At 62.1% G+C, this 56409-nt stretch carries 53 protein-coding genes and 3 tRNA genes (1 of these 56 only partly in view); 23 read left to right on the top strand and 33 right to left on the bottom strand.

The features are described 5' to 3' along the window. Window positions 1–1254: calcium-binding protein (locus DQW91_RS17245; RefSeq protein ID WP_281024036.1), on the bottom strand; the 1254-nt coding region annotated here is incomplete at its 3' end. Window positions 1255–2375: 1121 nt separating this feature from the next. Here DQW91_RS17245 and rnr point away from each other — a divergent pair. The 5 genes from rnr (at window position 2376) to DQW91_RS13370 (ending at window position 7004) form a co-directional block, all read left to right on the top strand. After that, window positions 2376–4664 carry a ribonuclease R gene (gene rnr / locus DQW91_RS13350; RefSeq protein ID WP_112664150.1) on the top strand — a complete coding sequence of 763 codons (2289 nt, stop codon included), beginning with the start codon at window positions 2376–2378 and terminating at the stop codon, window positions 4662–4664. A gap of 20 nt (window positions 4665–4684) precedes the next feature. Next, window positions 4685–5152 (top strand): DUF983 domain-containing protein, encoded by a 468-nt coding sequence (locus tag DQW91_RS13355; RefSeq protein WP_245411028.1) that lies wholly within the window; start codon window positions 4685–4687, stop codon window positions 5150–5152. Then, a complete protein-coding gene (locus DQW91_RS13360) occupies window positions 5103–5846 on the top strand; it encodes an NUDIX hydrolase (RefSeq protein ID WP_245411029.1) in 744 nt (247 codons plus the stop codon). The genes DQW91_RS13355 and DQW91_RS13360 overlap by 50 nt, the downstream gene beginning before the upstream one ends. Window positions 5847–5975: 129 nt before the next feature. Beyond that, window positions 5976–6143: a 50S ribosomal protein L33 gene (rpmG, locus tag DQW91_RS13365; protein ID WP_112664152.1), complete on the top strand. Its 168-nt coding sequence runs from the start codon at window positions 5976–5978 to the stop codon at window positions 6141–6143. 150 nt (window positions 6144–6293) lie between these two features. Then, complete coding sequence (locus tag DQW91_RS13370; protein WP_112664153.1) at window positions 6294–7004, top strand: HAD family hydrolase; 711 nt, start codon at window positions 6294–6296, stop codon at window positions 7002–7004. A 3-nt stretch (window positions 7005–7007) separates the two neighbouring features. Here the strand turns inward: DQW91_RS13370 and DQW91_RS16650 are convergent, their stop codons facing one another. Beyond that, window positions 7008–7289, bottom strand: a complete 282-nt coding sequence (locus DQW91_RS16650; RefSeq protein ID WP_157961444.1) for a hypothetical protein — start codon at window positions 7287–7289, stop codon at window positions 7008–7010. A gap of 230 nt (window positions 7290–7519) precedes the next feature. Here DQW91_RS16650 and DQW91_RS16655 point away from each other — a divergent pair, with 230 nt between their 5' ends. Beyond that, window positions 7520–7672 carry a hypothetical protein gene (locus tag DQW91_RS16655; RefSeq protein WP_157961445.1) on the top strand — a complete coding sequence of 51 codons (153 nt, stop codon included), beginning with the start codon at window positions 7520–7522 and terminating at the stop codon, window positions 7670–7672. Window positions 7673–7989: 317 nt separating this feature from the next. On the opposite strand, the gene DQW91_RS13385 is transcribed toward DQW91_RS16655, so the two are convergent. After that, window positions 7990–8373, bottom strand: a complete 384-nt coding sequence (locus DQW91_RS13385) for a response regulator (protein WP_112664327.1) — start codon at window positions 8371–8373, stop codon at window positions 7990–7992. Between the two features lie 125 nt (window positions 8374–8498). Between DQW91_RS13385 and DQW91_RS13390 the strand changes: the two genes are divergently transcribed. Continuing rightward, a complete protein-coding gene (locus DQW91_RS13390; protein ID WP_112664156.1) occupies window positions 8499–8783 on the top strand; it encodes a DUF3572 domain-containing protein in 285 nt (94 codons plus the stop codon). A gap of 9 nt (window positions 8784–8792) precedes the next feature. Beyond that, window positions 8793–10070 carry a DNA polymerase IV gene (locus tag DQW91_RS13395; RefSeq protein ID WP_112664157.1) on the top strand — a complete coding sequence of 426 codons (1278 nt, stop codon included), beginning with the start codon at window positions 8793–8795 and terminating at the stop codon, window positions 10068–10070. Here DQW91_RS13395 and DQW91_RS13400 read toward each other — a convergent pair. Further along, window positions 10061–10894, bottom strand: a complete 834-nt coding sequence (locus DQW91_RS13400; protein WP_112664158.1) for a cell envelope integrity EipB family protein — start codon at window positions 10892–10894, stop codon at window positions 10061–10063. The genes DQW91_RS13395 and DQW91_RS13400 overlap by 10 nt on opposite strands. Before the next feature lie 145 nt (window positions 10895–11039). On the opposite strand from DQW91_RS13400, the gene DQW91_RS13405 reads away from it, so the two are divergent. The 3 genes from DQW91_RS13405 (at window position 11040) to DQW91_RS13415 (ending at window position 13505) form a co-directional block, all read left to right on the top strand. Then, on the top strand, window positions 11040–11510 hold the full coding sequence (locus DQW91_RS13405) for a RidA family protein (protein WP_112664159.1): 471 nt from the start codon (window positions 11040–11042) through the stop codon (window positions 11508–11510). Then, window positions 11507–12259, top strand: coding sequence for a glycerophosphodiester phosphodiesterase family protein (locus DQW91_RS13410; RefSeq protein ID WP_112664160.1), 753 nt, complete (start codon window positions 11507–11509; stop codon window positions 12257–12259). Before DQW91_RS13405 ends, DQW91_RS13410 begins: the two co-directional genes overlap by 4 nt. Before the next feature lie 73 nt (window positions 12260–12332). Further along, window positions 12333–13505, top strand: a complete 1173-nt coding sequence (locus DQW91_RS13415) for a GNAT family N-acetyltransferase (protein ID WP_245411030.1) — start codon at window positions 12333–12335, stop codon at window positions 13503–13505. A 113-nt stretch (window positions 13506–13618) separates the two neighbouring features. On the opposite strand, the gene DQW91_RS13420 is transcribed toward DQW91_RS13415, so the two are convergent. The 4 genes from DQW91_RS13420 to DQW91_RS13435 all read right to left on the bottom strand — a co-directional run bounded on the left by DQW91_RS13420 (window position 13619) and on the right by DQW91_RS13435 (window position 17365). Further along, window positions 13619–13870 (bottom strand): hypothetical protein, encoded by a 252-nt coding sequence (locus tag DQW91_RS13420; protein WP_112664162.1) that lies wholly within the window; start codon window positions 13868–13870, stop codon window positions 13619–13621. Further along, a complete protein-coding gene (gene clpA / locus DQW91_RS13425; protein WP_112664163.1) occupies window positions 13867–16332 on the bottom strand; it encodes an ATP-dependent Clp protease ATP-binding subunit ClpA in 2466 nt (821 codons plus the stop codon). Before clpA ends, DQW91_RS13420 begins: the two co-directional genes overlap by 4 nt. Window positions 16333–16369: 37 nt before the next feature. Beyond that, window positions 16370–16723 (bottom strand): ATP-dependent Clp protease adapter ClpS, encoded by a 354-nt coding sequence (gene clpS / locus DQW91_RS13430; RefSeq protein WP_112664328.1) that lies wholly within the window; start codon window positions 16721–16723, stop codon window positions 16370–16372. Between the two features lie 306 nt (window positions 16724–17029). After that, the gene (locus tag DQW91_RS13435) at window positions 17030–17365 is read right to left on the bottom strand and encodes a phasin family protein (RefSeq protein WP_112664164.1); all 336 of its coding nucleotides are present in this window, start codon (window positions 17363–17365) and stop codon (window positions 17030–17032) included. Between the two features lie 251 nt (window positions 17366–17616). Between DQW91_RS13435 and DQW91_RS13440 the strand changes: the two genes are divergently transcribed. Next, window positions 17617–19254 (top strand): D-alanyl-D-alanine carboxypeptidase, encoded by a 1638-nt coding sequence (locus DQW91_RS13440; RefSeq protein WP_112664165.1) that lies wholly within the window; start codon window positions 17617–17619, stop codon window positions 19252–19254. Between the two features lie 69 nt (window positions 19255–19323). Here the strand turns inward: DQW91_RS13440 and DQW91_RS17045 are convergent, their stop codons facing one another. After that, complete coding sequence (locus DQW91_RS17045; RefSeq protein ID WP_342633217.1) at window positions 19324–20094, bottom strand: J domain-containing protein; 771 nt, start codon at window positions 20092–20094, stop codon at window positions 19324–19326. Between the two features lie 97 nt (window positions 20095–20191). Here DQW91_RS17045 and panC point away from each other — a divergent pair, with 97 nt between their 5' ends. After that, window positions 20192–21034 carry a pantoate--beta-alanine ligase gene (gene panC / locus DQW91_RS13450; RefSeq protein WP_112664330.1) on the top strand — a complete coding sequence of 281 codons (843 nt, stop codon included), beginning with the start codon at window positions 20192–20194 and terminating at the stop codon, window positions 21032–21034. A gap of 28 nt (window positions 21035–21062) precedes the next feature. On the opposite strand, the gene DQW91_RS13455 is transcribed toward panC, so the two are convergent. The 4 genes from DQW91_RS13455 to DQW91_RS13470 all read right to left on the bottom strand — a co-directional run bounded on the left by DQW91_RS13455 (window position 21063) and on the right by DQW91_RS13470 (window position 24359). After that, window positions 21063–21419 (bottom strand): hypothetical protein, encoded by a 357-nt coding sequence (locus tag DQW91_RS13455; protein ID WP_112664331.1) that lies wholly within the window; start codon window positions 21417–21419, stop codon window positions 21063–21065. Between the two features lie 113 nt (window positions 21420–21532). After that, the gene (locus DQW91_RS13460; protein WP_112664166.1) at window positions 21533–21790 is read right to left on the bottom strand and encodes a hypothetical protein; all 258 of its coding nucleotides are present in this window, start codon (window positions 21788–21790) and stop codon (window positions 21533–21535) included. A gap of 16 nt (window positions 21791–21806) precedes the next feature. Continuing rightward, window positions 21807–22244, bottom strand: a complete 438-nt coding sequence (locus tag DQW91_RS13465; RefSeq protein ID WP_112664167.1) for a DUF1489 family protein — start codon at window positions 22242–22244, stop codon at window positions 21807–21809. Between the two features lie 114 nt (window positions 22245–22358). Continuing rightward, window positions 22359–24359, bottom strand: coding sequence for an acetyl/propionyl/methylcrotonyl-CoA carboxylase subunit alpha (locus DQW91_RS13470; RefSeq protein WP_112664168.1), 2001 nt, complete (start codon window positions 24357–24359; stop codon window positions 22359–22361). 443 nt (window positions 24360–24802) lie between these two features. Here DQW91_RS13470 and DQW91_RS13475 point away from each other — a divergent pair, with 443 nt between their 5' ends. Next, on the top strand, window positions 24803–26149 hold the full coding sequence (locus DQW91_RS13475) for an Nramp family divalent metal transporter (RefSeq protein WP_112664169.1): 1347 nt from the start codon (window positions 24803–24805) through the stop codon (window positions 26147–26149). Here the strand turns inward: DQW91_RS13475 and DQW91_RS13480 are convergent. From DQW91_RS13480 to DQW91_RS13510, 7 genes are all read right to left on the bottom strand, one after another. Beyond that, window positions 26112–27305 (bottom strand): ArnT family glycosyltransferase, encoded by a 1194-nt coding sequence (locus DQW91_RS13480; protein ID WP_112664170.1) that lies wholly within the window; start codon window positions 27303–27305, stop codon window positions 26112–26114. The genes DQW91_RS13475 and DQW91_RS13480 overlap by 38 nt on opposite strands. Before the next feature lie 20 nt (window positions 27306–27325). Then, on the bottom strand, window positions 27326–28021 hold the full coding sequence (locus DQW91_RS13485) for a DUF2459 domain-containing protein (protein ID WP_157961447.1): 696 nt from the start codon (window positions 28019–28021) through the stop codon (window positions 27326–27328). A 20-nt stretch (window positions 28022–28041) separates the two neighbouring features. Beyond that, on the bottom strand, window positions 28042–30753 hold the full coding sequence (locus tag DQW91_RS13490) for a valine--tRNA ligase (protein ID WP_112664172.1): 2712 nt from the start codon (window positions 30751–30753) through the stop codon (window positions 28042–28044). A gap of 195 nt (window positions 30754–30948) precedes the next feature. After that, window positions 30949–31548 carry a DUF2497 domain-containing protein gene (locus tag DQW91_RS13495; protein ID WP_245411031.1) on the bottom strand — a complete coding sequence of 200 codons (600 nt, stop codon included), beginning with the start codon at window positions 31546–31548 and terminating at the stop codon, window positions 30949–30951. Between the two features lie 111 nt (window positions 31549–31659). Next, a complete protein-coding gene (locus DQW91_RS13500; protein ID WP_112664173.1) occupies window positions 31660–33063 on the bottom strand; it encodes a TolC family outer membrane protein in 1404 nt (467 codons plus the stop codon). Window positions 33064–33249: 186 nt separating this feature from the next. Next, window positions 33250–33912, bottom strand: coding sequence for a protein-L-isoaspartate O-methyltransferase family protein (locus tag DQW91_RS13505; RefSeq protein WP_112664174.1), 663 nt, complete (start codon window positions 33910–33912; stop codon window positions 33250–33252). Window positions 33913–33933: 21 nt separating this feature from the next. Continuing rightward, window positions 33934–34007 (bottom strand) — tRNA-Cys (locus DQW91_RS13510). 221 nt (window positions 34008–34228) lie between these two features. Between DQW91_RS13510 and DQW91_RS13515 the strand changes: the two genes are divergently transcribed. The 4 genes from DQW91_RS13515 to sseA all read left to right on the top strand — a co-directional run bounded on the left by DQW91_RS13515 (window position 34229) and on the right by sseA (window position 37580). Further along, window positions 34229–34303: transfer RNA gene (locus DQW91_RS13515), tRNA-Asn, on the top strand. 96 nt (window positions 34304–34399) lie between these two features. Next, a complete protein-coding gene (locus DQW91_RS13520) occupies window positions 34400–35857 on the top strand; it encodes a cryptochrome/photolyase family protein (protein ID WP_112664175.1) in 1458 nt (485 codons plus the stop codon). Window positions 35858–35963: 106 nt separating this feature from the next. After that, window positions 35964–36686, top strand: a complete 723-nt coding sequence (locus DQW91_RS13525; protein ID WP_112664176.1) for an alanyl-tRNA editing protein — start codon at window positions 35964–35966, stop codon at window positions 36684–36686. Between the two features lie 39 nt (window positions 36687–36725). Continuing rightward, window positions 36726–37580, top strand: coding sequence for a 3-mercaptopyruvate sulfurtransferase (sseA, locus tag DQW91_RS13530; RefSeq protein ID WP_112664177.1), 855 nt, complete (start codon window positions 36726–36728; stop codon window positions 37578–37580). Window positions 37581–37652: 72 nt separating this feature from the next. Here the strand turns inward: sseA and DQW91_RS13535 are convergent, their stop codons facing one another. From DQW91_RS13535 to DQW91_RS13550, 4 genes are all read right to left on the bottom strand, one after another. Next, the gene (locus DQW91_RS13535; RefSeq protein ID WP_245411033.1) at window positions 37653–38441 is read right to left on the bottom strand and encodes an amino acid ABC transporter ATP-binding protein; all 789 of its coding nucleotides are present in this window, start codon (window positions 38439–38441) and stop codon (window positions 37653–37655) included. 5 nt (window positions 38442–38446) lie between these two features. Continuing rightward, on the bottom strand, window positions 38447–39766 hold the full coding sequence (locus DQW91_RS13540) for an amino acid ABC transporter permease (RefSeq protein ID WP_112664178.1): 1320 nt from the start codon (window positions 39764–39766) through the stop codon (window positions 38447–38449). A gap of 8 nt (window positions 39767–39774) precedes the next feature. Beyond that, window positions 39775–40986 carry an amino acid ABC transporter permease gene (locus DQW91_RS13545; RefSeq protein ID WP_112664179.1) on the bottom strand — a complete coding sequence of 404 codons (1212 nt, stop codon included), beginning with the start codon at window positions 40984–40986 and terminating at the stop codon, window positions 39775–39777. 113 nt (window positions 40987–41099) lie between these two features. Beyond that, window positions 41100–42122: an amino acid ABC transporter substrate-binding protein gene (locus DQW91_RS13550; RefSeq protein WP_112664180.1), complete on the bottom strand. Its 1023-nt coding sequence runs from the start codon at window positions 42120–42122 to the stop codon at window positions 41100–41102. 220 nt (window positions 42123–42342) lie between these two features. Here DQW91_RS13550 and metC point away from each other — a divergent pair, with 220 nt between their 5' ends. Next, a complete protein-coding gene (metC, locus tag DQW91_RS13555; protein WP_112664181.1) occupies window positions 42343–43539 on the top strand; it encodes a cystathionine beta-lyase in 1197 nt (398 codons plus the stop codon). Window positions 43540–43590: 51 nt separating this feature from the next. Here the strand turns inward: metC and DQW91_RS13560 are convergent, their stop codons facing one another. The 4 genes from DQW91_RS13560 to DQW91_RS13575 all read right to left on the bottom strand — a co-directional run bounded on the left by DQW91_RS13560 (window position 43591) and on the right by DQW91_RS13575 (window position 47739). Further along, the gene (locus tag DQW91_RS13560; RefSeq protein WP_112664182.1) at window positions 43591–43917 is read right to left on the bottom strand and encodes a lipid-A-disaccharide synthase N-terminal domain-containing protein; all 327 of its coding nucleotides are present in this window, start codon (window positions 43915–43917) and stop codon (window positions 43591–43593) included. Continuing rightward, on the bottom strand, window positions 43917–44651 hold the full coding sequence (locus tag DQW91_RS13565) for a glycosyltransferase family 2 protein (protein ID WP_112664183.1): 735 nt from the start codon (window positions 44649–44651) through the stop codon (window positions 43917–43919). The genes DQW91_RS13560 and DQW91_RS13565 overlap by 1 nt, the downstream gene beginning before the upstream one ends. Before the next feature lie 45 nt (window positions 44652–44696). Continuing rightward, entirely contained in the window at window positions 44697–46406 is a 1710-nt protein-coding gene (locus tag DQW91_RS13570; protein WP_112664184.1) for an ArnT family glycosyltransferase, read from the bottom strand. 157 nt (window positions 46407–46563) lie between these two features. Beyond that, the gene (locus DQW91_RS13575; RefSeq protein ID WP_112664185.1) at window positions 46564–47739 is read right to left on the bottom strand and encodes a GGDEF domain-containing protein; all 1176 of its coding nucleotides are present in this window, start codon (window positions 47737–47739) and stop codon (window positions 46564–46566) included. Window positions 47740–48014: 275 nt separating this feature from the next. Here DQW91_RS13575 and DQW91_RS13585 point away from each other — a divergent pair, with 275 nt between their 5' ends. Then, on the top strand, window positions 48015–49307 hold the full coding sequence (locus DQW91_RS13585) for a GGDEF domain-containing protein (protein WP_112664187.1): 1293 nt from the start codon (window positions 48015–48017) through the stop codon (window positions 49305–49307). 66 nt (window positions 49308–49373) lie between these two features. On the opposite strand, the gene DQW91_RS13590 is transcribed toward DQW91_RS13585, so the two are convergent. Together DQW91_RS13590 and DQW91_RS16665 are read right to left on the bottom strand one after the other, a co-directional pair. Next, on the bottom strand, window positions 49374–50108 hold the full coding sequence (locus DQW91_RS13590; protein ID WP_112664188.1) for a TerC family protein: 735 nt from the start codon (window positions 50106–50108) through the stop codon (window positions 49374–49376). A 75-nt stretch (window positions 50109–50183) separates the two neighbouring features. Next, complete coding sequence (locus DQW91_RS16665; protein WP_157961448.1) at window positions 50184–50399, bottom strand: hypervirulence associated TUDOR domain-containing protein; 216 nt, start codon at window positions 50397–50399, stop codon at window positions 50184–50186. Window positions 50400–50579: 180 nt separating this feature from the next. On the opposite strand from DQW91_RS16665, the gene DQW91_RS13600 reads away from it, so the two are divergent. Continuing rightward, a tRNA-Lys gene (locus tag DQW91_RS13600) sits at window positions 50580–50655 on the top strand. Between the two features lie 64 nt (window positions 50656–50719). On the opposite strand, the gene DQW91_RS13605 is transcribed toward DQW91_RS13600, so the two are convergent. Further along, on the bottom strand, window positions 50720–51856 hold the full coding sequence (locus tag DQW91_RS13605; protein ID WP_157961449.1) for an acyltransferase family protein: 1137 nt from the start codon (window positions 51854–51856) through the stop codon (window positions 50720–50722). 107 nt (window positions 51857–51963) lie between these two features. Between DQW91_RS13605 and DQW91_RS13610 the strand changes: the two genes are divergently transcribed. Continuing rightward, window positions 51964–53028: a hypothetical protein gene (locus DQW91_RS13610; RefSeq protein ID WP_112664191.1), complete on the top strand. Its 1065-nt coding sequence runs from the start codon at window positions 51964–51966 to the stop codon at window positions 53026–53028. Here the strand turns inward: DQW91_RS13610 and tgt are convergent. Beyond that, window positions 53009–54181, bottom strand: a complete 1173-nt coding sequence (gene tgt, locus DQW91_RS13615; RefSeq protein WP_112664192.1) for a tRNA guanosine(34) transglycosylase Tgt — start codon at window positions 54179–54181, stop codon at window positions 53009–53011. The genes DQW91_RS13610 and tgt overlap by 20 nt on opposite strands. A gap of 765 nt (window positions 54182–54946) precedes the next feature. Between tgt and DQW91_RS13620 the strand changes: the two genes are divergently transcribed. Then, a complete protein-coding gene (locus DQW91_RS13620; protein ID WP_157961450.1) occupies window positions 54947–55813 on the top strand; it encodes a GGDEF domain-containing protein in 867 nt (288 codons plus the stop codon). Here the strand turns inward: DQW91_RS13620 and queA are convergent. Next, window positions 55780–56409: the 3' portion of a tRNA preQ1(34) S-adenosylmethionine ribosyltransferase-isomerase QueA gene (gene queA, locus DQW91_RS13625; protein ID WP_112664194.1), read on the bottom strand. The gene runs 450 nt beyond the window's last position; 630 of the gene's 1080 nt are visible here — the last part of the coding sequence; its start codon lies beyond the right edge, outside the window — the gene reads right to left on this strand; its stop codon occupies window positions 55780–55782. The genes DQW91_RS13620 and queA overlap by 34 nt on opposite strands.

The following is a 56409-nucleotide window of genomic DNA, read 5'->3' on the forward strand; positions in this document are numbered from 1 at the left end:
GTTCAGGTAGTCGCCGCTGCCGCCGCCCAGGAGCTCGTCGTTGCCGCCATAGCCGTAAAGGTCGTTGCTCGACGCATTGCCCTGCAGCATGTCGCCATACCCCGAGCCGCCAAGGCCTTCGATGCTCACATAGATGTCGCCCGCCGCATCGCCCGTGTTGATCGAGGGCCGATCCAGGCTCGCCCGCACCCCGGAGGTCGCGCTCCAGTACACCGCGAAGTCATAGCCGTCGCCGCCGTTGAGGTAATCTCCGCCGCCACGGCCCTCCAGCAGGTCGTTGCCGCCACCGGCCCAGAACTCGTTGTAGCCCTGATGGCCATAAAACTCGTCCCCATAGGCCGAGCCGATCACGGCCTCGATCGAGATCAGCACGTCACCGGCCGCCTCGCCGCGGTTGTTGCCGCCATAAAGCATGTCCACCGCGACGCCCGACGTCGCGTATCCGTAATCCGCAAAGTCAAACCCCGCGGAACCGTCCAGCGTGTCCGCACCGGCGCCGCCGTTCAGTACGTCGTTCCCGGTCCAACCCAGCAGATAGTCGTTGCCGTTACCGCCATAGAGACGGTCGTCGCCGTCGCCGCCATCGAGATTGTCGTTGCCGTCCTCCCCATAGGCAAGGTCGTTGCCGTCGCCGCCATAGGCCAGGTCGTCGCCCGTGCCGCCATACATCACGTCGTTGCCGATGTCGGCGTCGAGCACGTCCGCTCCGCCCCCGCCCACAAGCGTGTCGTCGCCCATGCGGCCGAACAGCCAGTTATTATTCTCGTCGCCCGTCAGCCGGTCCGCGTGATGCGTGCCCGAAAGGCCCTCGATGCCGCTGTAGCGGTCCCCCGCCGCATCCCCCGCTGTGCCGCCCGACACAAGGCTCGCCACAACCCCCGCCGACGCGCCGTCGTACATCGCCAGATCGAACCCGCCGGCCCCACCGTTCAGCGTATCCGCACCAGCGCCGCCAAACAGGTAGTCGTCACCGTCCCCGCCGTCGAGAACATTGCTCTCAGCATCACCGGTAAGGTGATCGTTGAATCGCGAGCCGACCAACGCCTCGATGCCCCTATATACATCGCCCGCGGCTTGGCCAGTATTGAGGCTTGCATCCGTCAAGTTCGCGACAATGCCTGTACTCGAGCCGGCATAGCTTACGGTGTCGTAGCCATCACCCCCGACCATGATATCGGCCCCGGCGCTGCCCAGCAAAGTATCGTTGCCGGCACCACCAATCAGCATATCCTTCCCGCTGCTGCCGCTAAGCACGTCGTTTGTATCGTCACTGCCAAATTTAAGAGCATATTCAGTGCCGGACTGGCTTTGGCCACCAACTGACGAACCCGGTTGAACGTCGATTTCTGTCCTGAAGATCTCCGGCTCAGCACCTGGTCGATGGACCTCTGTCACAACCAGATCATGCCATGCAACGGCCTGACCGCTGCTGTCATAAGCTGTGGCAACTCTTGTCGTGGTTGTTGTCGTTTTTATGTGATTGGGATCGATATATTCATCGACAATCGTAACGGCTCCAGATTCACCGAAAGTTGTCGTGACAATTCCTGTTCCACCATTGTTGTAAAGGGTCGAGCGAACACTCCCATTCGGTGTCTGCTGAGTGGTCGTCATACCTTCACCACGACTTGCAGTCGTTCCGGCCGAGCCACTGGGATTGCCAGTGATCACACCACCGTTTGAATTGATGATGATGACGCCTCCACCACTGGTTCCGCCATTTATGGCTCCCCAATAGCTCCCCAAAGAGCCACTATGGCTTATGACGAAGTCCAGATAAGCCTGTTCAAGTGCACTCAGCATACCAACCCCCAGCTTCGCATTGCAGCGCATCACTGCATGAAGGGCGATCGCCAAGCCATGATGGCGGCCACATTCCATGCCAATTGACTTATCAAGAGCAGCTTTTCAGAGGATCTGACCTCTAGGAACAAACAGGACTATTAGAAATTTCTTTATTTTGCGGCCCCAAATTCGCAATCAAAGGTTAAGCTTCGCAGCGGAAGAGGCAACTCTTGGTATGCAATCCAAAGCCGGCCCGGTAGCCTGTTCTCGGTTTTCCTCGAGCAGGATATTGAGTTGCAAATCAAGGGTTGAATAAAAAATCTGGATCGGGGTCATAAAAATTTTCGATCTAGGCGGAACCAAGCCGGTTGGGCAGCGTTTAATACTCGCTACCGGCTCATTCTGCCCCCACGAGCCGGCCCCTTCAGGCCCCCCCAAAAGGGGCCTTTCTTTTTTCCAGGTCCCTTTTTCAGGCCTTGCGGCCGGAGGCGTCCAGAGATCTCGGTGCTCGCGACATGGGAAGGCTCTAGCTCCGGGGGCTCTCGCATGCGACAAGGCTCACATCGCACCGTATCGGGAATCCATTCCCCTTGGCCAAACGTTCCAAACCAGCCCATCCCTCCCTTCCCTCCCGCGAGGACCTTGTCGCGTTCATCGCCAAGGCTCCCGGCAAGATCGGCAAACGCGAGATCGCGCAGGCCTTCAACATCAAGGGCGGGGATAAGATCTGGCTGAAGCAGATGCTGAAAGATCTCGAGGTCGAGGGCGTCGTCGACCGGCGCGGCAAGACCATGCACAAGGCTGGCCAGTTGCCGCCGGTGGTTCTCGCCGACATCAAGCGCCGGGACGAGGACGGTGAACTGATCGCCGAGCCTGCGGAATGGGACGAGGAGCACGGCCCGATCCCGACCATTCTCGTGACGCTTCCCCGCAAGCCGCAGCGCGGTCAGCCGACACCCGGCGTCAACGACCGCGTGCTGATCCGCGTCTCGCCGCTCAAGAACGATATCCACCACTACACGGGCCGCGTCGTCAAAATTCTGGAAAAGCACCGCGCGCAGGTGCTCGGCATTTTTCACTCGCTGCCGGAGGGCGGCGCGCGGCTCGTGCCTGTCGAGAAGAAATCCCGCGAGCGTGAACTCATTATCCGCCCCGGCGACGAGGGCGAGGCGAAGGACGGCGATCTCGTCGCCGTCACGGTGCTCAAGGCGGGCCGCTTCGGCCTTCCCCACGCCAAGGTGAAGGAGCGCCTGGGCTCACTTGCCTCCGAGAAGGCGGTGAGCCTTATCGCGATCCACGCCCACGGCATTCCCAACGTGTTCGGCAAGGACGTGCTGGCGGAAGCCGAGAAGGCCGAGCATCTGGGCCTGGAGGGGCGTGAAGATTGGCGGGACATGCCGCTTGTCACCATCGACCCGCCCGACGCCAAGGACCACGACGATGCGGTCCACGCCGTGCGGGACGAGAACCCCGACAATCCGGGCGGCTTCATCGTCACTGTCGCCATCGCGGACGTGGCGGCCTATGTGCGCCCCGGAACGGCGCTCGACAGGGAGGCCGTGGAGCGCGGCAACTCGGTCTATTTCCCCGACCGCGTCGTGCCGATGCTGCCGGAGCGGATCTCCAACGATCTCTGTTCGTTACGCCCGCATGTGCCGCGCCCGGCGCTCGCCGTGCGCATGGTGCTCGATGCTGAGGGCCGCAAGAAACATCACAGCTTCCACCGCGTGATGATGCGTTCGGCGGCGAAGCTGTCCTACAGCCAAGCGCAGGCCGCCATCGACGGCAGGCCGGATGAGATTACAGGCTCGTTGCTGGACGCGATCCTGCGCCCCCTCTGGGCGGCCTTTGACGTGGCGAAGAAAGCGCGCGACATCCGGGGCCCGCTGTTTCTCGATCTGCCCGAGCGCAAAATCGTCCTGAAGCCGGACGGCACGGTTGACAGGGTATTCGTTCCCGAAAGGCTCGAAGCGCACAAGCTCATCGAGGAATTCATGATCCTCGCCAACGTGGCGGCGGCGGAGACGCTTGAGAAAGCCGGGTTCGAGCTGATCTACCGCGTCCACGACGAGCCCTCGCTGGAAAAGATGCGGGCCTTGAGCGAGGTTCTCGCCTCCATCGGCCTGAAATTGCCGAAGGGCAATGTGGTGAAGCCGGAACTCTTCAACCGAATCCTCGGCAGCGTCGAAGGCACGGAGAATCAGCTCTTCATCAACGAGGTCGTGCTGCGCTCGCAATCGCAGGCCGAATACTCCGCCGAGAATTACGGCCATTTCGGCCTGAACCTGCGCCGCTACGCGCATTTCACCTCGCCGATCCGGCGCTATGCGGACCTCGTGGTGCACCGCGCGCTGATCACCGCCATGAAGCTCGGCAAGGATGGGCTTTCGCACGACACGACCCGGCAGGAGCTTGCCGAGATCGCCTCCCGCATTTCCATGTCGGAACGGCGCGCAATGGCGGCGGAGCGGGAAACCATCGACCGTCTCATCGCCCACCACCTCGCCGACCGGATCGGCTCCAGCTTCGACGGCCAGGTTTCGGGCGTCACGAAGGCCGGGCTTTTCGTCAAGCTCGATGAAACCGGCGCGGATGGTTTCATTCCGGCCGGCACCATCGGGGCGGATTATTACCGCTTCGAAGAAGGCAACCACGCCCTGCGAGGCGAGCGCACGGGCGAGACCTTCCGCCTCGGAGACAAGGTGCGCGTGAAGCTGGTAGAAGCGGCCCCGGTCGCCGGCGCCTTGCGCTTCGAGATCCTGTCCGAGGGCCGTTACAGCGGCAAACGCGGCGGGGGTGGAAAGCTCCGGGCGAAATCCGGTCCGCGCCCTGCGGCCAGGAAAACGAAAACCAAGGTCAAATCGAAACACAGGCGCTGACGCCCGTGGAAGGACAAGCCATGAAGGCCGAGCGGATGATCGCCGACACTCCCGAGCTGCTCACCTCCATGAAGCGCGGCTTCATGGGCCGTTGCCCTGCCTGCGGGCAAGGCCGGCTCTTCGGGCGTTTTCTGAAGGTCAGCGCGGCCTGCGACTGCTGCGAGACCGAGTTTCATCATCACCGGGCCGACGACCTGCCGCCCTATCTCGTCATCTTCGTCGTCGGTCACCTGATCGGCTATTGCATCCTGATGACCGAGACGCATTTCGACGTGCCGCTCTGGGCGCAGATTGCCGTTTGGCCCACCCTCACGCTCGCCCTTTGCCTCGGCCTCCTGCAGCCAACCAAGGGTGCTGTCGTCGGGCTGCAATACGCGCTAGGCATGCACGGATTCGGCGCGGCCCGCGCCAGAAACAAGAACGAAAGGGAGGCGTCTGGTGCCGAAGGTTCAGTCTCAGTCGGGAACGGGCGCTCCCATCTCGCCTGAAACCCGGGCCCCTGCCCTTCGTCCTCTCGACTCCGCGACCCTCATCATCATCGACCGGAGCGGCAAGAACCCGAAGGTGCTGATGGGTCGCCGGCATGACGGCCACAAATTCATGCCGAGCCAGTTCGTCTTTCCGGGCGGGCGGGTCGAGCCGTCGGACCGGCAGATGTCGGTGGCGGGCTCGCTCCACCCTCGCGCCGAGCAGGCGCTGATGGAACGCGTTTCCCGCCCCTCCTGGCAACGCTGCCGCGCTCTGGCGCTCGCCGCCATCCGCGAAACGTTCGAGGAAACCGGGCTCATGCTCGGCTCCAAGGATTACGGCGCCCCCGAGAGCACGCCGCCCGGCCCCTGGGCCGCCTTTCAGGAGCGGGGCGTATTTCCGGAGCTCGACACGCTGCAATTCGTCGCCCGGGCAATCACGCCCCCCAAGCGCGTGAAACGGTTCGACACCCGCTTCTTCGCCGTGGACAACGATTGCGTGGCCGATTTCGTCGATGGGGTGGTGGGACCCGATTCCGAGCTGGTGGAACTTGCCTGGGTCACCTTCACTCAGGCGCAGAAGCTGGACCTTCCGGATATCACCCGTAAGGTCCTGCAGGAGCTGGAGAGCCGAATCGCCGCCGGCTTCATCCACGAACTTCCGGTTCCGTTCTTCCACACGAGGAACGGGCGTTTCGTTCAGGAATGGCTGTAATCGGGTTCGATGCGCCGAAAGCCTTGACGCAGAGGGCGTTATCGGGCATTGACAGCGTGAAATTCCGGCCGGGGAGACCCGGCCCTTTGTGTTTCGGCTAAGCCGAACTACCCAACAAGAGGTCCGACCATGGCCAAAGCCGCAACCATCAAAGTGAAGCTCGTCTCGTCCGCCGAAACCGGCTACTTCTACGTGACGAAGAAGAATTCCCGCACCAAGACCGACAAGCTCGTGATGAAGAAGTACGACCCCGTCGCGAAGAAGCACGTCGAGTTCCGCGAGACGAAGATCAAGTAATCGAGTTCTCTCGATAACTGATCCGTTCGGTTGAAACCGCCTCCTTACCGGGGCGGTTTTTCTTTTGGGCGCGCACTCGACCACATTGTAAGTCGACGGTAGGACCGGCTAGGCTCCGTGAGCCTATTCAACGACCGCGAGTGACCCGCGATGACCTCTCGCGCCCCTGCCCTCACCACCATCGGCTTCGACGCCGACGATACACTCTGGCACAACGAGCAGCTCTTCAAGCTGACGGAGGATCGCTTCAGGGCCCTGCTCGGCGACCATGCGGAGGGCGAGCACATCTCGCAGCGGCTTTTGGAGGCCGAGAAACGAAACCTTCGTTACTACGGCTTCGGCATCAAGGGTTTCATGCTCTCGATGATCGAAACAGCCGTGGAGGTGACCGAGGGGCGCGTTTCCGCCTCTGTGATCGCCGAAATTCTGGCGGCGGGGCGGGACATGGTCGATCACCCCGTCGAGACCCTGCCCCATATCCGCGAGACACTGCAGCAGCTTTCCGGGGCCTATCGCCTCGTGCTCATCACGAAGGGGGACCTTTTCGACCAGGAGCGCAAACTCGCCCAATCGGGCCTTGGCGACCTGTTCCATGCGGTTGAGATCGTCAGCGACAAGAACGCCGAGACGTACAAGCGTTTGTTCGAGCGGCACGGGCACGGGCCGGGCCGCAGCATGATGGTGGGCAATTCTTTGAAATCCGACGTCCTCCCCGCGATCCAGGCGGGAAGCTGGGGCGTCTATATCCCCTATGCCCTCACCTGGGCTCATGAGCACGACGAAGAACCGGCGGCCGAGCCACGTTTTCAAAAGCTCGACCGCCTTGGCGAATTGACGGGCCTTCTACACAGGATCGGCTAGGCGTTACCAGCAAAGCCTTTGGCGATAGGGTCCATGTGGGCCCGTGCGCCACCGGTAGTCGCAGTGTTTCCAGCCCGGCGGCCCGTAATAGAATTCTCTGGATTGCGGGCCACGCCAGACACAGTTCCCGCCCCGGTCGCAGACCCACCGCGCCGGGGTCACGAGATCGGTCGTCTTCAGAGCTTCCGACGGATTGGGAATGACCGTAGCCGAAGCGGGCGCGAAAGCAGCCGCGCCGCATAAGACGGCTCCGGAAACGGCCAAGGTGACGAGAATCCTTCTCATGGCAACCTCCTGCAGGGCTGCCTCGACGGCGCCCTGCGCCGACATCGGAGGAAAAATTCCGGTCTGGCAGGAAAGGTTCCGCCCCGATCAATCGCGAATTGGTGAGGGATAAGGTGGCCAGCTGGAGGCGGGGCTGAGGAGGCGACAACCGCCTCCAGCTTGGCCGAGCCCACGAAGTCCCAGGAGATGCGGCGGACCTGAGCATCCGGGGCGTCTGAAAGAGCCGAAAGGTGCCTGAAACACCTGCCATGCTCAATTTTGTCGTGTTTTCCGCAGCTTCAAAGGCAATTGGTGCGCGGGAAACAGCCTTCGCCAAAGAGGCGAAATTTCCTGCTCACAGAAGATCAGAAATTGTCAGCCAATGCAATAAGGCCGAATCATAAGCCGCTCGAAGCGTGACCAAGGGAGAGGCTTTAGGCAAATTTGCTACCTTCCTCCCTGATCGTTTAGTGCGCGTTTTCCAGATTGCGCCTAGACCTTGTCGTCCGGTTGATGAGGTCTTGCCATGCTGAGATGGATAATTGCCATCACCTTGGTCGGGCTGTGGGTCTTCCTTGCGCTTCGGGACAACTTCACGGCTATCGAGCAAGTCGATTCGTGCCTGAACCGTGGAGGCTTGTGGAATCACGAGGAACTCCGCTGCGAAGGCCTGGATCAGCCTCGAGACATTCAAGCCGTCCAGTAACAAGTCACAGGCGGCTTAAGCGGGCTTTTCGTCCGCGTTGAGATAGGTTCTCACCGTTTCCAGAAACTTGGCGATGGAGATCGGCTTCGACAGGTAAGCCTCGCAGCCGCCCTCGCGAATGCGCTCCTCGTCGCCCTTCATGGCGAAGGCGGTGATGGCGATGACGGGGATCGACTTCAACTCCTCGTCGGCTTTCAGCCAACGGGTGACCTCGAGGCCGGAAACCTCGGGAAGCTGGATGTCCATGAGGATCAGGTCCGGCCTGTGGGCGCGGGCAAGCTCCATCGCCTCGATCCCGTGCCCCGTTTTCAGGGTGGCATAGCCGTGGGCCTCAAGGAGATCGTTGAAGAGCTTCATGTTGAGTTCGTTGTCCTCAACAATAAGCACTGTTTTCTTCATTGCCGCAGCCCCAGAGCCAAAAACAGACTTCACCGGCTCGATCATTCGTCCGAAACTACACCTAGCTGGTCACGTATTGATGAAATGCAAATGGCTGACGGTGAAATGCAAGCCCGGACAGGAAGATGGCATTAAGGAAAATAAACGCTGAAGAAGCCGAAAGCGTGGCCGTGAACGCCTTCGCCCGCATTGTAGCGGACGAGGAGAGGCTGACCCGTTTCCTGGCCATTTCCGGCCTGCAGCCCGACTCGATCAGGGCCGCAGCAAACGCCCCCGGCTTTTTCGCCGCTATCCTCGATTATGTCGCCTCGGACGAAGCGTTGCTTCTGGCGCTTGCCGAGGAGCTTGCCGTCAAGCCGGAGCGCATCGTCGAGGCGCATCAGATCCTGTCACCGTCCGAGTTTTACTAGGATTCTCACTTGCCGAGTGCCGCGCCCATCTGCCGGGATTGTCTGACCGTCGCCGCCTCGGCTTCGGTCCGGCGATGCACGGCCTGCGGCTCCCCTCGCCTCCTCGCGCACCCCGAGCGCGACACGCTCTCCGTCGCTCACATGGATTGCGACGCCTTCTTCGCGGCGGTGGAGAAGCGGGACGATCCGAGCCTCGCGGACAAGCCGGTCATCATCGGCGGCGGCAAGCGCGGCGTCGTCTCAACATGCTGCTATGTGGCGCGCACATATGGCGTCCGCTCGGCCATGCCCATGTTCAAGGCTCTCAAGCTTTGTCCTCACGCGGTGGTCATCAAGCCGAACATGGAGAAGTACCGGGTCGCCGGGCGCGAGGTCCGCCAACTAATGTTCGAAATGACGCCGCTGGTGGAGCCGGTTTCCATCGACGAAGCGTTTCTCGATCTGTCCGGCACCGAGCGCCTGCATCATGCAAGCCCGGCCCTCACCCTCGCCCGCTTCGCGAAGCGCGTGGAGGATGAGATCGGCATCAGCATCTCGGTCGGCCTGTCCTACAACAAGTTCCTCGCCAAGATCGCCTCGGACTTCGAAAAGCCGCGCGGCTTTTCGATCATCGGGCGGGAGGAAGCACCCGCGTTTTTGGCCGACAAGCCGGTTTCGATCATTCCCGGCATCGGGGCCTCCGCTCAGGCGCGTCTGGCGAAGGTCGGCGTGACGCTGATCTCGCACCTGCGCGAGACCTCACAGCGTAATCTCTTCGAGGCCTTAGGCCGCGATGCGCAGCGTCTCGCACGGCTCGCCTGGGGGCAGGACGACCGACGCGTGAAGACCGAACGAGAAACCAAGAGTATATCGGCGGAAACCACTTTCGACATGGACCTGCGTTCGTTCGAGGATCTCGAACCCGTCCTTTGGCGGCTCGCGGAAAAGGTGTCGTCGCGCCTCAAGGCCGAGGATTTTGCGGCGCAGAGCATCACCTTGAAGTTGAAGGACTCGGAATTTCGCCTGCTGACGCGTTCGCGCTCGGGCCTGCCGCCGACACAACTCGCCGCGCGGCTGTTCGAACCCGCGCGGCACCTTCTCAAGACCGCCTGCGACGGCACCGCCTATCGCCTCATCGGCATCGGCGCGGCTGACCTTTGCGATGCGGCTGAGGCCGATAAGGGCGACCTCGCCGATCAGAGCGTGGTGCGTCAGGCCAAGATGGAAACCGCCATTGACAAGATCCGCGACAAGTTCGGCAAAGACGCCCTGCAGAAGGGCCTTGCCCTGCGCGGACGTCAGCGCTGACAGGTCGAAACCGGCAATAATTCCAGGCTCTTCAACTCGCCGTAGAGGGAGAAATCGCCGTAATCGAGCTTGAGCGCACGGCTGACACCGTTCTCATAGAGATCGAACGAGATGATGTAGGCGGGCGTGCGGTCTCCCTGCCCCGGGTTGAAATAACTGATAGTCACCGGCCAGCGGGCTTGTTTGGACAGGGCGTCCTGGCGGGCGGGTTCCTCGAGTTTGCCGGCGTCGCCCTCGAGCTTTCGGCCGATCAGGGCTAGCGTGTCATAAACCTTCTTGCCGTCATCCGATCCGTCATAGAGCCTGACGGAAAGCGTACTGCCTCCGGCGCGGGCCGCTCCGATAAGGCGCTTGAGATGCTCAGTCGGGAACACCAGGCTCCCAGGTGCAGAGAAAGTGTCCGGCTTGGGCTTTTTCAGGGTAACGGCAAGCGATCCGTCGTTTTTGAGACTGGCTTCTCCATCCACATTGTCCTTCGCCGCGCCCTCGAGGGTCGACTCGACCCGAAAACGCATGCTCGATCCGTCGCCGGCTTCATAGGTCGCGGTGCGCACGTCGATGGTCCGCGGACCGGCCTCCGCGCCGTTGAGAACGGTCACCTGCCGATATTTCATAGTGTAGCCGTCGCAGACACTGCCGCCGAACTCGAGAGCAATGCGTCCCCGGGCGCTGTCCACCCCACGCATTCCGACGGATTTGCCAAGGGTGATGTCGTAAACGGCGCGATGGGGCACAAGATTCACTGCCGGCTCGGGCAGCGCGGGCGCAGAAGCGCCAAGGCCCGTGGCCAGAAGGATGCATGGCACAAGAAGCGAACGACGCATGAGAACTCCTTTGGCCTGCGCTCGGACATGAACAGAGATAAGCCGAGGCTGAAGAACCGGCAACGTCCGGCTTGCTTCTCGGCAGGCTATCCGCCAAAGCTTGGCCCGTATCAAGGCCTGTTAGAAGGCTAACGAGGAGGCTCCCGTGAGCAGCATTGAGAAGAGATTGCAGGAACTGGGCATCAGTCTGCCGACGCCGGCCGCGCCGGTTGCGAATTACGTGCCGTTCGTCCGCACCGGAAACCTGGTCGTGATTTCGGGCCAGCTCTGCCTCGGCGTCGACGGCAAGCTCGCGGACGCCCACAAGGGCAAGCTCGGCGCGGAAGTCTCGCCGGAAGCCGGCCAGGCGGCAGCACGCAACTGCGCCATCAACCTCATCGCGCAATTGCGCGCGGCGGTGGGTGATCTCGACAAGGTCGTGCGCGTCGTGCGCCTCGGCGGCTTCATCAACGCCGCGCCGACCTTCGCTGCCCTCGCCCCCATCATGAACGGCGCGTCGGACCTCATGGTCGAGGTTTTCGGCGACAAGGGCCGCCACGCCCGCTCCACCGTCGGCGTTGCGGAATTGCCGCTCGACGTCGCTGTCGAAGTCGAAGGAATGTTTGAAGTCCAATGAGCACGCCCAGCTGGCTCGTCGCGAAGCCCATCGCCCATCGCGGCCTGCACAACAAAGCCAACGGCATCATCGAGAACACGCTCTCGGCAGCGGAGGCCGCCATCGCGCGCGGTTTTCCGCTGGAGCTCGACGTGCAGCTCACCGCTGACAACGAGGCCATCGTCTTCCATGACTTCGAGCTTGACCGGCTCACGGGAAGCTCCGGCCTTGTCGGGGAACGCAAGCTCTCCGAGCTGGCGGCCATCGACATCGCCGGCTCGGTCGGCGGCGACAAGATCCCCGCCTTCAAGGACTATCTCGCCAAGATCGCCGGGCGCACGCCGCTTGTCATCGAAGTGAAGAGCAAGTTCAACGGCGACATGCGCCTGACGAAGCGCGTGATCGAGATCCTGGCCGACTACAGCGGCCCGTTCGTGGTGAAGTCGTTCGATCCAGACATCGTGGCATATCTGCGCCAACACGCGCCCACCATCACGCGCGGCTTCATCGGCGAGTTGGAGTACGCCTCGAAGGACGACGACTTCCTCACGCCTGAGAAGAAGCACCGGATGGCGAACCTGCTGCACTTCGATGAAACGCAGCCGCAGTTCCTCTCCTGGCGTGTGAAGGACCTGCCCTGCGCCTCGACGTACTTGAGCAGGCTGCTCGGCCATCTGCCCGTCATGACCTGGACCGTGCGCAATCCGGAAGACCGCGCCCGCGCCGAGAAGCATGCGGATCAGATGGTGTTCGAGGGCTTCCTGCCGTAATTCTCGCCGACTTTCTTGCAAGCGCCCCGCCGCGATCATACCTTCATGTTTCGCGGCGGGGCCCTTCAACAACGTGCCTTTTCAGATCAAAATCGCGCAAGGCTTGAGCGCCGTTCCGGCGGATGCCTGGGATGCCTGCGCACGCTCCACGGATTCTGGAGCCGATCCCTTCAACCCCTTCATCTCCCACGCCTTCCTCTCAAGCCTCGATGAATCCGGTTGCGTCGGCGCGAAGTCGGGGTGGATGCCGCTTCATGTGCTGGTGGAGGACGAGGCGGGAAAACTCGTCGGCGCGGCGCCGTGCTATCTCAAATCCCACTCTCAGGGCGAATACGTCTTCGACCATTCATGGGCCGACGCCTTCGAGCGCGCAGGCGGGCGCTATTATCCGAAGCTTCAGGTAAGCGTGCCGTTCACCCCCGTTACCGGGCCGCGCCTTCTCGTCGCGAAAGATGCGCCGCAGGATGAGGTGCGCGCCCATCTCATCGCAGGCCTGCGGACTTTACGCGAGCACACCGAGGCATCCTCGATCCACGCGACGTTCCTGCAGGAAGGTGATCTTCACGCCTTCGAGGCGCACGGATTTTTGAGGCGGGACGACCAGCAATTTCACTGGTTCAATGAAGGCTACGCAAGCTTCGAGGATTTTCTTGCCGCCCTCTCCTCCCGCAAGCGCAAGGCGATCCGGCGCGAACGACGCGATGCGTTGACGAACGGCATTACCATCGAATGGGTGACAGGCTCCGACATCACGAAAAAGCATTGGGATGCCTTCTTCGCGTTTTACATGGATACCGGCTCACGCAAATGGGGACGGCCCTACCTGAACCGCAAGTTCTTCTCTCTCATCGGCGAGCGCATGGCGGATCGCATTCTGCTGGTCATGGCGCGCCACGATGGCCGCTATATCGCGGGCGCGATCAACTTCATCGGGGACACGCGCCTTTACGGGCGCAATTGGGGCTGCATCGAGGATCACCCGTTCCTGCATTTCGAGGTCTGCTACTACCAGGCCATCGAATTCGCCATCGCGAGAGGGCTGGAGCGCGTGGAAGCCGGTGCGCAGGGTGAGCACAAGCTGGCGCGCGGCTACCGCCCCGTCATCACCTCATCGGCGCACGACATCGCCAACCCTTCGCTGCGCAAGGCGATTGCGGATTATCTCGAACACGAGCGGGACTACGTGGCCGAGGCAGCGGAAGAGCTTTCCTCCGCAACACCCTTCAAGCACCGCGAGGAAGAGTAACGGCAGGGACTTGGTCCGCCCCGTGCCTCTGCGCCATTCATCGACGCCCTAAAAACAAAAATGGCCGGATCAGATCCGGCCATGATGCGGTGAATGTGCGAGCAATGCGGAGGCTAGAACCCCGATGTCACCATGTTGAAACCGTTGAGGATGGCGGACGGCGAGGTGCCGAGCGCTGTCATCACCCCTTCCGCGGCCCAGTAGCAGCCGACGACGATGGCCGGCACGAGGATCCAACCCAGGATTTCTTCCATCCAGATGCGCCTGCGGCGGCGGCGTTCCCGCTGCTCGCGCCAGGTGCGCCTGACGGGAGCCGCGACTTCCGTTGCCGTTTCCAGCGGACCCTCGTGCAATTCAGTCGTCATGCCTTAACCAGTGGAACCTTCGGGACAGTGCGGACCGCGCCGCCGCTGCCGCCCGAGCCTTTCGGCTTGGATGTTTTTTTGGCCTTAGCACTTCCAGTTGTCCGAGTCTTGCTCTTCTTCTTGGCAGCGTTGGCCACAGCCTTCTCGGGCTTCGGCTTCGGCATGCCTTCGAGATACTCGAAACCAAGGGTTTTCAAGCCGATCTCGTCGGTCTTGACGATCACCCGCACCGCGCCGCCATCCTTCAGGCGGCCGAAGAGAACATCGTCCGCGAGCGGGGTCTTGATCGTCATCTGGATCAGGCGTGCCATCGGCCGTGCGCCCATCGCTTCGTCATAGCCGTGCTCGACAAGCCAGTCGCGGGCCTCGTCCGTCAGCTCGATGGTGACATTGCGGTCGGCGAGCTGCGCCTCGAGCTGCAGGACGAACTTGTCGACCACCTTCTCCACCACTTCCTTGGGCAGGTGGCCGAAGGAGATGATGGCGTCGAGGCGGTTGCGGAATTCCGGCGCGAACAGCTTGTTCACGGCCTCCGTGTCGTCCCCTTCCCGCTTGGTGCGGGTGAAGCCGTAGGCCGGGCGGGCGAGGTCGGCGGCGCCGGCATTCGTGGTCATGATGATGATCACGTTCCGGAAATCGACCTGCTTGCCGTTGTGGTCCGTCAGCTTCCCGTGGTCCATGACCTGAAGGAGGATGTTGAACAGGTCCGGATGCGCTTTCTCGATCTCATCGAGGAGCAGCACGCAATGGGGGTGCTGGTCGATGCCGTCGGTCAACAGGCCGCCCTGGTCGAAGCCCACATAGCCGGGAGGCGCGCCGATGAGACGGCTCACCGTGTGACGCTCCATGTATTCGGACATGTCGAAGCGGATCAGCTCCACCCCGAGGCTCACCGCGAGCTGCTTGGCCACCTCGGTCTTGCCGACACCGGTCGGGCCAGCGAAGAGGTAGGAACCGATCGGCTTCTCGGGATCGCGCAGGCCCGCACGGGCGAGCTTGATCGCCGAGGTCAGGGCCTCGATGGGCTTGTCCTGGCCATAGACGACGCGCTTCAACGTGTCCTTCAGGTTCGCGAGAACGGTGGCGTCGTCCTTCGAGACGGTCTTGGGCGGAATGCGCGCCATCGTCGCGATGGTGGTCTCGATCTCCTTCACGCCGATGGTCTTCTTGCGCTTGTTCTCGGGCAGGAGCATCTGCGACGCGCCGCTTTCATCGATCACGTCGATGGCCTTGTCGGGCAGCTTGCGGTCGTTGATGTAACGCGCCGAAAGCTCCACCGCCGCCTTGATGGCGTCGTTGGTGTAGCGCAGCTTGTGGAACTCCTCGAAATAGGGCTTCAAGCCCTTCACGATCTCGATGGCGTCCGGGATCGTCGGCTCGTTCACGTCGATCTTCTGGAAGCGGCGAACGAGGGCGCGGTCCTTCTCGAAATACTGGCGATATTCCTTGTAGGTGGTCGAGCCGATGCAGCGCAGCGACCCTTGCGCGAGAGCAGGCTTTAACAGGTTGGAGGCGTCCATTGCCCCGCCCGACGTCGCGCCCGCGCCGATCACCGTGTGGATCTCGTCGATGAACATGATGGCGTTGGGATGCGCCTCGATCTCCTTGACGACCTGCTTCAGGCGCTCTTCGAAATCGCCGCGATAGCGGGTGCCCGCGAGCAGCGTGCCCATGTCGAGGGCGAACACCGTCGCATCACGCAGCACTTCCGGCACCTCGCCCTGCACGATCTTGCGGGCAAGGCCTTCGGCGATAGCGGTCTTGCCGACGCCGGGATCACCGACGAGCAGCGGGTTGTTCTTCTGGCGGCGGCACAGAACCTGGATCGTGCGCTGCACCTCGGCCTCGCGTCCGATCAGCGGATCGATCTTGCCGTCCTTTGCCTTCTTGTTGAGATTGACGCAGTAAGCATCGAGGGCATCGCCCTTTTTCTTCGCGCGGCCTTCCTGCTCGTCGGAAGCTGGGCGCTCGTTGGACGGCTCTTCCTCGGCTCCGCGCGGCGCGCGGGGCTCGGCGGCGCCGGGACGCTTGGCAATGCCGTGGCTGATGTAGTTGACCGCGTCGTAACGGGTCATGTCCTGCTCCTGCAGGAAATAGGCGGCGTGGCTCTCGCGCTCGGCGAAGATCGCGACAAGCACGTTCGCGCCGGTCACCTCGTCGCGGCCGGAGGATTGCACATGAATCACCGCGCGCTGGATGACGCGCTGGAAGCCTGCCGTCGGCTTTGAATCCTGCCGCCCGTCCGCCACGAGATTGGCGAGCTCGTTGTCGACGTATTCGACAAGGTTGCGCCGCAGGATATCGAGATCGACGTTGCACGCGCGCATGACGGCGGCCGCGTCCTGATCGTCGATCAGGGCAAGGAGAAGATGTTCGAGCGTCGCATATTCATGACGGCGCTCACCCGCGAGAGCGAGAGCTCGGTGGAGGGCTTGTTCAAGACTGCGAGAAAAGCTCGGCAATGGCTTGTCCTTTGGGACCGAATGTCCCGGTAACTCACTAGTTCTTTTCCATCACGCACTGGAGGGGATGCTGGTGCTTGCGGGCAAAATCCATCACCTGCGTCACCTTCGTCTCCGCCACTTCGTAGGTGAAAACTCCACATTCCCCGACGCCGTTCTGATGGACGTGCAGCATGATGCGGGTCGCGTCTTCGCGGTTCTTGTTGAAGAAGCGCTCGAGCACATGCACCACGAACTCCATCGGGGTGTAATCGTCATTCAACAGGAGAACTCGGTACAAATTGGGCCGCTTGGTGCGGGTCTTGGTCTTGCTGATAATTGCCGTGCCTGAACGGCCGTCGTCATTATCGTCGCCGCCGGGGTTCTGCGGCCCAACCGCGAGGGGGGGCATCCAATCCCGCAAGATCAAGGTGCTCCACGTCGTCAGCATGATGGTTCGACCGCCCCTTCGTCTCTTAGCGCCTATTCGGCTATTAGAATCGCACGGCTTGTTTGCCGCCTCAACCTTCAAACCGCACTTCAGTGTCGCCTTTTCCGGCTCTCCTGATCAACAAGATGGGAGGTCGCAGGCAAAAGTGGAAGCCCGGACCTCGTAACAAACGCCGCGCCAAAGGTCGCGCCTAAAGCTTGCGCAGCCCTGTAAACAAGAAAACCCGGCGCAAGGCCGGGCTCTCGAAAGACGCCGATCAGTGCGCCGTTAGGCGGCGAAAGGCTTGGCGATAAAGCCCTCATAGGGCTTCAGGGCCTCACGGGTGACCGAGGAATAAAGTTCGCCGATCTTCGTCGATTGGGAGACAAAATCCTCATAAGCGCCACGCAGGTAGGCGTTCTGGATCTCGACAGCCTTTTCCACGGAGGACGCGCCGGTCAGCTTCTGGAGTGTAGCGGAACCGCTCTCGAAGCTTTTCTTGGCGTACTCGGCGGTCTCGGCGGCGATCTTCTGCGCACCCTTCGAGAAGGTGCTGAGCGCGCCCACGGTGGCGTCCAGGTTGTCCTGGCCGAGCTTCTGAATCTGTTCAATTCCTGGGAACATGGGTCATGTCAGCGCGCCGCGCTGTCCTCTTGCGAATGCTTTAGCTTACACGGTACAGTCATTATCTGTGCAACGCACAATGAAAGTCAAGATTCATTGTGCGCTGCACAAAAATATTGTTTCGTCAGCTGTGTTAACCCGCCCGTAACCGCAAACTCCTACCGTCGCAGACTGTGTTGTGCCGGCAACGATCCCAGCCAATGGGACGGCCGGACAGGGCCTGAGACCTACGAGACAGGGACGGTAACAGGATGAATTTGGTTCGCGTTTGGGCTGGATCCCGGAAGTTCGCAGTCGCCGTCGGCATTACAGCCACGGTCGCTGTGGCGCTTTCCTCCCCCGCTGAAGCCGCGCGCAAGAAAAGGTCGGCAGGCGGCGGATACAATCCCCCCTATGCCACGATGGTCGTCGACGTGAAGACGGGCCGGACGCTTCAGGCCCTGAACGAAGACGAGTTGCGCCATCCTGCCTCCGTTACGAAGGTCATGACGCTGTACCTGCTGTTCGAGCGCCTCGAACAGGGCAAGCTCACGCTCAATTCGCCCCTCCAGATTTCCGCCAATGCGGCGCGCCAGGCTCCCTCCAAGCTCGGCCTTGCTTCCGGAAGCACGATCGAGGTCGAGGACGCGATCCTCGCCCTCGTGACGAAATCCGCCAACGATATCGCTGTTGCAGTCGCCGAGAACCTCGCGGGCAGCGAGGGCGCCTTTGCCGAGCAGATGACGCGCAAGGCGCGCGCGCTCGGCATGAGCCGCACCGTTTACCGCAACGCCTCCGGCTTGCCGAACCCTGGCCAGATCACCACTGCGCGCGACCTCACCATCCTCGCCCGCGCAATTCAGGACCGTTTCCCGAAATACTATCCCTATTTCGGCACGCATGTGTTCCGCTATGCCGGCGCGAGCCACAAGAACCACAACAACCTGCTCGGCCGCGTCGAAGGCGTGGACGGCATCAAGACCGGCTTCACGACGGCCTCCGGCTTCAACCTGATGACCAACGTGAAGACGGACGACCGCCACATCGTCGCGATCGTTCTCGGCGGACGTTCCGCCGGTAGTCGCGACCAAGCGATGGCCTCGCTGGTCGGCTCCACTCTACCCCGCGCCTATGCGGGCGCTCGCACCACTCCGGCGGTTGGCGAAAGCCGCGTGATGGTGGCCGACGCTTCCCCGCCTCAGCGTCCCGCCGTCATGCCGAGCGTTGAGACGACGGCCGCCACGACCCCGGCTCCTGCGCCCATTCAAGCCGCGGCTCCTCAGGTCGCCGCCGAAGCCCCGGCGCAGCGCAAGCCGCTCGATCTCAACTCACTCCGTCCGGTTGTCGCCTCCGCGGCGGGTGCGTCCACCACAACGACACCGTCCTCAACGGTTCGCTGGCAGAAGGGGCCTGAGGCCCTGCCGAAGGACACGCAGGCCTATGCCGCCCTGCACGCCGAGGCTGCCGCCATGCCCCCGCAGACCTTGTCTCCGCAGGCTCTGAGCGAACCAAAGGCTCAGGAGCGTGTTCAGGTTGCCCCTGTCGCCGCTCAGCAGGCCCCGGCGCCCGCGCCCACCAAGGTCGCCGCCCTGGAGCCCAAGGTCGAGGTGAAGGCGGAGGCCAAAACCGTGGAAGCGAAGGCGGAAGCCAAGCGCCCCGCCATGTCGCCCTGGATCATCCAGCTCGGCGCGACCGACGATGAGGCCAAGGCCAAGGACATTCTCGATTCCGCCAAGTCGAAGGCCGGCAAGATCCTTCTCAAGGCCTCGGCCTTCACCGAGAAGGTCTCCCGCGACGGGTCGACCCTGTATCGGGCCCGTTTCTCCGGCTTCTCCGAGTCCGGAGAGGCGGAGGGCGCTTGCAAGGTTCTCAAGCGCAGCGGCTTCTCCTGCTTCGCTTCGCGGAGCTGATAAGAACCTTGGACGACGGCATGTGTTTGATGCCGCCGTCCGATCATCAACCGGATCGCGCGTGGAGTATCAGCGATGTCGGCTCAACAGAACTTCTTTGGCTTGGTTGACCCGGGCCGCGAGATACGTCGTCCCCCCCTGGTCGGGATGGAGCTTCTTCATCAGCGTGCGATACGCCCGCTGGATGTCGTCGACACTCGCCCCCGCGTGAAGCCCCAGGACTTCGTAGGCTTCCTCTTTCGTCATCGCGCCCGGCTGCGCCTTGCGGCCAAGCCCCGCGTCGCCATCTCGCTGAGCGTGTTCACGCCAGCCGGAAAGCCGGCGGTCAAGATAAGCCTCTAGAAGAGGCAGGCCCTCCGGGTCCATCGCGCGGCACTCCGCATGGAGGCGCAGCAGATTGTCCCGGTCGAGTTCATCAAGCTGGCGGCCGCTGAACGTGCCCGCCAGCACAAGCCCGCGAACGCTCCCCGTCTCCTGGTCGAACTCGACCTCGATCAGGGCCGAGCGCATCCGCGAGGTGCGGCGCATGCCGCCCTGCCCGCCCCTGAGCTGCCAGGGCAGCGGAAAACGGGCCCAGCCCAGCGCCCAAGCGCCGAGGCCACCGACGAGGATCGCCATATCGAGCCGCCCCTTCATGCCGAGAAGAACGGCGGCACCGAGAGCGCCGATCCCTCCGACAATCCTGAACGCTTTCGCCATCGCCCCTGCATCGGTGCGGACGAAAACCTTTGACAGCCACCACACGAGGGCGACCGTCGCGAGACCGTAAAGCAGCATCATGATCTTCATGTGAGGTTTGCCGGTGATCTTGTAAACGAAAAGATGGAGATTGCGCGGCAAGCCCTCCCCCGTCGCGCACACGCCATTCGGAAAACCGGCTTCCACTTTTCCGGATCATGCTTTAGCCAAACGCACAAAGAACATGCGGGAGGCTGCCATGACGTCAACGCCTGTTGCCGAGGCCCTGGCCGATCTGAGACAGAACGTTTCCGGATGGCGGAAGGCCGGTGAGCGCGTCGCCCTGGTTCCGACGATGGGCGCGCTGCACGAAGGGCATCTGGGGCTCGTCAGGCTCGCTCGCCAGCACGCCGAGCGCGTTGTCGTCTCCATCTTCGTGAACCCGACACAGTTCGGGCCGAACGAGGATTTCGCCAAATACCCGCGCACGTTCGAAGAAGACCGCAGCAAGCTCGCGGGCCTCGCCGATCTCGTCTTCGCCCCCGCCGTCGAGACGATGTATCCGCCGGGCGATGCCACCTTCGTCACGGTCGCGGGCCCTGCAACCGTCGGCCTCGAGGACAGTTTCCGCCCGACGCATTTCAGGGGCGTGGCAACGGTGGTCGCGAAGCTCTTTCTTCAGGTCCAGCCCGATGTCGCGGTTTTCGGCGAGAAGGATTACCAGCAGCTCCAGGTGATCCGCCGCATGGTGGCTGACCTGCAATTCCCCATCACCATCATTCCCGGCCCGACATTGCGGACGGAGGACGGCCTCGCGATGTCCTCTCGCAATCGCTACCTGTCGGAGGACGAACGCGAGCAGGCCGCGATCATCAACCAGACGCTCCGGCAATGCGCCGAAGAAATTCGCGAGACCAACGATGTCGAGGGCGCGCTCGAAGCCGGACGCGCCGTCTTGTCGAAGGCCGAATTCGATATCGATTATCTCGAAGCGCGTGATGCCGAAACACTCGCCCCGGTCACCGACCTTTCCGCCAAAATCCGCATCCTCGTCGCGGCGCGGCTCGGCACGACACGGCTGATCGACAACATCGAGGCGTGAAGTTTCGGGTGGCGCGTAAGCCGCAACCCTAATGCAGCGTTCGCGACGAGCGGCGTTTCTTTTCGCGCCTCCAGTTCTCGACGACGATGCCGTTGATGCCGGAATCGTGCAGGCTGCTGCTGAGGTCGATGAAGTGCTGCTCGCTCGTCGCCACCTCGGTTTGGGCTTGTTGATCCTTGGCCGCTTCGTCATCGTCGGCGGCGAAGCGCTCGTAGGCGGCTGACATCTCCGCGAAGGCGAAGGCCACGGGCATGGTGCGGAAGATCGTCGAGAACTCGGCGTCGAGATCTCCCGTTTCGAGATCCCGCATCTGCACGAGATAGCCATCCTCGTGTGCGCAGACTTCGTAACGCCAATGCAGCCCTTCGAGTGCCGTCAAAAGCATGGCCGCCTCCTCAGCTTGACCATAAAGCCAATGCGGGGCGGGCCTGAAGGGTTCCATGCCAGAAAAGGCTAATCCTTTCTGGCGCTTCTAAAATGCTGTTCAGATCTTAGAGATCAGCGGCGATATTCCGCATCGACGCGAACACGGCCGCTGACGCGCACCTGCGTGCCATTGCCGAGATCGATAAAGCCAGGGGTCTTGGTCTTGAGACGCTCGTCCACCTGAGGCTTGGCAGCCTTGCGGACCGGAGCGCAATCGCCCTGCTGCGTGGAAGCACCCAGGGCAGGCTGCGGCAGCCGGCAATCATTCGCCGTTGCAGGAAGGGCCCACAGCACAGCGCCGAAGGCCAGGGCAATCTCGATCCGCTTCATGCTTACGTTCCTCATGTCAAAGCAGCCCTAAGCCTGCGAGTTCCCGGCGCAGCTCTTCCGGCATCTCGGCAAGATCGCCGGAATCCCGCCCGAGATCGCGGGGCGCATCTTTCTGGTTCAGATAACGCCACCCCTGAAACGGGCGATACGGGCGCGGTTCGACCGGGACGACCTTGGGCTCCAGCACAAGATGGCAGCGCCCGATGCCCTCACCATCGGTGAAAGGTCGGATGTCCAGAAGCTTCTGGCGCGCCGCGAGTTGCCCCTTGATGACCCAATAAAGCGAGCCGCCGTCAAGCAATTCCTCGACGCGCTTGGGCACCATGCGGGTCGTGTGCGTCTGTTCGTAATCGCGGCGAAGCCGGCGGTGCAGCGCCTTGTTTTCCTCGATCCATTCCTCGAGGTCGGAGATCGACTCGCAGCCGACGCAAAGCTTGATGAGATGAAGCGGCATGGCTCCCTTCAATCACGGTTCGCTCGTTCGGGAAAGACGGACGTTGGGCCGCAGCCTGGAGACTGCCGCATGATCTAAGGCGAACAACCGGTTTCCACTTGTTCTGATCATGCTCTACTCATCCACTTTAAGAGAAATAAGGCGCGCGCCTTCGGCGACCTGCGCCCCCTCCTCCGCCAGCACCTCGGCAATCTCGCCCGCGAGCGGCGCGACGAGCGGGTGTTCCATCTTCATGGCCTCGACGATGGCAAGCCGCTGCCCCTTTTCCACCACGTCGCCGGGCTTCACGAAAACCGCGATCAGCTTGCCGTGCATGGGCGCCTTGACTGCGCTGCCCGCATCCATGTGCTCGAGATCGACAGCGAAGGGGTCGAAAAGCGCGATGCGAGTCTGGCGGCCCTTGGTGAGGACGATGACGCCGTCATCGGTATCGGCGAACCGCTGCGGATCCGCGACGAGGTAATCCTCCTCATAGCTCGATGCTCCATCCGCAAGGCGCACGGTCACGTCGGTCGAACTCCCCGGCGGCTCCGGCCAGAGCAGGGTCGCCTCGATCCGCTCGCCATCCACCACGAGGGGCAGCCCCACAGTGCGGCTACCGACCATCTGGAACCCATCATCGGTTGCCCAGGGCGAGAGGACGGCCCCGTTAGTGCGAACGAACTCCTTGCGGTGATGATCTTCGAACAGCCCTTCCACAATGTGCAAAGCGCCAAGGCGCATGGCCTCTGCATCAGCCTTTTGCGGCACCGCGCCGAGCGTCTGCAAATTGCGATCAATGAAGCCGGTATCGAACTGCCCCGCCCGAAACTCCTTCGCGTCGCAAAGGCTCTTCAGGAACGCGACATTCGTTTTCGGCCCGGCGACAATCGTCTCCGCCAAGGCTGCGGCCAGACGATCAAGCGCCTCGTCGCGAGTCGCGCCACGAGCGATCACCTTGGCGATCATCGGATCGTAGAACGGCGTTACTTCATCGCCCGCCTCGACGCCGGCATCGACGCGGATGCCCTCGCTCGCCGGAAATTCCAGCGCCCAGAGTTTTCCGGTGGACGGCAGGAAATCCTTTTCGGGATCTTCCGCATAAAGCCGCGCCTCGACGGCGTGGCCTTCGATGGTGAGGTCGCCCTGCACGAACGGCAGCGGCTCGCCGGAAGCGACACGGAATTGCAATTCCACGAGATCGAGCCCGGTGATGCTCTCGGTCACCGGATGCTCCACCTGCAGGCGGGTGTTCATTTCCATGAAATAGAACCGGTCGGGACGTAAGCCCTCGCGGCCATCGGCGATGAACTCGATCGTGCCCGCGCCCACATAGCCGACGGCCCGCGCCGCCTCGACGGCGGCGTTGCCCATGATGGCGCGCATTTCCGGCGTCATGCCGGGAGCCGGTGCTTCCTCGATCACCTTCTGATGGCGGCGCTGGAGCGAACAATCGCGCTCGAAGAGATGCACCACGTTGCCGTGCTTATCGGCAAAGACCTGAATTTCCACATGACGGGGCGAGAGAATGTACTTCTCCACCAGCACGCGGGGATCGCCGAAGGCGCTTTGCGCTTCGCGCTGCGCACTTTCCAACGCTGCGTCGAAATCGGCTGCCTTGTCGACACGGCGCATGCCCTTGCCGCCGCCGCCCGCCACCGCCTTGATAAGAACCGGATAACCGATCTCATAGGCTTTCTGGCGCAGGAAGTCGGGCTCCTGCTTCGTTCCGTGATAGCCGGGAACGACCGGCACGCCCGCCTTCTGCACCAGCGCCTTGGCGGCATCCTTCAAGCCCATCGCGCGGATGGAGGCCGGAGGCGGGCCGATGAAGACGATGCCATTCTTCTGGCAGGCCTCGGCGAATTCCGCGCGCTCGGACAAAAAGCCGTAGCCCGGATGAATGGAAGCAGCACCGCTCCTCTTGGCGACGTCGATGATCTTCTCGATCTGGAGATAGCTCTCCCGCGCCGGAGGCGGGCCGATGGGATGAGCCTCGTCCGCCATGCGCACGAACAGGGCGTCAGCGTCCGCCTGCGAATAGACCGCGATGGTTCTGATACCGAGGCGCTTGGCCGTGCGAATAATCCGGCAGGCGATTTCGCCGCGATTGGCGATGAGGACACTCTCGAGCATTGGGCTCCCCGATCCGTTGGCGCAAGGTCGGTCGTCGTTTTCACCAGAGTCTGATTGGTCTCTTCGAAACACAATCAGACCCCCAGACTCCTTATTTATCGCATGATCCGGGCGAACAACCGGCGTCCACTTGTTCTGATCATGCTCTAGCTAGAGCAAAACCGGCAGCCCTTGTCACCCTCGATCCACCGGTTCTCCCGACCTGAAGTCATAGGGCGGGTGCTCCCCGCGTCTCGCCCTGTCCCCAAGCTATTTCTAGCCTTACGCGTGCAAGACCTTCCGCGCCTCTCTAGCTCTAACCGCCTGCGTCTGCGTCCCAAAATCTGCGGCACTCCCGCGCTGTAGAGCCCGCCGCCCTCGCTTGGGCAAAATCTCCGCTTGCCGACCGTGCGACGACTCGCTAGCCTTCCTGCAACTCGCTCGCAACTGCAGGAAGCCGAAGAATGGACGCCTCGCGCGCAACAAGCTTGCCCCCCGATTCCGGCTGGCGCAGGGCCAGGACAATGCCCTCCCTGCCGGAGGTGAGCGGCACCATCGCGGTCAGGCCCGGCTCGACCTGGAAGCGCGCGGCGGCCTTTCTCGGGCCGGGCTATCTCGTGGCCGTGGGCTACATGGACCCCGGCAACTGGGCGACATCCATCGCGGGCGGCGCGAAGTATGGCTACGCGCTGCTCTCCGTCGCGTTGCTCTCCAACATCATGGCGATCGTCCTGCAATCTCTCTGCGCGCGTCTCGCAGTCGGGAGCGGGCGCGATCTTGCGCAGGCCTGCCGGGACGCCTACCCCGCGCCCGTCGCATGGGTTTTGTGGGTGCTGGCCGAGCTTGCCATTTGTGCGACGGATCTTGCCGAGGTGATCGGCACGGCCATCGGCCTCAATCTTCTCTTCGGCGTTCCGCTCGAGATCGGCGTTCTGATTACGGCGCTCGACGTGTTTCTGGTTCTCTACCTGCAGAACCTCGGCTTCCGCTGGGTGGAGGCCTTCGTCATCACGCTGCTCGGCGTTATCGCCGTGTGCTTCGGCATCCAGATCGCGCTGGCGAACCCGCAATGGGGCGGCGTCATTCGCGGCTTTGCGCCGACAACCGAGATCGTCACCAATCCGGACATGCTCTATCTCGCGCTCGGCATTCTTGGCGCGACGGTGATGCCGCACAATCTCTATCTGCATTCAGGCATCGTGCAGACCCGCGCTTACGGCTCAACCCTGCCCCAAAAGCGGGAGGCCCTGCGCTTCGCGACGCTGGACTCGACCTTCGCCCTGATGTTCGCGCTCACCATCAACGCTTCGCTGCTGATCCTTGCGGCAGCCGCGTTCCATCACACGGGGCGGACGGAGATGGCGGAACTCGGCGAGGCGCATTCCCTCCTCGCGCCGCTTCTCGGCTCGGCTATCGCGCCGACGCTGTTCGGCCTGTCGCTTCTATGCTGTGGCCTCAACTCGACGGTCACGGCCACGATGGCGGGGCAAATCGTCATGGAGGGCTTCATCAACTTCAAGCTCGCACCGTGGCTGCGCCGCCTCGTGACCCGCAGCCTCGCCATCGTACCCGCCGCCGCCGTGACCATTGCCTATGGGGAGAGCGGCACCGCGAAACTGCTGATCTTCAGCCAGGTGATCCTGAGCCTTCAGCTCCCCTTCGCGGTGGTGCCGCTGGTGACGATGACGGCTTCGAAGCGCAAGCTTGGCGAACTGGCGAGCCCGCTCTGGCTCACCATCGTCGCCTTCATCATCGCCGCGATCATCATCGCGCTCAATGTGAAGCTGCTGGTTGATTTCGTGATCGGCTGACGAAGGCCGGCAGAAGGCTCGCAAGGCCAAAGCCTGCGAAGATCATCAGGAACGGTTCGAGCGGCAGGCGATAGCGCGAAATGCCATGTGTCACAGCATGAACCGCCGTGAAGAAGGCCACGATCAGCAGAAGCGGCATAACCTTGAGAAGCTGCGCCTTGCTCAGGCGCAGCAGCGCGACCACGGCGAGCGCCATAACCGGCACTGTCGAGACAAAGGCAACCGCATTCACAAGGCCCGATTGCGAACCCGGCAGCGGGCTCCAGAAGCGGAAGGTCCGCTCCACGCAGCGCCAGAGCCAGTGCAACGGATCGGCTTTGATGTAGTCAACGGACGCCGCCACCATCGCCTTGTCGCGGGCAATCGGATCGGCGATGTGGAACTGCTGCCACGCGGGCGCGAGCGCTTCGAAATTCAGGCCGACCTTATCGAAAAGCGTCGTGTTCTCGATGATGAGCAAATTGCCCATGCTGACGCTGAGGCGCACGAAGCTGTGATAGAGCATCCAGTTGTGCCACCACCACGGGGCCATCATCACCACATAGACAGCGATGTAGAGCCCGACCCGCCGCGCCACCGGCTTCCACTGCCCCTCTCCGCGCGCAAAGCAGAACGCGGCGATGAGAAGCGGCGCGACGGGGTCCAGCGTCGGGCGGGTCAAGGTGGCGAGAACCAGAACGATGGAACCGATGAGAAATTGCCCGCGATAGAACCCGAGACAGGCGAGCAGCAGCAGGAAGATATAGACCGTCTCGCTCAACCGCATGTTCGCATAAAACACGATCATCGGTGAGATGCAGAAGATCAGCCCCGCGAACAACGCCGCCGCGCGGGATCGGAAAAGCTCGAACGACAGAAGATAGACAAGCCCCGCCGTCAGCGCGGAGAGCACGATCTGAAACGTGAGGATGTGCTTGTATCCGAAGATCGCGATGAGAACCGGATAAAGCGGCATGTAGTTGAACGAGGACATGCGCCCCGTCTCAAGCAACGCCTTCCCCGTCTCAAGATAAACGGCAGTGTCCGGCCAGTCCCGATCCGGCGCATAGAGATGCCAGAGAACGCGCACGAAAAGGGCGACAAGCGTGAGGACGGCGATATCCTTGCCCATGAAGGATCCGCCCTCGCACTCAAACATCCCGTTCTGCTGAAGCATCTTGCGCCCCTATCTGCCGTTTAACGCACCTGAGACAAGGCACCTGCCGAGCGCCATTTGAGATCGGTCACGATCCCGACAGGCAATATCGCCGCGAACGGCGTCGTCGGCACGCCCGCAGCGTCGAGAAGATCGGCCACCCAGTGGTTACAAACCCGGAACAGGTTGAAGTCGCCCGCAGCGCGATAGAACAGGCTGGGTCCGTAAAGGCCGAGCCCGAGCACCTCCGGCTGCCCGTCGCCCCCACGGGCGATGCTGCGCTCGACGCGTGCCAGAAGGCGCGACAGACCGGACCTGGAAACCTTGATCCGGATCACATCGGCCGGGCCGAACTGGCGTTCGGGACGCTCTTCAATGCCGACGACATGCAGAACGGACCCGTTGCCTTGACCGGCCAGGGCCTTCAACGCCAGTTGCCATTGCATCGAAAGAGCCGTCGGCGTCGAACGGTAAAACTCCGCGTCCCCCCACCCGATCTCAATCCAGTCGTAGTGCTGAAAGCGCACCGCAAGCGGAATGAGCGCCGTCAGCCGGTCACCACCGGCGGCGGAAGCCAGGGCAGGAAGCGGAATGGCCAGACCGGCATGATAGCCATTGCTGACGAGGGCGATATCGAGGCCGTCCTCACCAGCCGGAAACAGGGCTGAATCGCCGGGCCGCGCAGTCACGACAATCGCCACGGCGAACAGGAGCAGCAGCGCAATGCTGCTGCTCACGATCAGCCGCAGCGCCCGCCTCACACGTTGTCCTTCAGGCGGCCCAACGCCTCTTCCATCTTCGCCTTGCGGGCGAGCGCTTCATCCCGGCGCTCGCGCTGCTCGTCGATGACCTCTTCCGGCGCTCGCTTGATGAAATCCGCGTTGCCTAGCTTGGCGTCGATCTTCGACACGTCCGCGTCGAGCTTCTGGATTTCCTTAGCAAGGCGCGCGCGTTCGGCAGAAAGGTCGACCACGCCTTCGAGCGGAAGGGCCGCGACCTCGCCGCGAATGAGAAGCTGCACGGAGCTTTTCGGCGCGGCATCGGCAAAGCCGATCTCGGAGATGCGTGCGAGGCGCTTGATCATGTCGCCCCAACGCTCGGCCCGCGCACGGACATCGGCGGAGGCGGCGACGAGAACGAGCGGGATCTGCGCACCGGCGGGCACGTTCGTCTCTGAACGCGCCGAGCGGATCTCGGTGACGAGATCGACCACCCAGCCGATCTCGGCTTCCGCCTTGGCGTTAGCGAGACCATCAAGTTTCGACCATGCGGCGAGCGCCAGAACGCTTTCGCGCTTGGGGCCTTCCGTGCCCTTGATCGCCCACAGCTCTTCCGTGAGGAAGGGCATGAACGGATGTAGGAGCTTGCAGATCTCATCGAAGATGAAAGCGATGGTGGCGCGCGTCTCGTCCTTCGCAGGGGAATCCGCGCCTTGCAGCACGGGCTTGGCGAGTTCGAGCGTCCAATCGCAGAACACGTTCCAAACGAAGCGATAGGCGGCATTCGCCGCTTCGTTGAACTTGTAGGTCTCGATGCCCGCCGTGACTTCGGCAATGGCTTTCGCGCATTCGCTCAGAGCCCACTGGTTCAGGGTTTCCTTCACCGCCTTCGGATCGAAACCGGAAACACGGGCGCAGCCGTTCATTTCGGCAAAGCGCGCGGCATTCCAGATCTTCGTCGCGAAATTGCGATAGCCTTCGACGCGCTGGAGGCTGAGCTTGATGTCGCGTCCCTGCGCCGCCATCGCGGAGAGGGTCATGCGCATGGCGTCCGCGCCGAACTGGTCGATGATGTCGAGCGGATCGAGCACGTTGCCCTTCGACTTCGACATCTTCGCGCCCTTCTCGTCACGGACGAGCGCGTGCATATAGACGGTGTCGAACGGCACTTCATCCATGAAGTGCAGGCTCATCATCATCATGCGGGCGACCCAGAAGAAGATGATGTCGAAACCCGTGACGAGAGTGTTCGTAGGATAATAGCGCTTGAGTTCCGGCGTTTTGTCAGGCCAGCCGAGCGTCGAGAACGGCCACAGGGCGGACGAGAACCATGTGTCCAACACATCCTCGTCACGCGTCAGCGGAACGTCGACGCCGTACCGCTCAAACGCTTCGGCCTTCGCCTCTTCCTCGCTCAAGGCGACATAGACGTTATTGTCCGCATCGTACCAGGCCGGGATCTGGTGGCCCCACCAGAGTTGGCGCGAAACGCACCACGGCTCGATGTTCTCAAGCCACTGGAAATAGGTCTTCTCCCAATTCTCCGGCACAAACTTCGTCTTGCCGTCTCGCACCACACCCAGAGCACGCTCGGCGAGCGGCTTCACGTTCACGTACCACTGATCGGTGAGATAGGGCTCGATGACGACGTTCGAGCGGTCGCCGTGCGGCACCATGTGGGTGTGCGGCTCGATCTCCACGAGATTGCCGCGCTCTTCCAGCATGGCGACAATGCGCTTGCGCGCCTCGGCCCGGTCAACGCCGTGAAGGGTCAGAACCGCATCGAGATCGGCGGAAGACGGCACGCCCTCGAAGAAGGCCTCATTGCCAATAAGCTGAAGTTGCGCTGCGGCGCCGAAGATGTTGATGAGCGGCAGCTTGTGGCGCTGGCCGACTTCAAAGTCGTTGAAATCGTGCGCGGGCGTGATTTTGACCGCGCCGGTGCCCTTCTCGGGGTCGGAATACTCATCCGCCACGATCGGAATGCGGCGGCCGACGAGTGGCAGGATCGTATACTTACCGATCAGGTCCTTGTAGCGCTCATCCTCGGGGTGAACCGCCACAGCAACGTCGCCCAGCATCGTCTCCGGACGCGTGGTTGCGACTGTGATCGAACGACCCGGCATGCCCTCGATGGCATAGCGGATGTGCCAGAGGTTACCTTTCACCTCGACCTGCTCGACTTCGATGTCGGAGATCGCGGTCTGGAACTTCGGGTCCCAGTTCACAAGGCGCTTATCCTTGTACATCAGGCCCTGCTTGTAGAGGTCCACGAAGACCTTCAGGACGGCCTTGGAGAGCCCCTCGTCCATGGTGAAGCGTTCGCGGGACCAGTCGCAGGACGCGCCGAGACGCTTCAGCTGGCTCTTGATGCGGCCGCCGGACTGCTCCTTCCACTCCCAGACGCGGGCCACGAATTCCTCGCGCCCCAGGTCGCGACGATGGATCTGCCGCTCGGCGAGTTGGCGCTCGACCACCATCTGCGTCGCGATGCCGGCATGGTCCATGCCGGGCTGCCAGAGCACGTCCCGGCCCCGCATGCGCTCGAAGCGGCAGAGAATGTCCTGAAGCGTGTTGTTGAGGGCATGCCCCATGTGGAGCGAACCGGTCACGTTCGGAGGGGGAATGACGATCGTATAGGGCTTGGCGTCCTTGCGGTCGGCGCGGCCCGCCTTGAAGGCCTCGGCCTCCTCCCAGCGGTCGGCAATACGCGCCTCGACGGCAGCAGGGTCAAACGTCTTATCCATCATGGCAAAAACCAACGGGTTGGCGCACGAAAAAGCGCAAGCATCCGGCTACAAACCGGACGCTCTTGTCGAAGTCAACTGATGACGGGAAAAAGTCAGAGGTTGACCGCGTTTCCCTAAAAACGCACTCAACCTCGATTCCTAGGTTTGCCGCACGATCCGGGCGAACAACCGGCGCCCACTTGTTCCGATCGTGCCTTAGCGCCGGGCGCGGGTTACACGCTCGATTTCGTCCCGGACGAGGCGCTCCACGATGGGCGGCAGGTTCTCGTCCAGCCAGGCTTTCAGCATGGGGCGCAGCATCTCCCGGACGATATCGTCAATCGTGCGGGCGGTGCTGGTGGTCGGCGCGGGAGAGCCCAGCTTGTTGAAGGCCTGGGAGATCGAGCGGCTGGCGATCTCGGAGAGCAGGCTGTTGTCCGATGCCGGGGAAGCCAGCAGCTCACGCTGCGGCTCAGGCGCGGGAGCCCGCTCCGGGGCCTTCTCAGGAGCGATCTCGGCCCTGATAGACTTCAGGTCCGGCGGGCTCGGGATCTCAACCCTGTACGGACGGCGCTCGACCGGCTCGGGAGCGTTTTCCGGCTCCGGCGGCAAGGACTGCGGCTCCGGAAAAGCGGGCGTCGGATCGGAGGAGAATATCTGCGGCTCGGCGCGGTTGAGAACCGGCTCGTCGGCAAGATCCGCATCGTCATGCGCGTCGCCACGGCCATCATCCTGATCGTCAGCAATGATGCGCCGTATGGAGGCGAGTATCTCCTCCATCGAGGGCTCCTGAACCTTCGGATTCACTGAATTCATCGCCGCGCTCGGATCAAAAAGAATGGGAGGGAATCATCCCTCCCTTCAATCATCACTATTTCACGCGATTCTCTCGGCGCAAGCGGCGCCGAATAATTATCCCGTGACGGATCAGCGCCCGTCAGGCGTGGTCAAGCCGAACCACGCATCCTTGACCTGATCGAAGTGCGTCTTGGCGTTGTAGTGGTTCACCGCAAGTCCCATCGCGCGAGAATTCAGGCGGCCTGAAGCCTGAACGACGGCGTAGGAAGCGACCACGCGATCACGCTGCGCGGTGATGAGAGTGACGCGAGCGTTCAGCAGTTCCTGCTGCGCGTTCAACACGTCGAGGGTCGTGCGCTGACCCACGCGCGCTTCCTCGCGAACGCCGTTGAGCGCGACTTCCGCTGCTTCGACCTGAGCCTGCGCCGCGACGATCTGTGCGCGCGCGGCTTCAAGCTGCCCCCACGAGGAGATCACTGCAGCGCGAACCTGATCGCGGATGGAGTCCGCTTCGAGGCGGCGTTGTCCCGCCGTCTCCTTGGCCTGACGCGTGCTCGCATAAGCAAGGCCACCGTCATAGATCGGCACGGTGAGCTGCGCGACGATGGAGGCATTGAGCGACTGGTCGCCGGTCTGCTGCGAATCGTAGCGCTCGGAAACCGCACCGCGAACGCCGAGCTGCGGCGCGAGCGCGCCCTCTTCGATCTTCACCTGCAATTCGGCGACATCGACGCTATGCAGGGCAGCCTTGATCGCAGGATGCTCGTTCAGGGCGATCTTCAACGTGGCGTCGAGATTGGCCGCAAGGAGACGGTCGAGCGGACGGCCCGGCGCGAGTTGCTTCGGCTCCACGCCAACGACACGGCGATAGGTCGCGACGCTGGTGCGCAGGTTGGCCTCCGCGAGGCTGACCTGCGAACGGGCGGCCGCAAGACGCGATTCCGACTGAGCGACGTCAGTACGGGTCACCTCACCGACGTTGAAGCGATCACGGGTCTGGCGAAGCTGCTCGTCCAGAACCTCGACGTTGTTGCGCTGGAGATCGAGGATCGCCGTATCGCGCAGAACGTTCATATAGGACTGAGCGGCGTCGAAGAGCGTGTTCTGCTCCTCGTTCGTCAGGGTCTCGCGGGACCCGAGAACAGAGGATTCGGCCTGCCGCACGGAGTTCACGGTCCGGAAACCGTTGAAGATCGACTGGTCGACCTGAACGCCATACCCGCGAGGATAGAGTCGCTCGATCGAATTGCTGTTCGGGATACGCCCACGGGAGGGCGTCTCAAAGTCTGAAAACGTACGTCCTGCATCGGCGGTGGCGGTCACCTGCGGGCGATACCCCGCCTTGGCCCGGCCGACATTCTCATCGGTCGCGCGGACACTGGCCCGCTGCGCGTTGAGAGTAGGATTATTGACATAGGCCCGCGCCAGGGCGCTTTCCAACGTCTCCGCCGACGCGGCGCCGATACCGGCCAGGACAAATGTCGAAGTCATCGCTCCGAGAAAAGAAAGACGACTTCTGAAAATTTGCTTCATTGCCACGCTGACCTGCCCAAGAATCGAGGCAGCTGATTCTGCCTTCGAGAGCCAAAAAACTTACACATCACATACGCTTATCAAAACGCGACAATAACCATCGCGACTGAGTCGACAATAAGATGGTCGTAACCCCTTAACATTTTCATTCCCAGGTGCCGCAAAAAAGCGACACTTGGGGACTTATCAAAAGACGAAACCAGGCTTTGGCTGGAAGGCCGCCAGCGCCGGAGCCGCCGCATTAAACAAGGTCCGCGCTCCGAAAGCGTCCCCGGAACGCACGTAAAGCGTCGCCTGAGCGGAACCGCCCTGCCCTTGAACGCAGACTAGCCGGCCACCCTGGCCAAGCTGTTGTAGCAGAAACTCGGGCTTAACCCCAACTGAGCCGTTAACCAGGATCGCGTCATAGGGCGCGCCGGAGGCATGGCCCTTGTCGAGCGGGCCCGCCGTGACGTCCACGTTCCGGACATCCGCTGCGGCGAGCGCCTGGCGGGCGACAGAGGCCGCGCCCTCATCCGCCTCGAGGGCGGTGACCGAGGCGCCGAGCCGGGTGAGGATGGCGGATGAATAGCCCCGCCCGCAGGCCACATCGAGCACCTTGGTGCCTGACTCGATGTCGAGCGCCTGGATCATGCGGCCCAGAACCATCGGCGCGAGCATGAACCGCGCCTCGGGGCCGTCGGCCACCTGGATGTTCTGATCGATATAGGCAAGATCCTCACGCCCGGACGGAACGAACCGTTCACGGGGAACGGCATCCATGGCATCGAGAAGGGGAATATCGTTGACGTCGAACGTGCGCAGTTGGCTATCGACCATCGTGCGGCGCGCTTGCGCGAAATCGACCATGGATGCCTCGCGAAAGGAAGTTGGAGGCCTCGGAGGGAATCGAACCCCCGTACAAGGATTTGCAGTCCTCTGCGTAACCACTCCGCCACGAGGCCATCCTGGGGAGCCGCCGATGCGGCGGGTGCTCCATAGCAGAGCGTTGCCCCAAAGAGCAACTGCCCTGAATGAACATCTCGCGTCACGAGGGGGGTTGCAACCGGTCGGGCCCTGATATATGCCTCCGGGCCTCAGCAAATCGGCGGCCTGCTCCGACTTATCGGAGGCTGTCGAGAGCGGGGCGGGGCAAAGCCCTTATCTCCCGCGTTTGTGAAGATATTCCGGCGTGGCGCAGCGGTAGCGCAGCGGACTGTTAATCCGTTGGTCGTAGGTTCGAATCCTACCGCCGGAGCCATCTTCCCTCCCTGAGACGATTGTCCTCCCAAAGCAAAATGATCCGCGTGGGCTATAACGGGTAGCCGCCCCTACGTTTTGTTTCGTCGAGGTTTCCTTGTCCCGCCCTGTCCTCGTGTGGTTTCGCGACGATTATCGCGTTTCCGACAATCCAGCCCTGACGGCGGCGCTCGCCAGCGGAAGCCCTGTCCTCTGCTTTGCGATTGTCGACGAGGTTTCCCCGGGCCTGCGTCCTTTAGGCGGCGCGGCGCGGTGGTGGCTGCACGGTTCGCTTGAGTCCCTGGACCAGTCCCTTCGCGCTCTCGATTCGAGTCTCGCCCTGTTTCGTGGCGGGTCGGAGGAGCTTGTCGAACGAATCGCAAAGGAGACGGGCGCGCAGTCGATTTTCTGGAACAGGCGCTACGGCGAAGCCGAAATCGCCATCGACAGCGCGCTGAAAAAGCTTCTCGCGAATCGCGGCCTGGAGGTGCGGAGCTTCAACGGCAGGCTTCTCAACGAGCCGTGGGAGGTCATGAACAAGGCCGGCAAGCCTTTTCAGGTCTTCACACCCTATTTCCGCGCCGTGATGGCTCGGGGAGCGCCTGAAGCTCCCCTGCCCGCTCCCTCGCGGCTTGAGGCAGGTTCGTGGCCAGAACCGCTCCGCGGCCTGCAAGTCCCGCTCAAGAGCCTTGCCCTCGAGCCGTCGCGACCAAACTGGGCTGAAGGCTTCAGCGCCATATGGGAGCGGAGCGAGACCGGCGCGCAAAAAAGCCTCGCCGCATTTCTGGACAACGTTCTTCAAGGTTACGCGGAGAGCCGCGAGCGCCCCGGCGTGGAGGGAACCTCACGCCTCTCGCCGCATCTGCGCTTCGGAGAGATCAGCCCGCGCCAGATCTGGCATGCCGTCATGAGCGCCAGCGCAGCGATAGGTGGCATCACGGGTGACACAGAAAAGTTCCTGAGCGAATTGGTCTGGCGCGAGTTCTGCTACGTCCATCTCCACCAAACGCCCGACCTCGCGACGAGGCCGCACGATCCACGCTTCGCACGCTTTGAGTGGAGCAAGAACGAGGCGAATCTCACAGCATGGCAAAGGGGGCTGACGGGCTATCCCATCGTCGATGCGGGGATGAGGCAACTCTGGCGAACAGGCTGGATGCACAACCGCGTCCGCATGATCGTCGCCTCGTTCCTGGTGAAGCACCTTCTCACCGGCTGGCGGAAGGGCGAGGCCTGGTTCTGGGATACGCTGGTGGACGCGGACCCAGCCAACAATCCCTTCGGCTGGCAATGGGTCGCGGGTTGCGGGCTGGATGCCGCTCCGTTCTACCGGATCTTCAACCCCATCACGCAAGGGGAAAAGTTCGATCCGAACGGTGATTATGTCCGCGCTTTCGTGCCGGAACTGTCGCGCCTGCCGAACGCCTTCATCCACAAGCCCTGGGACGCTCCAAGCGAAACTTTGCAAGCCGCAGGCGTGGAGTTGGGCAAAACCTATCCGAAACCCATCGTCAATCACGCCGCCGCGCGGGAGCGTGCGCTTCATGCGTTTCAGGAAATCCGACAGCCGGGCTGAGGTTCGCAAAAGCAACTTCCTTGCCGGTTGCCAATCCGGTCCGACTTCAACGAAGATGCCCCGCAATGAAAATGCCTGCGCCTCGTGAAGAAGGACAAAAACGCCAATGAGCGCCACCAATCTGCTGTTCCGGGAAGACGCCTACGCCAAGACCTGCGATGCGACCGTGCTCGCCCTCACGCCCGAGGGCGGCGTGATCGTCGACAGGACGGTCTTCTACGCGCAGGGCGGCGGGCAGCCAGGCGATGTGGGCGTCCTGAAGCTTGCGGACGGAGGCGAGATGGCGGTGACGAATGCCGTCTATGGCCCTGACCGCTCGCAGGTCGTGCACCTCGTCGGCTCCGAGGCTGCTGCGCGGTTGAAGGCAGGCGACACGGTGGCTCTTGAGCTCGACTGGCCGCGCCGGATGAAGCGCATGCGTGTTCACACGGCGCTGCATCTTCTGAGCGTCGTGCTCCCCTACCCCGTTACCGGCGGCTCCATCGGCGATGGTGACGGGCGTCTCGATTTCGATATTCCCGATGCCGGTCTCGACAAGGCCGACATCACCGACAAGATGAACGCTCTCATCGCCCGCGATGCCGCCGTGACCGACCGGTGGATTACGGATGCGGAGCTCGACGCCAATCCCGGCCTCGTCAAGACCATGTCCGTGCAGCCGCCGCGTGGCTCCGGCCGCGTGCGTCTCGTTGAGATCGCAGGCATCGACCTTCAGCCCTGCGGCGGCACGCATGTGCGCTCGACGGGCGAGATCGGCGAAATCATCATCACCGATATCGAGAAGAAGGGAAAACAGAACCGGCGCGTGCGTCTCTCCCTCGCCGACTGAACGCTTCCTTCCCCCTTATCCATCGAAGAGAGCCTGACAATGTCCCATCCCTTCGTTTCCACCGCCTGGCTGCAAGACCATTTGAATGACGGCAATCTCGTCGTGGTCGATGCGTCGTGGTACCTGCCTGCGCAGAACCGCGACGCCGACGCGGAATATCTCGCGGGCCACATTCCCGGCGCGGTGCGTTTCGATCTCGACACGGTGAAGGATACCGCCTCCACCCTACCTCACATGCTGCCGTCGGAAGCGGATTTTGCTGCCGCTGTCGGCGCGCTCGGCATCGGCACCGACACGACCGTCGTCGTCTATGACGGCCACGGCCTGTTCTCCGCGCCGCGTGTGCTGTGGACCTTCCGCATCTTCGGCGCGAAGGACGTGCGGATTCTCGAAGGCGGTTTTCCTGCGTGGAAGAGCGAGGGGCGTGCCGTCGAAGCGGGCCCGCAGAAGGCTCGCGCACCCCGCGCCTTCGCCGCAAAACTCGACAAGGCGGCGGTGGCCGACGCGTCAGGCGTGCTGAACGCATCGCAATCCGGCTCCTCGCAGATCGTCGATGCGCGCGCGGCGGACCGTTTCAGGGGCGACGCCCCGGAGCCCCGCCCCGGCCTTCGCGCGGGCCACATCCCCGGCGCGCGTAACCTGCCCTGGGGCGACATCGTCGAGAATGGCCGCCTGAAAAACACGGATGCACTGAAGGAGGCCGTCGAAAAGGCGGGCATCGACCTCGGCAAGCCGATCATCGCAAGTTGCGGCTCGGGTGTCTCCGCCGCGATCATCGCCCTCGCCTTCGAGCAGCTCGGCCACCCGCCCAAGGCGATCTATGACGGCTCGTGGTCGGAATGGGGTCTGCGACAGGACCTGCCGATCGAGACCGGGCCGGCGAAGAAGAGCTAGGCCTTAGCGCGCGCTATCGAGAACAAACAAAAAAGCCCCGGATCGACCGGGGCTTTTTTACATCTCGTATCCTTAGTGCAGGATCTGGCTCAGGAACATCCTGGTGCGCTCGTGCTGCGGGTTCTTGAAGAACTCGTCGGGCGTGTTCATTTCCACGATCTGCCCGTAATCCATGAAGATCACGCGGTCCGCGACCTGACGGGCGAAGCCCATTTCGTGGGTCACGCAAAGCATGGTCATGCCCTCTTCCGCGAGGCCGACCATGGTGTCGAGCACTTCCTTCACCATTTCCGGGTCGAGCGCCGAAGTCGGCTCGTCGAAGAGCATGATCTTGGGGTTCATGCAGAGCGAGCGGGCAATCGCCACGCGCTGCTGCTGACCGCCGGAGAGCTGGCCCGGATACTTGTTCGCCTGCTCGGGGATCTTCACCCGGGTCAGGTATTTCATGGCGATCTCTTCCGCATCCTTCTTCGACATCTTCTTCACCCAGATCGGGGCGAGCGTGCAGTTTTCGAGAATGGTGAGGTGCGGGAAAAGGTTGAAGTGCTGGAACACCATGCCGACATCGCGGCGCACCTCGTCGATGCGCTTGAGGTCGTTGGTGAGTTCCGTGCCGTTGACGATGATGCGGCCCTTCTGGTGCTCTTCCAGACGGTTGATGCAGCGGATCATGGTCGATTTGCCGGAGCCCGAAGGCCCGCAGATCACGATGCGCTCGCCACGGCGGACATTCAGGTTGATGTCGCGCAGCACATGGAATTCGCCATACCACTTGTGCACGTCGATCAGCTGGATCGCGGGCTCGGCCCTCGGGTCGATTTCAGCGGCGGAAGTCTGTCGAATGGTCGAAGTCGTTGCCATGAGTTTCACCGTTTATGTCCAGCCGCAAGCCGCCGCTCGACCCCGAGCGAGTAGCGGGACATGCCCCAGCAGAAAATGAAGTAGAACAGGGCTGCGAAGGCGTAGCCCGTATAGCTGATCGTGGGCGCAGCCCAGTTCGGATCGATGCGCGAGGCCTCAATGGTCTTGACGAGGTCGAAGATGCCGACGACCGAGACCAGCGAGGTATCCTTGAACAGCCCGATGAAGGTGTTCACGATGCCGGGAATGACGATCCGCAGGGCCTGCGGCAGAATGATGAGAACCATCATCTGCGGATAGTTGAGCCCCAGCGACATCGCGCCTTCGTACTGGCCTTTCGGCATGGCCTGCAAACCGCCACGCACGACCTCAGCCATGTAAGCCGATGCGAAGAACGCCACGCCGACCAGCGGCCGCGTCAGGCGATCCACCGTCACGTCGGGCGGCAGGAAAAGCGGCAGCATGGTGTTGGCCATGATGAGCACGGTGATGAGCGGCACGCCGCGCACGAACTCGATGAAGATAACCGACGCCATCCGCAGGATCGGCAGCTTCGAGCGCCGCCCCAAGGCCAGCAGAATGCCGAAGGGCAACGAGAAGACGATGCCGACCGTCGCCACAAGCAGGGTGACGAGAATGCCGCCCCAGCGCGATGTCGGCACCGGCTCGAGCCCCCAATCCCAGTCGAGGAGGGCGAGGGTCACGCCGAGCACGGCGACGATGCCGGCGGCGACGAGAACGGCGGAGCGCACGGACGTCTTCAGCATGAAGGCCGCGAACCCGATGGCCGCCATGAAAACCACGCCGATGGTGGCGAAGAGCAGCCAGGCGCGAAGGCCGATATCGACATTGCCGCCCGTCAGAAGAACGTAGGAGGCGATCGGGAACAGCCAGAAGAAATAGACCGCGCCGAGGTCCCTCCGGGGTGCCCTCAGCCACAGGAGCCAGGCGACGCCGATGGCGAGGAGGACGAAGAAGATATTGACCCGCCAGCGTTCCTCGGCCGGATAGGAGCCATACGTGAAGAAATTGATCTTGCTGACGACGAAGGCCCAGCAGGCCCCGACCGGGTGGCCGGCCGTCTCCGCGCGACATGCGGCGCGGTCCGTCCCCGTCCAGACCGCGTTGAAGAAGAGGAAGTCGAGGATCGGCGGAATGAGGACAAAGAGCAGGTACGCCACCGCGAGAGTCAGAGCGGTGTTGATCGGGCTCGAGAACAGATTCTCCCGGACCCAGGCAATCGGCCCGCGCGCGAGCTTAGGCGGCGGAAGGGCTTCAATCTTTTCGGTGCGCACGAAGCGCGAGACGTCAACGGCGGTGTTCATGAAAGCTCCTACCGTTCAACGATGGCCACGCGGCGGTTGTAGATATTCATGACGAACGAGGTCACGAGGCTGATGGTCAGGTAGACACCCATCGTAATCATGACGACTTCGACAGCCTGCCCCGTCTGGTTGAGAACGGTGCCCATGAAGACCTGCACGAGATCCGGGTAGCCGACGGCCACTGCGAGCGAGGAATTCTTCGTCAGGTTGAGATACTGGCTGGTCAGCGGCGGGATGATCACTCGCATGGCCTGAGGAATCACCACGAGACGCAGCGTCTGGCCGGATTTGAGGCCGAGCGAATTGGCAGCCTCGGTCTGGCCCTTCGAGACGGCGAGAATACCCGCGCGCACGACTTCCGCGATGAAGGCCGCGGTATACGTCACGAGGCCGACGAGCAGTGCGACGAACTCGGGAAGGATCTGCATGCCTCCGCGCAGATTGAACGTACCCTTCTGGGGCATGTCGAAGCTGACGGGATTGACGCTAGCGAGAGCGAGCACGATCCAGGTGGCCACAGGCAACCCGATGATGAGAGCGAGCGAGACGAAGCCGACCCGGTATTGCCGCCCTGTCGCCTCCTGCTGCCTCTTGGCATAGCGGCGAAACAGGACGGTGCCGACAATCCCGATGGCGAAGGCTGCGACGACAGCCCAGATATCCGCACCGTAGACCGGGCGCGGCATGAACAGGCCGCGCGAATTCAGAAAGAACCCTGCGCCGAGCTGGAATGAATCACGCGGCTGCGGCAACGGTCCGAGAACAGCGATGTACCAGAACAGCAATTGCAGCAGCAGCGGAATGTTGCGCAGGAGCTCGACATAGACCATCGCGACCTTGGCAACCATCCAGTTGGTCGACAGGCGGGCGATGCCGATCGTGAAGCCGAGAATGGTCGCGAAGACGATGCCGATCGCAGACACGATCAGCGTGTTCAGAAGGCCGACGATGAAAGCGTCGCGATATGTCGAACCTGCCGCGCTGAACGGAACCAGCGTCTGGCTGATATCGAAGCCGGCAGTGACATCGAGAAACCCGAAACCTGACGCGATCTTGGCGCGCTGCAGGTTCTCGACCACGTTCGTCGCCGCCATGTAGAACAGGTAGCCGACGACGCAAATCAGAAGAACTTGATAGAAAATTCCGCGAACATTGGGGTCGTAGAGAAACGACCTTTTGGGCGGGGATGTCGGGCTGACGACACTCTGCACTGAACCCATCCTCTGAAGGCTTTTGTTATTGGGCCGTTTCCTGAACTAGCCTGCCGCTTGGGCGGCATGTCTTTATTGAGGGCGTCCGGATTGGTCCGGACGCCCCGTTTTTTCAAATCCGATTAGCGGACCGGCAGGCCGTACTGCAGGCCGCCCTTGGTCCACTGGGCGTTCAGGCCGCGCTTGATCTTGAGCTTAGAGCCTTCGCCCACGTTGCGCTCGAAGCTCTCGCCGTAGTTACCGACGTGCTTGACGATGCGGTACGCCCAATCGTTGGTGAGGCCGACGGCTTCACCGAACTTGCCTTCGGTGCCGAGCAGACGCTTGATCTCCGGATTGTCGGAACCCTTCATCTGGTCGACGTTGGCCTTGGTGACGCCGAGCTCTTCAGCATCGAGCATGGCGTTGTGGGTCCAGCGGACAATATCACCCCACTGGTTGTCGCCGTGGCGAACTGCCGGGCCAAGCGGTTCCTTGGAAATGATTTCCGGCAGAACGATATGATCGTCCGGGTTCGAGGCGCGCAGGCGCTCGGAGTAGAGGCCGGAGGCGTCCGTGGTGAACGCATCGCAGCGGCCGGCATCATAGGCCTTGAACGTTTCGTCCGAGGTCGCGAAGGCCACGACTTCGTACTTCATGTTGTTGGCGCGGAAGTAGTCCGCGAGGTTCAGCTCCGTCGTGGTGCCCTGCTGGGTGCAGATCGAAGCGCCGTTCAGCTCCTTCGCGGAGGAGATGCCGAGCTTCTTGCGAACCATGAAGCCCTGGCCGTCGAAGTAGTTGACGGCGGGGAAATCGAGGCCGAGCTGCGTATCGCGGGACATGGTCACCGTCGAGTTGCGGGACAGAACGTCAACCTCACCCGACTGGAGCGCCGTGAAACGATCCTTGGCCGAAAGCGGGATGAAGCGGACCTTGGTCGGATCATCGAAGATGGCGGCGGCGATGGCGCGGCAGAACTCGACGTCCAGCCCCGTCCAGTTGCCCTGGGCATCCGGCAGGCCGAAGCCGGCGAGGCCGGTGTTCGAACCGCAGGTCAGGTAACCCTTCTGCTTCACGCTGGCGAGGGTCGCCTGGGCGGATGCGCCCGTAGCGACAAAGCTCGCCGCCATCAGGCCGAAGGCAATCGATGCGATAGCCTTTTTCATGTTGTTTATTCTCCACTCTGTCGATTTGACCCTCCGGGCTTGAGATGCCCGGCCGAGTTTCCGTTGACCGCTCCGAGCCGCGCGGGGCGAACCGGCCTCGAATCCATCACATTCGATGATTGGTCACTGGTCAAGTGTTGATGGATGAGAGCCCAAGAAGGGTTGACGGCGCTCCGGAGGCAGCTTCACATCCTCTCTCCGCCAACGTCAGCATGAAACAATGTCCAAGAAACCGCCTAAACTCACCGATCTCGGCGACCGCACCCGTCTCGTTCATGCGGGGCGCGACCCTTCAGACCAGTACGGATTCGTGAACACGCCGATCTATCGGGGGTCCACAGTTCTTTACCCGACGACGGACGATCTGCTCCATCGGCGCAGCAGGTACTCTTACGGAACCAAAGGCACGCCGACGACGGATTCGCTCGAATCGGCCTGGACGGCCATTTCCGGCGCCGCGGGAACGGTGCTGGCTCCCTCGGGCCTTGCTGCGGTTTCCCTGGCGCTTCTCTCTTGCCTCAAGGCTGGCGACCATCTTCTGGTGACCGACTCCGCCTATCGCCCCACACGGGAATTCTGCGACGGCTTCCTGAAGCGGTTCGGCGTCGAGACGACCTACTATGACCCGCTCATCGGCGCGGGGATCGAGGCCCTGTTCCGCCCCAACACAACGGCGGTTCTCACCGAAGCGCCCGGTTCCCAATCCTTCGAGATGCAGGACATTCCGGCCATCGCGGAGATTACCCATCGGCATGGCGCGGTCGTCCTCATGGACAACACCTGGGCGACCCCCCTCTTCTGCCCGCCCCATGAACGGGGCGTCGACATCGCCATCGAGGCGGGCACCAAATACCTCAGCGGCGGCTCGGACCTGTTGCTTGGCCTCGTTTCCGCCAACGAGCGGTGCTTCCCGGCCCTGCGCCGGACCTACGACGCCTTCGCCATGTGTCCCGGCCCGGAGGACGTGTTCCTGGGCCTGCGCGGCCTGCGCACGATGGCGCTTCGCCTGCGCGAACATGAAAAGCAGGCTCTCGACATGGCCCACTGGTTCGCCAAGCGGCCGGAGGTGGCACGGGTTCTTCACCCGGCGCTGGAGACCGACCCCGGCCACGCCATCTGGAAGCGGGACTTCAAGGGATCGTCAGGTCTGTTTTCGATCATCCTCAAGCCCTGCTCCGACAAGGCGCTCGCGGCGATGCTCGACGGGCTGGAGCTTTTCGGGATGGGTTATTCCTGGGGCGGGTTCGAAAGCCTCGTCATCCCCTTCGACTGCTCGACCTACCGCACGGCGACGAAGTGGAACCCCGGCGGCCACGCTCTGCGCTTCCATATCGGCCTCGAGGATCTGGATGACCTGAAGCGCGATCTAGATGCAGGCTTCGCACGCCTGAAGGAAGCGGACGCGAAGGCGGCCTGACAAGACACGACACACGGCGTCATCCCGGATCGCCCGGGGTGACGCGGCAATTCAGGCCGCTCTCTTGCGCCGGTCCTTCGCGATCAGCATGAGATTGCGAACGTAGATGAAGACCGAGAACGCCTGGCCGAGAATGATGACGATGTCGTGCCGGACCAAGCCATAGACCAGCGTCATCAACCCGCCACCGATGGACAGAAACCAGAAGCCGACGGGAATGACGCTCTTCTCGGCCTTCTCGCTCGCGATCCACTGCACCATGAAACGCGCGCCGAAGATGAGCTGGGCCAACACGCCGAAAGCCGCCCAGAAATCGAAGCGGGCGACGAACACATCGTAAAAATACAAGCTGAGATCGTGCGAGAGCCGCATCAGCATCACGCGATCTCCTGCGCGTTGGGTACACGTTTGCGGCGGCGGATCAGCCACCACACGCCGAACAGGTCGAGAATGCCGACCCAGAGACGGTCGAAGAGACCGTAATTGGAGGTGCCGGCGTGGCGGGACCTGTCGACCACGTCCACATGAGCGACCCGGTAGCCCTCGCGTTTCACGAGCGCGGGCATGAAGCGGTGGAGCGCGTCGAAATAGGGCAAGGCGAGATAGACATCGCGACGGAAGGCCTTGAGCCCGCAACCGCTGTCACGGGTCGCATCGTCCAGCAGCCAGCCGCGCACGTTGTTGGCAACGCGCGACTGCCACTTCTTGGAGTTGCCGTCCTTGCGCCCGACTCGTTGGCCAGCGGCAAGCGCCGTGCCCTCGTCATCGAGGGCCGCGACAAGGTTTGGAATGAAGGCCGGATCGTTCTGGCCGTCACCATCGAGCGTGACGACGATGCCGCCCCGCGCGGCGCGCACGCCTGTGCGCACGGCAGCGCTCTGTCCACAGCTCGCCTCGTGCCGCACCAGCCGCAGCCACGGGCGCGTGGCGCGGGCCTTCAGCACTTCGTCCGGCGTCGTGTCGGTGGAGCCGTCATCCACGTAGACGACCTCGAAGGGGCCCAGCGCGGCGCAGGCGCGCTCGATCTCATCCACCAGCGGGAGGATGTTGAGCGCCTCGTTTTTGACCGGCACGACGATGCTGACCTGAGGTTGCACAGATACTTGACCCATCAATCAACGGCTCTTGCTGCCGCCTCTCAAAAAATACGAATGCCCTTACGGGGTGGTCGAAAAGACCCCGATATCGGCCCTTCGGCCCGAGTTGATATTGAAACCTGTGACCCGGGTCGAGAGCGCCGGGGAAACCTTTAGGCGCGCGGACGCCGCCCGGAAATCGTCTTCGAAGCGTTTTTCCACGAAGACGACGCGGCAACCGCCCTTGGCGAGGAAGGCTGCAGCCTCTTCTCCGGTCTCCAGCATGTCGAGATTGGTGCCGGTGAGGAAGACAAGGCTCGGCTCCCGATAGCCGAGGGTCGCGACGAGCGGCTTCGGGCATGCCACATCGCGCGCCGCCTGCGCAAGGCGCGGCGAGATCTTGAGCGACCGCAGGTCGAGCTGTGCGAAGCCGAAAACGCCGATGGCGAGGAAGATCGCGGAAAACAGGCTCGCAGAAAGGCACGCGACGACCCTGCCCTTCACGAACAGCCGCCACGCATAAAGCGCGATGCCTGACGACACGATCAGGGCCGGGAGCGCCCGGTAGGGCAGCGTCTGGTCGAGATTCCAGTTGGCGATAGGCAGGCCGATGGTGAGGCCAACGGGAATGAACGGGATCAGGAAAGTCGAGATTTTCGCGAGCGGCCGGTGCGGACCGACGAAACTGCGCCCGATGGCCATTACCGTGACGATGGCGATGGCCGGATAAAGCGGCATGACATAATGCGGCAGCTTGGTCGGCACCGCCTCGAAGATCAGCCAGGACGGGACGACCCAGGCCAGGGCGAAAGCGATGGCGTCCTCTCGCCGGTTGTTCCAGGCGAAGGGTATCGCAATGCTCGCCAGAATGGCTCCCGGCCAGAACGTCGCGAAAAAGGCGGTGAGGTAAAAGCCCGGAGGAGCCCAGTGATAGCGCTGCGCCGTGCCAACCTTGCCCAGCATGTCCTGCCCGACGGACGCCGCGAAGAACGCGCCGTGGCTCTTCAGGGCGATGGCGATGAACCAGGGCAGCACGATCAGGAGCGTCACCACCAGCCCCGACCACGGGCGCAGCGCCAGAAGCCAGCGGACGGAACGCTCGCGGTAGGAGAGGATCGCCGCCGTCAGGCCGACGAACATCAGGACAAGCGGGCCTTTGACGAGAATGCCAATGGCGAAGCCGAGCCAGAACGTGACGAGCGCCGAGCGCGGCAACACCGCCGCCCCGCGTCCGAGATAGGCGCGTGCCAGACCGCCCATCGCGGCGATGGAGCAGGCAGCGAGCACGGCATCCGTTTTCGCAAGCCGCGCCTCGACCATCAGGATGATCGAGGTCGCCATGAGCGCGGCGGAGAGGAAAGCCCCTCTCCTGCCGAGGAAAGCGAGTGCGGCCCAATAGGTCAGAAGGACGGCCGCGCCCGCGCCGAGGAGCGAGGGGATGCGGTAGAGGGCGATGGTGGTCCTTGCCTCAGGGATCCCCGCGGCCTCGCCGATGGCGACGCTGATGCTCTGGAGCCAGTAGATCCCGACCGGCTTCTTGTGCCGGGCTTCGTCCTGGAAACGGATGTCCACGACATCACCGGTTTCCAGCATCTGCTTGGAGGCCTGGGCATAACGCGGCTCGTCCCGGTCCATTGGCTGGAGCGAGGTGAAGCCCGGCAGAAAGCAGGCCAAAGACAGGAGAACGAGAACCAGGCAGATCCGGGCATGGCTGCGCTCGAAGAATTCCACCGCGCGATCCACGAACCCCTGCCGCGGCAATGCGCGCATCTGATCTGCGAGATCGTTCATCGGGAACTCCGGCGATAGGCGAACGCCCTGTCATCCATGAAAAATACAGGAGCGGAAGCCCCTGCACGACCGGCGCTCTTCCCGCAAACGGCGGCCGAAGTCAAATCGGCGGCGGGCTGCGCCCCTCGCCTCCCCGGGAAATCCGGACCCGTCAGACCTAGTCCCGGTTCTTGCGTCGCCCCATCGGGGACGCAGGGAACAGAACGATATCGCCACTGGTCGCGATGACCTTGTTCCGCCCACCGAACTTGGCGCGATAAAGCTCGGCATCGGCCATCGTGACAAGGGTTTCGGGCTCGACGCCGACCGCCGTCGCGCAGCCGATGCTCACCGTGACGCCGAGAGTGTCACCGAGTTTTTCCGCGACCGCTGCGGGGAACGCGGCGCGGATGCTTTCGGCGATGGTAAGCGCCTCGTCCCGCTCCTGCGGTACGATGGCGCAGAACTCATCACCCCCCACCCGCCCGAATGCCCCGGACGGCAGGAAATGGACAAGGGTTTGCGCGAAGGTCGTGATGACCTTGTCTCCCATCGTATGGCCGAAGGTGTCATTGACCTCCTTGAAGCCGTCGAGATCGAACAGAAGGCAGCTCAGGGGCCTGGATTTGTGGCGTGCGGCGAGAGCCTCGGCATCGGCGAAGAAGGCGCGCCGGTTGGGAATGCGTGTCAGGGGATCGAGCAGAGCCGCCTGGCGGAATTCCGATTCAGCGAACTCCTTGGACATGGAGAGAAACAGGAACGCCGATGTCGGCATATAGATGACCAGCACCAAGGCCATCGGCGCCGACCACTGCCCGGTCGCGGGGTCCACGCTGGTCAATGTCTGGTTGACCAGCCCAAGGCCCGCCCGGACGATGGAATACAAGGCCGCGCAGAACAGCACGAAGACGGTGGCTGATTGGGACATGAGCCGCTGCGGCGCATTCCGCCACAACTCCCAGGCCATCAGGAGGCAATAGGCCGCTCCGATCATCGAGATCACGAACACGCGGGCGGGAAAATGCGGAGCGATCAGGGGCCATAGAGCGACCCAGAGGCCGGCCCCGATGAAGGCCGCGAGGATCTTGGGCGGCCGCCCGTTGAAAGAGCGGCAGCCGACATATTGCGCCCCGGCAGCAAGCGCGAAGAGGCCATTGCCCAACAACCGGTTGCCGGGAACGATGCCCTGAACGCCGAGGAAAAGCGCTCCCGCCGCCGCCAGGCAGAATCCGATCCCCCACCAGAAAAGTGCAGTGACGCGGCGGTTCTGCAGCCATGCGAAGAGCAGCAAGGCCCCGGACACCACGGTCAGCAGAACCGCGGCAACCCCGAGGGAAATGGGGTCTAAGGACATGGGCTCGTTCCGCTATGGGCCGACATCTGCGTGGAAGGTGGGACGCCCCGAAGCACGATTTATTACGCTACGTCAATATCGCGCTTGAAATTAATGGAGCCTTGTATTGTTTTCGCCGTCGCCCTCTTCAAGACGCGTGCGACAAGCGCCATGACAAATTTATCACTATCGGCACAAAGAAAACGATGAGCGCGACCGAGCTGATATACATCGACAGGAGAGCAAACTAACTTGCGAAAAGCCGATTCCAAGCAAAGGATTCGACGGATTCGTCAATGGCCTATCGAAACGCCATTCTGCTCATTCTGGAAGCAGCCATCTATTTCGCGATGATGCTGGCTATTCTTCGCGCCAGCAAGCGCATCGGCATCGGGGTCTTCATCACCGTTCTTGGCGTGATGCATTTTCTCGAAACGTATCTCGCCAGTGTCTTTTATATTGGCCTTCCCTTCGGGGTCGTCGCCTCGCCCGGCTCGGCTCTTCTGTTTTCCTCCAAGCTCATCCTCATTCTCCTCGTCTACATCACGGAGGACGCGGATACGGCACGCCAGCCGATCTACGGGCTTTTCATCGGCAATGCCGTCGTCATTCTCTTCGCGGGTTCCCTTGCGCTTTATGGGACGGCCGACTTAAGTCCCAACCGCTCGCCGGACCTCAAGCTACTAGATGAAATGGGTCTCCTGATGGGATGGGGCACGGCGCTTCTCTTCATCGACGCGATCCTCATCATTCTGCTCTACGAGAAGCTCCGCACCTGGCTGGGTGACAACCGGACGGCGAGGATACTCGTCAGCTCCACCGCGATCCTCACCTTCGACCAACTCGGCTTCTTCGCCGGTCTGCGCTTTCTCATCATGGCGCCTGTCGACGTGTTGTGGAGCGGGTGGATCGCCAAGATGACAATGGCGCTGCTCTTCAGCCCGATGGCAGGCGCGTATCTGAGCTGGGTCGCGCGTCAACCGTTGGGAAGGCCCAAGCGCCGCTTGTGGGATGTGTTCGGCGCCCTCACCTACCGCGAACGCTACGAGGATCTTCTCGAGAACATCGGCCGGGACCGGCTGACCGGTGTTTTCGACCGCGGTTATTTCGAGGCGAAGGGAGCGTCCATCGTCGCGCAAGCCATCGAAGACGATCGACCGATCAGCCTTCTCCTCATCGATCTCGATAATTTCAAGAACATCAACGACCAGTTCGGCCACCGCGCCGGCGATGCCGCCCTGCGTTTCGCCGCACATCAGATCGGCACGCTCACCCGCGATATCGATTATCTCTTCCGCTATGGCGGCGACGAATTCGTGCTGCTCTGCTCCGGCCTGCCCCCTGGCGGCGTTCAGGCGATGGCGGAGCGCATTCGGCGGCACGTGAGTGAAGTGGTCGTCCCGGAAACCGGCCGTCACATCAGCGTCTCCATCGGCACAGCCTCGGGCGGCATCAACGGCGACACGCTGGAGGCCCTTTTCGAGGTTGCCGACAAACGGCTTTATGCCGCCAAGAGAGCCGGACGAAACCGCGTCTTCGACGGCGAGGCCCTGTCGCCCGGCCACGAGGACGCCGCCGTCGCGAGTTAGCTCCGCGCTCACACCAAAAGCAAAGGGCCGCCCGATGGCGGCCCTTTTTCGTGCGACGGCTTGCGGTTACTGGCGTTTCTGCGCGCGCCGCGAGAGCATGTTGAGCGCCTCGACGAGGCCGGAGAAGGCCATTGCGCTGTAGATATAGCCCTTCGGCACATGCGCCCCGAAGCCCTCGGCGATGAGCGTCATGCCGATCATCAAGAGGAAGCCCAATGCCAGCATGACGACGGTCGGGTTCTTCTGGATGAACAGCGCCAGCGGATCGGAGGCGATGAGCATGACCGCCACCGCAACGATCACCGCAATGACCATGATCGGGATGTGATCCGTCATGCCGACGGCGGTGATGATGCTGTCGATGGAGAAGACGAGATCGAGCACCAGGATCTGGCCGATGGCGGCACCGAAGCCGAGTTGCGGCCTCTTGCTCTCAAAGACATCGGAGCCGGGATTGGGGTCCACGCTGTGGTGGATCTCCTTCGTCGCCTTCCAGACCAGGAACAGGCCGCCCGCGATGAGAATGAGGTCGCGCCAGGAGAAAGCCTTGCCGAAAACCTCGAAAATCGGCGCGGTGAGCTGAACGATGATCGCGATAGTACCAAGAAGCGCCAGGCGCAGGATCAGCGCCAGCCCGATGCCGATGCGCCGCGCTCGCTGCTGCTGATGGGCGGGCAGCTTGTTGGTGAGAATGGAAATGAAGACCAGGTTGTCGATGCCGAGCACCACCTCCATGGCAATCAAGGTGGCGAGCGCCGCCCAGGCGGTGGGATCGGCGGCGAGAATGAGGATTTGGTCCATAAGCTTATCCGTGTGTATCCACGCGGATATGTTGTTCCGAATCTCCGGCTGCAAGTGCAGTCGCGATCAAATCGATCATTTTATCTTTCGCAGAGCCCCGCCTTTATGCAGGGCCACATGATCTGTCCTGTCGCTCTTGATCTCGTATTGCGGATCTTCTTCACTCGCGTGGTGAATGTAGCCCTTATAGTTCACGTCTTGCGTGTGCACGTGCACGATATGGCCGCTGACGTGCCCGGCCTCGGAATTCCAGGAGACGTGATCGCCAACCTTGAACATTTTCGCCGCCATGGCGCTCCTCCCACCCGTTCCGGAAACATAGGGCAGGCAAGGCTGAGGAGCCGGGAAAACGCCGTCCCTGCCCCGCACTCCGCATCGAAGCGCCACCAAAAGCGTGAGATAGGCGGGCAAGGCCGCCCTTTTCGATTGACCCGCCCTCCGAGAATCCCTATTTCGGGCGAACCCCTGAGGGAGCGCGTAGCTCAGCCGGTAGAGCATCTGACTTTTAATCAGAGGGTCCTGGGTTCGAGTCCCAGCGCGCTCACCACTTTCATAGTGGTTTGAAATTTCAAAAATCCGGATGGAAATTCCCAGACTTTCGGCCCCCCCCTCTACTCAGCGGGAGAGGCGAGCGTAACCCTTGCTTTCCTCTCGCGAACAAGAGTGATGAGGGCGCGGGCAAAGTTCTGCGCAGGTTTCTCGATGTACGTGTGCGTCAACCAAACACAACCAAAGAGAACGGGCAGCGCGATTACCAGAGCCAGCTCATACCGCAGGCCATTGCGGGTCGCCAGGAAGTCGATGAAGAAGCCGCCGAGCGGCGCGTGCAGAAGGTAAAGCGAATAGCTTGTATCTGAGAAAAAGCCGACAATTCGCGGCAGGACAGTCACACTCCCTACCCAGAAAGCAGAAAAGATCGCAATCGTGTACAGATGCGAGATGAAGATCTCTGCCCCCGGCTGCCAGAACATCGGGTTCGTATTGCTGAACAACAGCACGAAAGCACCGTAACAGCACAACCCGTATACAATCGCCTGCGCAGGGCCCAGCTTGCCGCTTGCTCCGAGATAAAACGCTCTGCCGACAAGCAAAAATGGCAAATACATCCAAATCCACATGAAATGGACGAATTTGAAGTAAGAAAGGCTGTTAAGGCCATACACAGTCACGCAAACCGCAAGCATAGCCCAACTCGCGGCCAGCGGGTTTTTCTTGGTCAGCGGAATAAAGAGCCAAACAAGGCCGTAGAAAAGCATCTCGATGGCAAGGGTCCAAGTGACGCTCAAGATATAGGGCGGGCCGACGAACCAATTCACCAGAAAAGCGGACTTCAATACAGTTTCTAAGTTCTGGCTCCCTGAACTAGGGCCCAAAACGCTCCAAAAGCCCAACATCTTTGCCGATGCGTGCAGGATTACGACGAGAATGACCGCAATCCAAAGCATTGGAAAAATGCGAAAAATGCGCTTGAGCGCAAAGTCGAATCTTTCCTCACGAAGCGACGAGTGCGTGATGATGAAGCCACTCACAAGAAAGAACAGGAGGACACCCAGATGCCCCCCATCCTGGTGCAGATGTAAGGGGGTGACGACTGCAGTCGTCCAAAAATCGTAAAGTGGGCTCTGGACCTTCCGCGTGGAGAGCCACCAGCCACCGAGGTGGGACCAAAGCACGATCAAGGGTGCGATCGCTCGCAACCAGGAGATAAAAACGATGTTCCCGCTTGTACCGCCGCCTGTTGAGCCCATGCCGTCCTCTTTCTGTAGGCTGCGTATTACATACTCTAAGATGTTGTGCCAATGCGTGAACATCGCTCCCCGTTGACATCCGCCCCGTCTCCCGCGATCACCCGCCGATGACGGTTCTTTCGCACGATAGCCTTTGGCGGCGGTTTGTCTGGTGTTTTGCCGGGACGGCCCTGGTTCTGGCCGGCGTGCTTTACGCGTTCGTTCTCGTCATGGACCCATACGGCCTGCAGGCCTCGGCGTCCCGCCCGCCGACGCCGATCATGGATGTGAACCAGCGGTTCATGTATCCGCAGCTCATTCGCAGCGGGCGCTTCGATTCAGCGGTGTTCGGCACGTCCACGGTGCGCCTGCTGGACCCCAAACAGCTCAATGCCGCCTTCGGCGGGCGCTTCGCCAATCTCGGCATGAACGCCGCAACGCCATGGGAGCAGATGCAGCTGGCGAGCCTCTTCCTGCGCAGCGTCCCGGAGTCGAAGAACCTGATCCTCGGCCTCGACCGCACCTGGTGCGAGGAGGATGCGGACAAGAAAAAGCTGACGTTCCGCGCCTTTCCACCGTGGCTCTACGACGACAGCCGCCTCAATGATTATCCCGAGCTCCTGAGCCTGACAGGGCTCGAGATCGCGGGGCGCGTGCTGCTCCATCGCCTCGGCTCCATGCCGGAGCGTATCCCGGCCGATGGCTATGAGGTCTTTGTGCCGGATGACGCGACCTACGATCTGGAGCGGGCGCGTTTCCATCTCAATCAGTGGCAGCTTCCGGTCGCGCCGAAAAAGGCCTTCAGGATCAGCCCCGATGGGCAGCGGAAGGTGGTTTTCCCCGCACTGCCCTGGCTTCAGGAACTCCTGTCGCAAGTGCCGGCCTCTACAACGGTGACCCTCGTCTTCACGCCCAACCACATCCGCGCGCAGGCTGTGCCCGGCACGCGTGATGCAGCGATCGAAGCCGCCTGCAAAACTCAGCTCACGGATCTCGCTAAGGAAAAAGGCGCGGCGCTGATCGATTTCCGCTTCCGCTCATCCGTGACGGAGAACGACGCGAATTACTGGGACCCCCTGCACTATCGCATCGGGATCGCGCACCGGATCGTGGAAAGCCTGAAGGACGCCCGCGCCACCGGGAAAGGCGATGCAGCGGGCTTCTACAAGGTGCTCAATCCTCCCCGCCCGTAGAGCGGTTGTCGGCATGGTCCGCGATGCCGTCGCGGTCGCCCTTCGCCCAGTCTTCCTTGATCTCGGCGATATGGTCGGCAAGCCGCCCCTCGGCGATGGCCTTGCGCAGGCCTGCCATCAGGTCCTGATAGTAAGCAAGGTTGTGCCAGGTCAGCAGCATCATACCCAGGATCTCGTTGGAGCGGACGAGGTGGTGCAGATAGGCACGTGAGTAGGTGTTGGTGGCCGGGCACATCGATTCCGCATCGAGCGGGCGCGTGTCCTCTGCGAATTTTGCGTTGCGCAAATTCATGCGGCCGAAGCGGGTGAAGACCTGCCCGTGGCGACCCGCGCGGGTCGGCATCACACAGTCGAACATATCGACCCCGCGCCGCACGGATTCGACGATGTCGTCCGGCGTGCCGACGCCCATGAGATAGCGCGGCTTCGTCGTCGGCAGGTGCGGCTCTACCGTCTCGATCATGCGCAGCATCACGTCCTGCGGCTCACCGACGGCGAGGCCGCCGATGGCGTAGCCCTTCAGGTCCATCGCCGTCAGCTCCTTCGCGCTCTCGATGCGAAGGCGCTCCACCGCACCGCCCTGAACGATGCCGAACATCGCCTTGCCCGGCTGGTTGTCGAAGGCGATCTTGCAGCGCTCCGCCCAGCGCAGGGACAAGCGCATGGCCTTCTCCGCCACATCGTCCGTGCAAGGCAGCTTCACGCATTCATCGAGCTGCATCTGGATATCGGAGCCGAGCAGGCCCTGAATCTCGATGGAGCGCTCCGGCGTCATCACATGCTTCGAACCGTCGATATGCGACTGGAAGGTCACGCCCGTCTCGTCGATCTTCCGCAGCGAGGCGAGCGACATGACCTGAAACCCGCCGGAATCGGTGAGGATCGGATAAGGCCAGTTCATCAGCTTGTGCAGGCCGCCGAGCCGCGCCACGCGCTCCGCGCCAGGGCGCAGCATCAGGTGATAGGTGTTGCCGAGCACCACATCGGCTCCGAGCGCCTTCACCTGGTCCGGATACATGGCCTTGACGGTGGCGGCCGTTCCCACGGGCATGAAGGCGGGTGTGCGGATCACGCCGCGCGGCATCCTGATCTCGCCGGTGCGCGCCGCGCCGTCGGTTTTGGCAACGGTAAAAGTGAATTGCTCGGTGGTCATCGGTGGTCCTGCAAAAACTGCGCTGTCTTATCCCCGATCACGGGCGCGAGGGAAAGCGGCGGATATCCATTCGAGAGGCAGGGAATGCCCCAAAGAAAATATTCTTGAAATTACGGAATGGAACTTCGCGACAAATAAATTCGCGAGGAAAATTCTCGCACAACAAATCACAAAAGAAAGAATCGCCACAATAAATCGAAGGCATCATTGACAATCAACGGCAAAAACCTCGATATCAATTGCCACAATCAAATTCCTCTCCGCACAATATTGTTCAATAATAACAAAATCAGAAAATAATCACCCTAAACATGGCTATGTTATTAAATAATAATTTTAAAACCCTTGAGCGAGTTGCCGCTCCAATGCTCGTTCTCCGCTCCCGTTGCCGAACCTGGGATCGTTGAGAAGGTTCCATCCATGAGCGGAAACCAGCTGATGACGCTTCTGAGCCCCGTCATCGGATCTATTTTTACGATATTCTATTTCCTTTTATGGTCTCAGCATCGTACCCGCACATACATATTGTACGTTGTTGGGGCATTCAGCTTTTACACCCTCGCGGTGAGCTCAAGACTCATCCTTTCCTCCGGCAATTCCGGCCAGAATCTCCTCCCCACGCTCATCCTTTTCGTGATCTGCATTGTGCTTCTGAGCAAAGGGTGCCTCCTCAGAAGGCATAAGGATTTAACGATCGCTCAAGTCGCGGCGATCCTTCTCCCGGCAACCGTGGGGTTTGCTCATTACTATTTCATCGACCCGAACTTGAGCGCCCGCATCTACATCAGCAGCTTGGGGTGTTCGTTTCTTTTCGCCATGACGGCCTTTCGCCTTCGCCCCTCCCCTGAGGACCGCCTCGTCGAGAAAGTCATTTTTGGGCTCTTTCTGCTGCTCAGTCTTCAGATCGCCCTGCGCCCCGTGCTGACGTTCAACCCCGGAGCGCTGAACGCCTCGCAAAGAGCCTTCGGCGACTCGCCCTTCTGGCTGGCTTTCAACTTCTCACTGATCGTTTCTGCCGTGCTCATGGGGCTTTCGCTGCTCTTCGCCATCGTTACCGACATCACGAGCGACCTGAAAGCGCAGGGTGCTACGGATGCCCTGACTGGGACCAATAATCGGCGCGGCTTTGAGGAAAAGGCGCTGTCTGCCATCGCAAACGGCAAGCTTCATCCAATCAGCCTTGTCGTTTGTGACATCGATTACTTCAAGGCCATCAACGACGATAACGGCCACTTGGCAGGCGACCGCGTCTTAAGACAGTTCGCGGCGCTGCTGAACGCGCACGTTCGCAAGAACGACATTGTCGGACGGATGGGCGGTGAAGAGTTCACCGTTCTGCTCACCGAATGCACGCTGAACGATGCGGCGAAGTTTTCGGAACGCATTCGCGCTCTTTTCGAAACATCGGGGACGGAAGGTCTGCGGGGAAATTCACGGACCACGGCGAGCTTCGGCATTGCCGAATATCATCCGGGAGAAACCTTGCAGCAACTCGTGAACCGGGCCGACAGGCTGCTTTACGCCGCCAAGAACAGCGGCCGCAATCGCGTTTGCTCGGAAGAGGCCGAACCGATTGTCCTGCCCCTGCCTGAGAGACATCACGCCCTGAACAACAAGCTGCCGTCGCCGTAGGAATAGAACCGGTAGCCGCCCGCAATCGCGTGCCGATAGGCGGCCTGCATGCGCTCCAGCCCGGCGAAGGCCGAGACCAGCATGAACAAGGTCGAGCGCGGGAGGTGGAAATTGGTCATGAGGACGTCCACCGCCTTGAACCGATAACCCGGCGTGATGAAAATCGCCGTCTCGCCGGAGAACGGCATGATGGTGCCATCCTCCCGCGCCGCGCTTTCCAGAAGCCGCAGAGATGTCGTGCCGACCGCCACGATGCGCCCGCCCCGCGCCTTCGCCTCGTTGAGCGCCCGCGCGGTCTCCTCGGAGACCGTGCCCCACTCGGCGTGCATCTTGTGGTCTTTCGTGTCCTCGGCCTTCACCGGCAGGAAGGTGCCCGCGCCCACATGCAGCGTCACGAAATGGCGTGCGATGCCGCGCTCATCGAGACGGCGGAAAAGGTCATCCGTGAAATGTAAGCCCGCCGTCGGCGCGGCAACCGCGCCCTCGTCGCGAGCGTAAACGGTCTGATAGTCCGCAACATCCTTATCGTCTGTCGGGCGCTTGCCCGCGATGTAAGGTGGCAGCGGCAATTCGCCGAGGCGGGCGATAGCCTCATC

This window comes from Microvirga flavescens (assembly GCF_003290125.1).
Lineage (GTDB): Bacteria > Pseudomonadota > Alphaproteobacteria > Rhizobiales > Beijerinckiaceae > Microvirga > Microvirga flavescens.

Excerpts from the sequence above, each read along its gene's own strand:
- DQW91_RS13355 (WP_245411028.1), top strand. The coding sequence starts at position 4,685 with ATGAAGGCCGAGCGGATGATCGCCGACACTCCCGAGCTGCTCACCTCC.
- rpmG (WP_112664152.1), top strand. The coding sequence starts at position 5,976 with ATGGCCAAAGCCGCAACCATCAAAGTGAAGCTCGTCTCGTCCGCCGAA.
- DQW91_RS13370 (WP_112664153.1), top strand. The coding sequence starts at position 6,294 with ATGACCTCTCGCGCCCCTGCCCTCACCACCATCGGCTTCGACGCCGAC.
- DQW91_RS16650 (WP_157961444.1), bottom strand. The coding sequence starts at position 7,289 with ATGAGAAGGATTCTCGTCACCTTGGCCGTTTCCGGAGCCGTCTTATGC.
- DQW91_RS13385 (WP_112664327.1), bottom strand. The coding sequence starts at position 8,373 with ATGAAGAAAACAGTGCTTATTGTTGAGGACAACGAACTCAACATGAAG.
- DQW91_RS13390 (WP_112664156.1), top strand. The coding sequence starts at position 8,499 with ATGGCATTAAGGAAAATAAACGCTGAAGAAGCCGAAAGCGTGGCCGTG.
- DQW91_RS13400 (WP_112664158.1), bottom strand. The coding sequence starts at position 10,894 with ATGCGTCGTTCGCTTCTTGTGCCATGCATCCTTCTGGCCACGGGCCTT.
- DQW91_RS13410 (WP_112664160.1), top strand. The coding sequence starts at position 11,507 with ATGAGCACGCCCAGCTGGCTCGTCGCGAAGCCCATCGCCCATCGCGGC.
- DQW91_RS13420 (WP_112664162.1), bottom strand. The coding sequence starts at position 13,870 with ATGACGACTGAATTGCACGAGGGTCCGCTGGAAACGGCAACGGAAGTC.
- clpS (WP_112664328.1), bottom strand. The coding sequence starts at position 16,723 with ATGCCCCCCCTCGCGGTTGGGCCGCAGAACCCCGGCGGCGACGATAAT.
- DQW91_RS13435 (WP_112664164.1), bottom strand. The coding sequence starts at position 17,365 with ATGTTCCCAGGAATTGAACAGATTCAGAAGCTCGGCCAGGACAACCTG.
- DQW91_RS13440 (WP_112664165.1), top strand. The coding sequence starts at position 17,617 with ATGAATTTGGTTCGCGTTTGGGCTGGATCCCGGAAGTTCGCAGTCGCC.
- panC (WP_112664330.1), top strand. The coding sequence starts at position 20,192 with ATGACGTCAACGCCTGTTGCCGAGGCCCTGGCCGATCTGAGACAGAAC.
- DQW91_RS13455 (WP_112664331.1), bottom strand. The coding sequence starts at position 21,419 with ATGCTTTTGACGGCACTCGAAGGGCTGCATTGGCGTTACGAAGTCTGC.
- DQW91_RS13460 (WP_112664166.1), bottom strand. The coding sequence starts at position 21,790 with ATGAAGCGGATCGAGATTGCCCTGGCCTTCGGCGCTGTGCTGTGGGCC.
- DQW91_RS13465 (WP_112664167.1), bottom strand. The coding sequence starts at position 22,244 with ATGCCGCTTCATCTCATCAAGCTTTGCGTCGGCTGCGAGTCGATCTCC.
- DQW91_RS13470 (WP_112664168.1), bottom strand. The coding sequence starts at position 24,359 with ATGCTCGAGAGTGTCCTCATCGCCAATCGCGGCGAAATCGCCTGCCGG.
- DQW91_RS13475 (WP_112664169.1), top strand. The coding sequence starts at position 24,803 with ATGGACGCCTCGCGCGCAACAAGCTTGCCCCCCGATTCCGGCTGGCGC.
- DQW91_RS13480 (WP_112664170.1), bottom strand. The coding sequence starts at position 27,305 with ATGCTTCAGCAGAACGGGATGTTTGAGTGCGAGGGCGGATCCTTCATG.
- DQW91_RS13490 (WP_112664172.1), bottom strand. The coding sequence starts at position 30,753 with ATGATGGATAAGACGTTTGACCCTGCTGCCGTCGAGGCGCGTATTGCC.
- DQW91_RS13495 (WP_245411031.1), bottom strand. The coding sequence starts at position 31,548 with ATGAATTCAGTGAATCCGAAGGTTCAGGAGCCCTCGATGGAGGAGATA.
- DQW91_RS13500 (WP_112664173.1), bottom strand. The coding sequence starts at position 33,063 with ATGAAGCAAATTTTCAGAAGTCGTCTTTCTTTTCTCGGAGCGATGACT.
- DQW91_RS13505 (WP_112664174.1), bottom strand. The coding sequence starts at position 33,912 with ATGGTCGATTTCGCGCAAGCGCGCCGCACGATGGTCGATAGCCAACTG.
- DQW91_RS13525 (WP_112664176.1), top strand. The coding sequence starts at position 35,964 with ATGAGCGCCACCAATCTGCTGTTCCGGGAAGACGCCTACGCCAAGACC.
- sseA (WP_112664177.1), top strand. The coding sequence starts at position 36,726 with ATGTCCCATCCCTTCGTTTCCACCGCCTGGCTGCAAGACCATTTGAAT.
- DQW91_RS13535 (WP_245411033.1), bottom strand. The coding sequence starts at position 38,441 with ATGGCAACGACTTCGACCATTCGACAGACTTCCGCCGCTGAAATCGAC.
- DQW91_RS13540 (WP_112664178.1), bottom strand. The coding sequence starts at position 39,766 with ATGAACACCGCCGTTGACGTCTCGCGCTTCGTGCGCACCGAAAAGATT.
- DQW91_RS13545 (WP_112664179.1), bottom strand. The coding sequence starts at position 40,986 with ATGGGTTCAGTGCAGAGTGTCGTCAGCCCGACATCCCCGCCCAAAAGG.
- DQW91_RS13550 (WP_112664180.1), bottom strand. The coding sequence starts at position 42,122 with ATGAAAAAGGCTATCGCATCGATTGCCTTCGGCCTGATGGCGGCGAGC.
- metC (WP_112664181.1), top strand. The coding sequence starts at position 42,343 with ATGTCCAAGAAACCGCCTAAACTCACCGATCTCGGCGACCGCACCCGT.
- DQW91_RS13560 (WP_112664182.1), bottom strand. The coding sequence starts at position 43,917 with ATGCTGATGCGGCTCTCGCACGATCTCAGCTTGTATTTTTACGATGTG.
- DQW91_RS13565 (WP_112664183.1), bottom strand. The coding sequence starts at position 44,651 with ATGGGTCAAGTATCTGTGCAACCTCAGGTCAGCATCGTCGTGCCGGTC.
- DQW91_RS13570 (WP_112664184.1), bottom strand. The coding sequence starts at position 46,406 with ATGAACGATCTCGCAGATCAGATGCGCGCATTGCCGCGGCAGGGGTTC.
- DQW91_RS13575 (WP_112664185.1), bottom strand. The coding sequence starts at position 47,739 with ATGTCCTTAGACCCCATTTCCCTCGGGGTTGCCGCGGTTCTGCTGACC.
- DQW91_RS13585 (WP_112664187.1), top strand. The coding sequence starts at position 48,015 with ATGGCCTATCGAAACGCCATTCTGCTCATTCTGGAAGCAGCCATCTAT.
- DQW91_RS13590 (WP_112664188.1), bottom strand. The coding sequence starts at position 50,108 with ATGGACCAAATCCTCATTCTCGCCGCCGATCCCACCGCCTGGGCGGCG.
- DQW91_RS16665 (WP_157961448.1), bottom strand. The coding sequence starts at position 50,399 with ATGGCGGCGAAAATGTTCAAGGTTGGCGATCACGTCTCCTGGAATTCC.
- DQW91_RS13605 (WP_157961449.1), bottom strand. The coding sequence starts at position 51,856 with ATGGGCTCAACAGGCGGCGGTACAAGCGGGAACATCGTTTTTATCTCC.
- DQW91_RS13610 (WP_112664191.1), top strand. The coding sequence starts at position 51,964 with ATGACGGTTCTTTCGCACGATAGCCTTTGGCGGCGGTTTGTCTGGTGT.
- tgt (WP_112664192.1), bottom strand. The coding sequence starts at position 54,181 with ATGACCACCGAGCAATTCACTTTTACCGTTGCCAAAACCGACGGCGCG.